The sequence below is a fragment of the Cereibacter sediminicola genome, from assembly GCF_007668225.1.
Classification (GTDB): domain Bacteria; phylum Pseudomonadota; class Alphaproteobacteria; order Rhodobacterales; family Rhodobacteraceae; genus Cereibacter_A; species Cereibacter_A azotoformans.
This window is the reverse complement of sequence record NZ_VDEK01000015.1, coordinates 1-56845: the sequence shown is the minus strand read 5'-3', so window position 1 is coordinate 56845 and position 56845 is coordinate 1. Positions and strand designations below refer to the sequence as shown.

Here is a 56845-nt window from a genome sequence, read left to right as displayed (position 1 = left end):
GGGGTCAGCCCGAACCCCTCCCACCGCTGCGGCGCCACATAGAGGTCAAGCGCCCGATACCAGTCGGGCATCCGGTCCACCGTCACCTCCGGCCGGAAGAGGATGCGCTCGGCCAGCCCCGCCTGCGCAACCTCGGCCTTCAGCGCATCGAGGAAGGCCTGATGCTCGCCCACCGCGCGCCCCATGACCACCGCGGCCACGCCCGGCCGGTCCGGCAAGAGGCGCATCATCGCATGCACGAAGACATCCGTGCCCTTCTGGGCGCGGATGCGACCGTAGCAGCCCACCAGCACCGCCTCGGGCAGGCCCAGCCGCGCCCGCACCTCGGCGCGGTCTCCCGGCCGGAAGGTGTCGGTGTCGATCCCGTGCAGGATCACCTCGCACGGCCGCTCGAGATACGAGGCCGAGCGCCGCGAGGTGGCAACCAGCGCATCCATCCGCCCGATCAGCCAGCGCGTGTAGCCGGTATGGCGCCGCTGCGAAGCTGTCGTGAACAGCAGTTTCAGCCGGCGCCGCAGCACATGGCGCAGCAAAAGGCCCAACAGCATCTCGGTGTTGCGCCGCGCGTGCCAGACGCGCCAGCTGTCGCGCGGCAGGAACGGCAGGCGCCAAAGGGGCAGGTGCGGGGTTCCGGCCGGCAGGCCCGGACCCGTCGCCACGATGCCGATCATCGACGCCTGCACCGGCACGAGCCGCGCGATGGTGGCTGTCACCCCCGACAGGCGGCGCTTGAGGTTGGGCGCGATGACCTCGATCCGTTCGGGCTGCACTGCCATGTCTCCTCCCTGCGCCTCTGGTTAGCGCAGGACGCACCGGACGGGAAGTCAGTCCGTCCGGTCGCGGCTGAAGGCATAGACGGCGCAGCCCGCCAGGATGAAGAGCGCGAAGAAGAGGAAGAGGGCCTCATAGGGCGCCTCGGGCGGCACCGGCGCCACCGAGCCATGCACCGCGCCCGTCGCGAACTGCATGATCCCGGGCGAGGCGATCCCGAAGAAGTTCAGCAGCGTCACCCCCCGCCCCATCAGGTGCGGCGGCACGAAGGCGCGCCCGTGGGCGATCACCATGGGGAAGGAGGCGCCAAAGAGCCCGATCCCCGCAAAGAGCAGCAGCCCCGTCCAACCGCCCGCCACAGGCCAGATCCAGAGCGCGACCAGGCACAGCGCCGTCAGCAGGTTTCCGCCAAGGATCAGCCCCTTGCGCGTGCCGAGCAGCCGGTCGAGCGGCCCGTAGGCAAAGCTGCCCGCCACCATGGCCAGCCCCATGACCAGCGTCGCCCGCCCGATCTCCACCGCCGAGGCGCCGAAGACATCGGCGTAATAGGGCCCGATCCACAGCCCCCGCAGCCCCGCCGCGGGGGCATAGCAGACGACCATCATGATCAGCACGGGCCAGAGCGCCGGCATCCGCAGAAGCTGCCAGAGCGACCCGTTCGCCGGCCCCTCGATGCGGCCCGGATCGCGCACCAGAAGCCCGATGGCGCCCGCAACCGCCAGGGTGACGCCCGCCAGCGCAAACAGCGTCTCGCGCCAGCCGAAGGCCTCCACGGCCCAGGCAAGCGGAACCGACCCCGCGATGTTGCCGAGGCTTCCGATCCCCACCACGGCGGCGGCAAGCGTGCCGAAGACCGCCGGGCTGTAGCTGCGCGCAAAGATGTAGTAGCTCGCCATCAGCACGGGCGAGCAGCCGATCCCGATCAGCGCCATCGCGGCAAGGATCGCGGCCGGCCCCTGGGCCATGCCGAAGACCAGCGCGCCACCCGCGCCCCCCACTCCCAGCAGCACCATCGAGGTGAGCCGCGGCCCGACGCGATCCAGCGCCCAGCCCACCGGAAACTGCATCAGCGCGAAGGCCAGGAACCAGATGCCCGAGGCCGCCGCCAGATCCTCGGCCGTCGCCCCCAGTTCGGTCTTGAGGACGGGCGTCAGCACCGCAAGGAAGGCGCGGTAGAACTGGCTCAGCACATAGGCCAGCACAAGGCAGGCAATTCCGGCGCGCATGACGTCTCCTCCAGGGCCGACCGAGGTATATCGGGCGCGGCGGCAGGGGCAAGGGCCTGCCCCTCGGGCCCGCGTCATTCGCGCGTCGTGAAACCGGCGCGCTCCGGCGCCGCGCGGGGCAAGGCGCCCCTCAGGCCGGTTGCAGGGCCGGTGCGCGATTCTCGCGGATCGGCAGATGGACGATGGCCGAGAAGGCCCCGACGCCGACCCCGATCCACCAGACAAGCGTGTAATCGCCCGTCATGTCGTACATCCGCCCGCCCAGCCAGACCCCCATGAAACTCCCGAGCTGGTGGCTGAGGAAGACGAACCCGTAAAGCGTGCCCATGTAGCGCAACCCATAGAGGTGGGCCACAAGCCCGCTGGTCAGCGGCACCGTCGCCAGCCACAGCGCCCCCATCGCCAGCGAGAAGACAAGCACCGTGGCGGGCGTCATCGGCAGCAGGATGAAGAGCGCCGCCGCGATGGTCCGGCCCGTGTAGATCGCCGCCAGCAGGTACTTCTTGGAGTAGCGCTTGCCGAGCCAGCCGGCCGTGATCGTGCCCACGATGTTCGCCAGCCCGATCAGCGAGATCGCCACCGCCCCCAGGGCCGAGGTCGTGGTGATCCCCAGCGCCGCCAGCGGCCCCCGCGGGTCGATCGCCCCGCACATCTCGGTCACGAAGGCCGGGAAGTGGGCGGTGATGAAGGCCAGCTGGTAGCCGCAGGAAAAGAAACCCACGAAGATCAGCGTGTAGGAGGGGTCGCGAAAGGCGCGCAGCACCACCTGCCCCAGCGACTCCTCAAGCTCGGCCTTCGTCGCCGTCACCGGCGAGCGCATGAAGGGCAGCGCGAACAGCGCCAGCAGGATCACCCCGGCAAAGATCAGGAACACCACCTGCCAGGAATAGAAGCCCAGCAGGATCTCGGCCGCGGGCGCCCCGAACACCTGCCCCGCCGATCCCGCCGCCGTGGCGATGCCCAGCGCAAGCGAGCGGTTCTCGGGCGCCGCCGCCCGACCCACCACCGCGAGGATCACGCCAAAGCCGGTGCCCGCGATTCCGAACCCCACCAGAACCTCGAGGATCTGGTGCTGAAGCGGCGTCACGGCAAAACTCGAAAGCACCAGCCCCGCCGCATACATCAGGGCCCCGGCCACGATCGCGCGCCGGTCGCCGAACTTCTCGGCCAGCATGCCGAAGATCGGCTGCCCGATGCCCCAGGCCAGGTTCTGGATCGCGATCGCCATCGAGAAATCCGCGCGCAGCCAGCCGAACTCTTCGGCAATGGGGATCTGGAACACACCAAAGCTGGCGCGGATCGCGAAGCCGAGCATCAGGATGATGCAGCCCGAGATCAGGACGGGCGTGAAGATCGGAGCTTTGGTCATGACAGGTCCGGGCAGGCTGAAGGGCGGGCGCGAAGCCTGCGCCGCGCCCGGAACTTCCGTCAAACGCTATTTTCTGATGGCACCTTTGCCATTCCGTGATGCGCGCCGGCCCCCCGACCCTTCTCCGCCCCTTTCATTCTCGCCCAAATATCCTCGGGGGAGCCATCCCGCAGGGATGGCCGGGGGCAGACAGCCCCCGCCTCCGCCGGCACGGGGCGGTCGGCCAGGGGATCTCGCCGGGAACCCACGCCCGGCCGGTCGCTTGACACCAGGACAACCCGAAGGAGGCAGCATGTCGGACTGGTGGCGCGGCTCGGTGACCTATCAGATCTATCCCCGTTCGTTCCAGGACTCGAACGGCGACGGCGTGGGCGACCTGCGCGGCATTCACGAGCGGCTCGATCATGTGGCCTGGCTCGGGGCCGACGCGATCTGGCTTTCCCCGTTCTTTCCCTCGCCCATGGACGACATGGGCTACGACGTCTCGGACTATACCGGCATCGACCCGATGTTCGGCCGGATGGAGGATTTCGACGCGCTCCTCGCCAGGGCTCACGAGCTGGGCCTCAAGGTCATCATCGATCAGGTCCTGAGCCACTCCTCCTCGCGACATCCCTTCTTCCAGGAAAGCCGGCAGAGCCGCGACAACCCGAAGTCGGACTGGTATGTGTGGGCCGATCCGCAGCCCGACGGCAGCCCGCCGAACAACTGGCTCTCGGTCTTCGGCGGATCCGCCTGGGAATGGGACGCGCAGCGGCGGCAATATTACCTGCACAATTTCCTGACCAGCCAGCCCGACTTCAACTTCCACAACCCCGAGGTGCAGGACTGGCTGCTCGAGCAGATGCGCTTCTGGCTCGACCGCGGCGTGGACGGCTTCCGCCTCGACACGGTGAATTTCTACTTCCACGACGCCGACCTCAGGTCGAACCGGCCGAACCCGCGGAACGGACCCGTCCCGCCGGTCAATCCCTACGACATGCAGGACCACGCCTTCTCGAAATCCCGTGACGAGAACATCGCCTTCCTGCTCAGGATGCGGCAGCTTCTGGGCGAATATCCTGACCGGACGATGGTGGGCGAGGTGGCCGACGGGCTTCGCGGGCTCGCGATCATCGCCGAATACACCAGCGGGAACGACCGGCTCCACATGGCCTACACGTTCGAGATGCTCTCGCGCACCTTCACCGCCGGGCATTTCCGCAGCCGGATCGAGGAATTTTTCGCCACCGCCCCGCACGGCTGGCCCTGCTGGGCCTTTTCCAACCACGACGTCGTGCGCCACGTCACCCGCTGGGCCGGGCACGGCGCCTCCGACGATGTGGCGCGGCTTGCGGCGGCGATGCTGCTGTCCTTCGAGGGGTCGGTCAGCCTCTATCAGGGTGAGGAACTCGGCCAGACCGAAACCGAGCTTCTCTACGAGGAACTTACCGATCCCCCCGGCCTGCGCTTCTGGCCCGAGGACAAGGGCCGCGACGGATGCCGGACGCCGATGGTGTGGAACGACGGGCCGCACGGAGGCTTCACCTCCGCCAAGCCCTGGCTGCCCGTGAAGCCGCCGCAGCTTGCGCGGAACGTGGCCGCGCAAAAGGGCGTGGCGGGCTCGGTGCTCGAGACCTACCGCGCGCTCCTGCAGTTCCGCCGGACCGAACCCGCCCTCATCCGGGGCAAGAGCCACTTCTTCGACCTGCCCGAGCCCGTCCTCGGCTTCACCCGCAGCCATGAAGGTCGCACCCTTGCCTGCCTCTTCAATCTGGGCACCTCTCCGGTGGACCTGACCGTGCCCGGACAGGGCGGGATTGTGGGGCCCGCGCAGGCCGCGCGGACTGAGGGTGAGCGCCTGACGCTGGGCGCGAACGGCTATGCCTTCGTGCCCGTCCCCGAAACCGCCGTCGTCAGCTGACCGCTCGCCGCGGCAAGGCCGCCCAGCGTGCAGGCCCGCGCCGGCAGCAGGCGGGCCTGCACCCCTTGCGCGGCGAGGGCCGCGGCGTAACGCTCGGCCAGCCCCTCGTCCGCCACCAGCACCACCGGCTGGCCGAGCCAGTAGCTGCGCGCGCCCACCAGTTCGAGCCCGATCAGCAGCCCCGACAGGCGCGCCCGCGCGCTCGCGGGAGGCAGATCCTGCAAGAACCCCTCGGCGCGAAGAGCAAAGAGCTTCGAGCCAAGCTTCTGCGGATGGGACATGCCGTCCGACACGGCGGCGAGGAACGCGTCCGCGTCCCAGCCTTCGCCGGCCAGCCCCTGCCGCAGCACCGACTGTTCCGACAGAAGGGCGAAAAGCTCTCCGGTCAGGAAGCTGCGGAAGCTGACCACCTCGCCGGCCGAGACCTGCACCCATTTGGAGTGGGTTCCGGGCAGGCAGATCACCCCGTCGAAGTTTCCCAGCACCGCCAGCGCACCGGCAATCTGCGTCTCTTCCCCCCGCATCACGTCGGCCGGCCGCGACTGCGCAAGGCCGGGGACGATGCGGACCGAGATCCGCGCATCCTCGGCCGCAACCGGCACCAGCGCCTGCGGATCGACCGGCGCGCAGGGCAACATCCGGTAGGGCGCCTCGTGCCAGCCCTGCCGCGCGCCCGCCATGCCGCAGATCACCACGGGCACCGCCTGCCCCTCGTCCAGCCACGGCCAGATCAGCCGCAGAAGCGCAAGCTCGAACCCGCCCTCGCCCAGCCGGGCCATGCCTTCGGCCGATTGCGCCTCGGCCAGCACGGCCTCGGCGCCCATCGCCCAGGCGCGCAGGCGGCTTGTCCCCCAATCCACCGCGATCCAGTCGGGCCTCATCCCGTCACCACCACGCCACCGTCGATCACCAGCGCCTGCCCCGTCATCATCCGCGAGGCGTCCGACGCAAGGAACAGCACGCCGCCCACGATGTCGGCGGGCTCGAGCGGATCCTTGAGGCACTGGCGGTCGAGATGGGCCTGCAACCCCTCCTCGGTCACCCACAGGTCCTTTTGCCGCTCGGTCAGCACCCATCCCGGCGCCAGCGCATTGACCCGGATCCGGTCCGGCCCGAACTCGCGCGCGAGGCTGCGGGTCAGGCCGTTGATGCCGGAGTTGGCGGTCGTGTAGGCCGGATAGCCCGCATTGCCCATCATGTAGGAGATCGACGAGAAATTGATGATCGAGCCGCCGCCCGCGGCCTTCATTCCCGGCACCACCGCCTGAGCGGCAAAGAAGTAATGCCTGAGGTTCACCGCCATCGCCCGATCCCAGTACTCCTCGGTCACCTCGGCCGTCGTGTGACGTTCGTCGTGCGCCGCGCCGTTCACCAGAACCCGGATCGGCCCCTGCCGCTCGGCCGCCTCCGCCAGCGCCTGCCGCAGCGCCGGGATGTCGGTCACGTCGCAGGGCAGGAACAGCGGCCGCGCGCCCGTCTCGTCCTCCATCCGGTCGCCGAAGTCGGTGGCATCCGAACGCTGCACGAAGGCGACCCGTGCACCCTGCCGCAGGAAGGCTTCGGTCACAGCCGCCCCGATCCCCGAGCCGCCGCCCGAAATGAAGACCGAGGCGCCGTTCAGATCCGGGAAGACGGGGTGCGCGGCTGTGTCGGCGTCTGTCACGGGGAACCTCCGGTCCGGGCACCGGCCCGGAAGCGGAGGCCGTGGCCGGGATGGGTCGGGAAAAGGGCTTCCTCTCCACATCTTGTCACCCGGGGCGGCGGCGTGCGTCAAGGCCGCGCGGCACGGCTTCCATTGACCTCCGCGCCGGCACTCCTTAGCCCTTGGCAACGGAATTTTCCTACGGAGGCGGAAATGCGGCCCCTGACCGAAGCCCTGATCGTCATCGACGTGCAGAACGACTTCTGCCCGGGCGGGGCGCTTGCCGTCGCCGGAGGGGATGCGATCATCCCCCGCATCAACGCACTCCTGCCCGAGTTCGGCGCCCGGATCTTTACGCAGGACTGGCACCCGGCCGACCATTCCTCCTTTGCCGCCAACCACGGCGCCGAGCCCTTCTCGCTGGTCGAGATGCCCTACGGTCCGCAGGTGCTCTGGCCCACGCATTGCGTGCAGGGCACGAGGGGGGCCGAGTTCCACCCGGCGCTGAACACCGATCCCGCCGACCTCTTCCTCCGCAAGGGGTTTCGCGCAGGCATCGACAGCTATTCGGCCTTTTTCGAGAACGACCGGACCACGCCCACCGGGCTCGAGGGCTACCTGCGCAGCCGGGGGATCGAGGCCGTGACGCTCGTGGGCCTCGCCACCGATTTCTGCGTGGCCTATTCCGCGCTCGACGCGGCGCGGCTGGGCTTCCGCGCGACGGTGCTCGAGGGCGCTTGCGCCGCCATCGACCTCAACGGCTCGCTTGCCACGATCAAGGCGCAGATGGCCGCGGCCGGCGTCAGGCTGGAGGCCTGAGATGGTCGAGATCGCCACCCGCGTCTATAACCACAAGTGGAAGATCGACCCGATCGTCCGATCGCTGATCGACACCGACTTCTACAAGCTGCTGATGTGCCAGTCGGTGTTTCGCAACAAACCGGACACGATCGTGCGCTTCAGCCTGATCAACCGCACCTCCTCGGTGCGGCTGGCCGAGCTGATTGACGAGGGCGAGCTGCGCGAACAGCTCGACCACATCCGCACCCTGCGCCTGTCCCGCGGCGAAAGCACCTTCCTGCGCGGCAACACCTTCTACGGCAAACGCCAGATGTTCCGCCCCGACTTCATGGAGTGGTTCGAGAACCTGCGGATGCCGCCCTACCATCTGGAAAAGCGCGACGGGCAGTATGAGCTGACCTTTGAAGGCAAATGGCCCGAGGTCATGCTGTGGGAGATCCCGGCGCTGGCCGTGCTGATGGAGCTGCGCTCGCGCGCGGTGCTGGCCACGCTGGGCCGGTTCGAGTTGCAGGTGCTCTATGCGCGGGCGATGACCAAGCTCTGGGAGAAGATCGAGCGGCTGAAGCGGATCGAGCGGCTGAAGATCGCAGATTTCGGCACGCGGCGGCGGCATTCGTTCCTGTGGCAGGACTGGTGCGTGCAGGCGATGATCGAGGGGCTGGGCGATGCGTTCACCGGCACCTCGAACTGCCTGATCGCCATGCGGCGCGAGGTCGAGGCGATCGGCACCAACGCGCACGAGCTGCCGATGGTCTATTCCGCCCTCGCCCGGACCGACGAGGAACTGGCCCGCGCGCCCTATCAGGTGCTCGCCGACTGGCACGAGGAGCATGACGGCAACCTGCGGATCATCCTGCCCGACACCTACGGTACCGAGGGCTTCCTGCAACGGGCGCCGGACTGGCTGTCGAAATGGACGGGCATCCGCATCGATTCCGGCGACCCCGCCAAGGGCGCCGAGACCGCGATCCGCTGGTGGGAAAGCCGCGGCGAGGACCCGCGCAAGAAGCTGGTGATCTTCTCGGACGGGCTCGATGTCGAGAAGATCGAGGAACTGCACCGCCAGTTCCACAACCGCGTGAAGGTCAGCTTTGGCTGGGGGACGATGTTCACCAACGACTTCCGCGGTCTGGTGAAGGATGACGCGCTCGCCCCCTTCAGCCTCGTCTGCAAGGCGGTGGCGGCGAACGGGCGGCCCACCGTCAAGCTGTCGGACAATCCGCTGAAGGCGATGGGGCCCGCCGACCAGATCGAGCGGTACAAGCGCGTGTTCGGCGTGGGTGAGCAGGTGGCCTACGAGGTCAAGGTCTGACCGCGAGGGCCTTCAGGCGTCCTCGTCGCTCACCCGACCGCGCCCGGCCTTCACCTCGCCCCGGATCGCCTTGGCGGCCAGACGCCTCCGCTGGCTGCCGAGCGTGGGCTTGGTGGCGATCCGCCGCTTGGGCGCGACCAGCGCCGCGCGCACCAGCTCGGCCAGACGCTCGCGCGCCAGTTCGCGGTTGCGCTGCTGGCTGCGCGTCTCCTCGGCGCGGATGACGATCGCCCCCTCCTGCGTCCAGCGGCGGCCCGCGAGCCGCTTGAGCCGCGCCTTGACCGCGGACGCCAGATGCGGCGACCGCTCGGCCTCGAACCGCAGCTCGACCGCCGTCTCGACCTTGTTGACGTTCTGCCCGCCCGGCCCCGACGAGCGCGAGAAGCTCTCGGTCAGTTCCCAGTCGGCGAGCGTGATCTGATCGGTGATGCGCAGCATGAGAGGGGCCTACCGCGGCGGCCGGCCCGCCGCAACGGCCCCGGCCAACGAGAAAGGGTCGCCACGGCTGGCGACCCTTTCCGAGATCCAAGGAGATGAGCCAGTTAGGAGCTAGCCCAACTTCCGGTGCGTTTTAGGAGGGGCTGCCCTCAGAAAACACCCCCGCAAGCTGTCCCGACACGTCTCTCCAATATCACTCTAGACACTGGATCACCTCCTTTCAAATGGTTGCCGATGAGAGGAAGGTGGCACAGATCTGGTGTTTGTCAAATGATGATTACGCAACCTCTGCGGTCATCCGCCTGACAATTACGCGGAAAGGCAGAAGTGCCACCAAAGCGAGCAGAAGTTTGACGGACCAGTCCGCAACGGCCAGCGACAGCCAGAGCGGAGCCTCGGGGCCGGCGCCCAGAAGCGGCAGGATCTCGTTCGCCCACGCGACATCGTTGCCCGGCTCCAGCCAGACGAGCGAGGCCGAGAAGGCGACGCCGAAGAAGATCAGCGTGTCGAGGCTCGAGCCGACGAGGGTCGAGGTCAGCGGCGCCCGCCACCAGCGGCGCGAATGGCGCAGCCGGTCGAACAGCGTCACGTCCAGCATCTGCGCCACGAGGAAGGCGAGCCCCGAGGCCAGCGCGATGCGCAGCGTGACCAGCGGGCCGAACTCGCCCATGATCTGCGTGCCGATCAGCGAGCAGAGGATCCCGGTGGCGAACCCCGCCAGCACCACGCGCCGCGCGGCGGCCGCGCCCCGCAGGCGGTTCGTCAGGTCGGTCACGAGGAAGGCGAGCGGATAGGTGAAGGCGCCCCAGGTCAGCCACTGGCCGAACAGGAACTGCACGAGGATGTTCGAGGCCACCACAATGGCGGCCATCGCCAGGATGGCGGGGATCAGGCTGCGGGTCATGTCGGTTCCGTTTTGACAAGGTCGCGGAGACTTGGCCCCCGTCGGGGGACAGCGCGGCCTACAGCCCCGAGGGGCGGCCTGTCAATCCGGGAGTCGGACCTCGACCACTTCGGTCCGCTGCACGAACAGGAAATTGTCGTCCGAGACCATGCTCACCACGATCCCGCCGCCCGGCTCCTGCCAGACCGAAATGCCTTCGAGATTGTCGTAGCGGCCCGAGGGCGTCTCGAACAGGACTTCCTCCGACAGAACTCCCTGAGGCCCGAACTCGAAGCGCCGCACGCGGCTCGCAAAGCCGAGGAAGCCACGGAAGTTGCGCTCGAGCAGGTAGAAGCGGCCGTCGGGTCCGAAATCGGCACCCACGGCGAGATAGGGCCCGCGGCGCGGCAGGTCGAAGGGCTGCGTCCACTCGCACCCGTCGAAGCGATAGACGGGGAACGGCCGGTTCAGGCTGCCCGACCGCTCGGGCAACGTGTAGAGCGCGCCCGTTGCGTCGATCGCCAGCGCCTCGAGCGCGCTGTTGTTCTGCATCAGCCGGAAGTCGGGATGCACGGGCAGGTTCTCGGCCGGCCCCGCGAGGTCGCGATAGCGCAGCACGCGCGCGGCGCCCTCGAACGAGACATAGGCGGTTCCGTCGCGGGCGATGGCGAGGCCCTCGCTGTCGCTGCGACGGCGCGCCAGCGGCGCCTCGCCCCGACCGCGGAGCATCCGCATCGGGCCGGTCTCGATGCCGATGATCCGGCCGCTCGCGTCGCGCCGCACCTCGCCGCGGGTCCAGCTGCCCCGGTCGGACAGGAGCGTGATCGACAGACCGTCGTCCGCCATCTCGATGGCCGAGAATCCGCCGAAGAGCGGGTCCTCCTTGCTCCAGGAAAAGCTCGTGAAGCGGTCGTCGCCCGGGCTGCCTGCGCTGCCGCCCAGCGCAAGCCCCCCGACGATCGCCGCAATCAGCGCGATGCGAGAACTTCGCGGCATTGGGCCGGCAGGTCCGACAGGGTGAAGTCGCGCGCGCCCTTCGGCCGCGGGCCGGTTGGCCTCTGCGGCGGCGTCTTCGGCGGGTTTAGGTAATCGGTCACCCACCAGGTCAGCGTCTCGTCGCAGCCGTCGCCGCCCTTGGACAGGTCGGCCACCGTGGGCGTCTGCGTCTGACAGGCGACGGCGCCCCGCGGACATTTCAGCCGGATGTGGAAATGCGTATCGTGCCCCGGAACCGGACGGATCTTCTGCAGCCACGCCCGGTCGGCGCGCGTCGCCGTCCGGCACATCTCGAGCTTCACCGCGGCGGCCACGAAGATCCGGTCCACCCGGTCATCCGACGCGGCCGAGCGCAGGAGCGTGTGGTGCGCCCGGCTCCAGTTGGCGGTGACGCTCCGCTGATCGGCCGAACGGACGGGGATCGACGAGATCCGTTCGCGGTCCGCCACCGTGAGATCGAGCCGGCGCGGCGGCAGCATCCAGACATCGGCATCCAGACCGATCTGGTGGCTGGCATGGCCCGACGTCATCGGCCCGCCCCGCGGCTGGCTGATGTCGCCGATATAGAGCCCCGCCCAGCCGATCTGCCGGGCCGCGACCGACAGCGCCTGCAAGAACTCGATCATCTCGGGATGGCCCCACGCGCGGTTGCGCGACAGGCGCATCACCTGCCAGGTCGGCCCGCTCTCGGGCATCTGCACCAGGCCCGCCGCGCAGCCCCGGTTGTAGCTGCCGATCGGCATCGGGGCCTGCCGCGAGGCGGCCGTCTGCGCGCCGAAGAGCTGGTTCGCCTTCGGTTCGGCCTGAGCGGCGGTCGCCATCCCCATGACGAGGATGAAAGAGAGGATGCGCATCATGTCACTGCCCGCTGTTCGCCTTCCGGTTTAACCCAGACTAGCAGAACGAGCCCCGCAAGGAAGAGCACGATCAGGGGAGCGATCCCCACGCGCTGCGATCCGCTGAGGCTGGTCGCGATCGCGATCAGCAGCGGCGAGAGAAAGCTGGTGACCTTGCCCGACAGGGCATAGAGGCCGAAGGCCTCGGTCGCGCGCTCGGGCGTGGTGTGGCGCGCCATCATGGTCCGGCTCGCGGCCTGAAGCGCGCCCCCTGCCCCGCCGATCAGCGCACCGCAGAGGAAGAAGAGCTGGTCCGGCAGGCGCGAGCCTTCGGGCAAGGGCTGGCCGAAGAGGCTCTCGCGCGAGGTGGCCACGATGAGGATGCAGGTGGTGCACAGAAGCAGGATGCAGGTGGCGATCACGGGCCTCGGGCCCCAGCGCCGGTCGGCGCGCCCTCCGATCCACGAGGCGACGGTGGCCGTCACCGCCCCCACCACTCCGAAGACCCCGATCTGGATGATGCTCCAGCCCAGCACGCCCGAGGCATAGACCCCGCCAAAGCCGTAAAGCGCGTTCAGCGCGTCACGGTAGAGCAGCGACGAGCCGAGATAGGCCGACAGGCTGCGCCTCCGCGGCAGGCTCATCAGAAAGCCGCGGAGCGAGGCCAGCCCCGCGGACAGGCTCATGCGGCGCGCCGGCGCGGGCGGCTCCTTCACCCAGAGGAAGAAGGGCAGCATGAAGACCAGATACCAGACCGCCGTGAAGGGCCCGACCGCCCGCGTCCCCTCGCGCAGCGCCGGATCGAGCCCGAAGGCCGGAGGCAGGCCGATCAGCGTCCGGCCGGTGCTGGCGCCTTCGGCAAAGAACAGAAGCATGAGGGCCAGCGACAGCACGCCGCCGAGATAGCCGAAGGCAAAGCCCGATCCCGAGATCTCGCCGATCCGGTCCCGCGGCCCGAGCGAGGGCAGCAGCGCGTTGGTGAAGATGGTGGCGAACTCCATCCCCACGAAGCCAAGCCCGAAGCAGGCCAGCGCCCAGATGAGGGCGCCTCCGTCCGGCGTCAGCGCCCAGAGGCTGGCCGAGCCCACCAGATAAAAGGCGGAAAAGCCCCAGATCCACACCAGCCTGCGGCCGCCCGCATCCGCCACCGCCCCGAGCAGCGGTGCAAGAAGGGCCACGACGAGGCTGGCAGAGCCAAGGCCCGTCGCCCACAGCGACTGCGCGGCCGCGCCGGCGGCCGACGGATCCATGCCGTCCGCGACAAAGCGGGCCCGCGCCACTTCGGCGAAATAGGGCGCGAAGACGAAGGTCAGCAGCAGCGTGTTGTAGGGCTGGCTCGCCCAGTCGAAGAAATACCAGCCCCAGATGCGCTTTGTCCCGCGTGCCATGGCCCCTCCGACGGATCGCGCGGATCAAGCCCGAAATGTCGCCGTGGCGCAAGCGATCGTCGGCCGCTCAGTGGGACGGCGGCCAGGGCCGTGTCGCATCCGCCTCGATCCAGGCCGTCACCCAGTCCGGCAGGGGAGGACTCTCGTCGGCCTCGAGGAGCGCCGCCACCTCGGCCGGCGGAACGATCCCCGCAGGCGAGGTCACCGCCGCGCGCAGCAGCATGTGGCTCGTGCAGTCGCCCTTTCGCCAGAGGCTCTGCTCGATGTAGAAGAACCGCTCGTCCCAGCCGAGACAGCGGCTTACCATGTCGAGACGGTCCATCAGCACGATCCGCCGCCGATAGCGCAACGAGCTGCCCGCCACCGTCAGGCCCCAGCCCCTGGCGGCGCAGGCGCGCGCCATCCCGGTCCGATGGATCAGCGGCAGCCGCCCGAGATCGAAGAGCGTCAGCGTCCGGCCGTTGTTCAGCTCGCGCCAGGGATCGAGATCCCAGGGCAGGCAGCGGTGCGAGGAACGGTGCGTGCCCAGAACGGGCAGCGGCGCGAGATCGCGCGTGCGGCGCATCTCCATGAAAAGGCGGAAGTAAGGATACATCAATCACTCCTTCACGCCTTGGGTGCTATGTCCTCACCGGGTCGTCAAGCCGCGACGCTGCGGAACGAGGTTGCCCTTTGCCGGGCCCGTCTATACCTGTCTGAGTGATTTCCCGTGAAGGATGCGTCCATGATATCCCTCTTCCAGATCCTGATGCTGATCCTCGACATCGCGAAGTTCATCATCTTCGTGCACATCATCATGAGCTGGCTCATCAACTTCGAGGTGCTGAACCTGCGCCAGCCGCTCGTCGGCCAGATCTGGGACGGGCTGAGCCGCCTGCTCGAGCCGATCTATTCGCAGGTCCGGCGCATCCTGCCCTCGATGGGGGGCCTTGATCTGGCACCGCTCATCGTGCTGGTCGCGATCTATGCGCTGCAGATCGTGCTTCGCAACAACATGGTCGCCTTCTACTGACCTGCCCCTTTCGCACCTGCCGGTCCGGCCGTCGCGCCGGACCCTACCGGATTCCGACATGCCGGCCCCGCGTGACCTTCTCCATTCCGTCTTCGGCTTCCCCGACTTCCGTCCGGGGCAGGAAGAGATCGTGGAGGCCGTGCGCGCCGGACGCAACACGCTCGCCATCATGCCCACCGGCGGGGGCAAGTCACTCTGCTACCAGTTGCCCGCGCTCTGCCGCGAGGGGGTGACGCTCGTCGTCTCGCCGCTGATCGCGCTGATGCGCGACCAGGTGCGGTCGCTGCGCGAGGCGGGGGTCGAGGCGGGCGCCCTGACCTCGGGCAACACCGAGGCCGAGACGGAGGAGGTGTTCCGGGCGCTCGACGAGGGCCGGATCAAGCTGCTCTACATGGCGCCCGAGCGGCTCGCCTCGGCGGGCGCCTTCGCGCTGCTGCGCCGGGTGGGCGTCAGCCTCATCGCGGTGGACGAGGCTCATTGCGTCAGCCAGTGGGGCCACGACTTCCGCCCCGACTACCTGCGCATCGGCGAATTGCGCCGCTCGCTCGACGTGCCGCTTGCGGCCTTCACCGCGACGGCCGACGCCGAGACGCAGGAAGAGATCGTCGCGCGCCTCTTCGACGGCGCGCCTCCCGCGACGTTCCTGCGCGGCTTTGACCGGCCGAACATCCACCTCGCCTTCGCCGTCAAGTCGAGCCCTCGTCAGCAGATCCTGTCCTTCGCCGCCGCCCGCAAGGGCCGCTCGGGCATCGTCTATTGCGCGACGCGGGCCAAGACCGAGACGCTCGCCCAGGCGCTGCGCGAGGCGGGCCACTCCGCCTGCCACTACCACGGCGGGATGGAGGCCGACGATCGCCGCGCCGTCGAGATCCGCTTCCAGCAGGAGGACGGGCTGATCGTCGTGGCGACGGTGGCCTTCGGGATGGGGATCGACAAGCCGGACATCCGCTGGGTGGCCCACGCCGACCTGCCCAAGTCGATCGAGAGCTATTACCAGGAGATCGGCCGCGCCGGCCGCGACGGCGCCCCGGCCGAGACGCTGACCCTCTACGGCCCCGACGACATCCGCCTCCGCCGCGCCCAGATCGACGAGGGGCTGGCCCCGCCCGACCGCAAGGCCGCCGATCACGCCCGGCTGAACGCGCTTCTGGGGCTGGCCGAGGCCACCGGCTGCCGGCGTCAGGTTCTGCTCGGCTATTTCGGCGAGGCGTCGCAGCCCTGCAGCACCTGCGATCTCTGCGAGCGGCCGGCCGAGCTGTTCGACGCGACCGAGCCCGTGCGCAAGGCGCTTTCGGCGATCCTGCGCACCGGCGAATGGTTCGGAACCGGCCATCTGATCGACATCCTGACCGGCAACGCGACCCAGAAGGTGCGCGACCGGGGGCACGACCAGCTTCCCACCTTTTCGGTCGGCCGCGATCTGTCCCGCCCGGCGTGGGAGGCGGTGTTCCGGCAGATGATGGGGCGCGACCTCGTGCGCCCCGACACCGAACGCCACGGCGCGCTGAAGATGACCGAGGCCGCGCGCCCCATCCTGCGCGGCGAGGAGCAGATCACGCTCCGCCGCGACACGGTGAAATCCGCCGCGGCACGGCCGCAGGCCCGCGCGCTGGTCTCGGAAGAGGATGCGCCACTTCTCTCCGCGCTGAAAGCCAAGCGCCGGGCGCTGGCCGAGGCCGCGGGCGTGCCGGCCTATGTGATCTTCACCGACCGAACCCTGATCGAGATGGCCGAGCGCCGCCCGCAGAGCCTGGATGACATGGCCGGCATCACGGGGGTCGGCGCCAAGAAGCTGGACAGTTACGGCGCGACCTTCCTTGAAGTCATCACCGGAGAGGCCGAGGCCGCCATGCATCCCCAGCGCCGCCGCCTCGCGGGGCGCAACTCGGCCGAGCTGTTCGACCGGCTGGCCGAGGTTCAGGTCGCGCTGATGCGGGGCGAGGACGGAACGGGCAAGCCCATGAGCCTGCCGCAGAGCACGCTGCGCCGGATAGCCGAGGCGCGGCCCTCGACGCTGGCCGATCTCGACCGCGTCGGCGATCTGGGCGCCCAGAAGATGGAGCGGTTCGGCGACGCCTTCCTCGACGTGCTGCGCGAGGCGTGATGCTCACCGTCCTGTCGCCCGCAAAGCGCCTCGCGGCGCGGCCCCGGCTGGATCTGCCGCGCGGCCTCTCGCCCACCTCTCCGCGGTTTCAGAACGAGGCCGACGAACTGGCGGCGGTGGCCCGCGGGCTGACCGCCGCGGACCTGCGCCGGCTCATGCATATCTCCGAGCCGCTGGCCCGTCTGAACGTCGCGCGCTTCGCGGAATTTCACGAAGCGCGAACGGCGGCCGTTCCGGCGCTCGCGCTCTTCGACGGCGCCACCTATGCCGGCCTCGAGGCGCGGACGCTGGACGAGGACGGGTTGCGCTGGGCGCAGGAGCGGGTCTGCATCCTCTCGGGGCTCTATGGCCTGCTGCGGCCGCTCGACCTGATCCAGCCGCACCGGCTGGAGATGGGGACGCGGCTCAAGACCACACGGGGGGCCAGCCTCTACGAGTTCTGGGGCAACCGGATCGCCCGTGCGCTGAACGAACGGGCCGCCGAGACGGGTGCCCGCGCACTGATCAACTGCGCCTCGGTGGAGTATTTCTCGGCCGTGGATCTCGAGGCGCTGTCCCTGCCGGTGATCTCGCCCGTCTTCCTCGAAGAGCGCGAGGGGGAACGCAAGATCGTCAGCTTCTGGGCCAAGCGGGCCCGCGGCGCGATGGCCCGTTTCATCGCCGAGAACAGGCTCGAACAGCCCGAGGAGATCCTGTCCTTCCGCGCGGGCGGCTATGCGTTCGAACCCGACCTCTCCACCGACGACCGGCCGGTTTTCCTGCGCACCTCCTGACGGACCCGCCAGAATTCATGGCCCGGCGCCTGTTGCGCCCGCATCCGCGCCGGGATGCAAAGGGCGGGCCTCGGCCGGGCAGAAGGCCGCCAGCGTCTCGAGGATCGCGGCGCGCCGGAGCGGCTTGGTCAGCGTCCGGTCGATGCCCACGGCGGCGCTGGCCAGGGCGTCGCTCTCGAGCGCATGGGCGGTGAGGGCGACGATCGGCACATGATGGCCGTCGGCTTCACGCGCGCGAATGGCCCGCGCGGCCGAGCGGCCGTCCATCTCGGGCATCGAGATGTCCATGAAGACAAGATCGGGCCGGAGCCGGTCGAACAGCTCGACCGCCTCGCGACCGTTGGCGGCGAAGCTGAGGTCGATGTCGAGGTCGCGCACCATCTTGCGAAAGACCAGCTGGTTCGTCCGGTTGTCCTCGGCGGCCAGCACGCGCATCCGGCGCAGTTCGGGCATGGTGGCGGGAGGCGGGGGCGCCTCGGGTTCGGCCGGGGCCACCGTCAGGCTCTGAAGCCGCCGGTAGAGATCCGATCGCAGCAGCGGCTTTTGCAGAACGCCCGCCAGCAGCGCCGCCGCGGGGTGATCGCGCACTCCGGCCGGGTTCGAGGTCAGGAGCAGGATCGGCATCAAGGAACCGCAGGCCCGCACCCTCTCGGCGAGGGCCAGCCCGTCCAGCTCGGGCATCTCGTGATCGGTCAGCAGCAGATCATAGTCCGGGTCCGAGATCAGCTCGGACAGGGCCTCGTTGCCCGACCGGCAGAGCCGGACCTCGATCCCGCAGGGGGCAAGCTGGCGCTCGAGTATTGTGCGGTTGATGAACTGGTCATCCACCACCAGCGCACGGCGCACCATCAGCGGCTCGGCCGGGGCGGCCTCGTCATCGCAGGCCGGCAGCGAGAGCCGGAAGCCGAAGCAGGAACCGCGGCCCAGCTCGCTCTCAACCCAGACGGCCCCCTGCATCAGCTCGATCAGCCGGCGGGTGATGGCCAAGCCCAGCCCCGTGCCCTCGAAGCGGCGCGTGGCCTCGGCGTCGATCTGGTTGAACTCGCCGAAGACGTGATCGAGGTTGTCGGCGGCGATCCCGATGCCGGTATCCTCGACCGTGACATGCAGATCGTGCCGGCCGGGCTCGACCTCGAGCCCCACGACGCGGATCAGCACATGGCCCGCTTCGGTGAATTTCACCGCGTTGCCGATCAGGTTCGTCAGCACCTGCCGGAGGCGGCAGGGATCGCCCACGAAGCGCGTGGGCAGGAACATGTCGAAATCGATCAGCAGATCGAGCCCCTTGGCCCGCGCCTGGGGTTGGAGAAGCATCGCAACCTCGTGGATCGTCCGCTCGAGATCAAAGGGCTCGGGGTAGAGCGTCAGCCGGTTCGCCTCGATCTTGGAGTAATCCAGGATGTCGTTGATGATGACCAGGAGCGCCTCGCCCGAGGAACGGATGGTCTCGGCAAAGAGGCGTTGATCCTCGGTCAGCGGAGTCTCGCAAAGCAGGTCGGCCATGCCCACGATCCCGTTCATCGGCGTGCGGATCTCGTGGCTCATGTTGGCGAGGAAGGCGGACTTGGCGCGGCTTGCCGCCTCGGCCGCGGCCCGCGCCGTCTCGAGCGCGGCCTGCTGCTGCTTGAGCTGCGTGATGTCCACCCCGAGGCCCACCCGGCCGCCATCGGGGGTCTCGTGCTCGATCACCCGCATCCAGCGCCCGTCATCGAGCGGCTGCTCGGCCGCTCCGCCCAGTTGGCGGAAGGCGGCGAGCCTGTCGGTCAGCCACTCTTCCTCGCGGCCGTCTGCGTCGGGGAACTGGCCGTGGTCCAGCCCGTGGCGGAGGATCTCCTCGAAACGGGCGCCGGGCTGCATGGCCGGCGCGGAGCGGGGGTAGATCTCTCGGTAGCGGTCGTTGCAGAGCACGAGCCGCTCGGCACGGTCAAAGAGCACGAAGCCATCGGGGATCGCGTCGATCGCCGCGCGCAGCCGCATCTGTTCGGTGATGTCGATCAGAAGGCTCACCATGTCGCCGTCACGGGCGCGCCGGTTGACCAGACGCATCCACTGGCCCGTCGTCCGCCGCAGGATGATCGGCTCGACCGGATCCTCGTCCCAGCGGCTGGCCATGCGCCCGCACCAGGCATCGGGCGCCTCACCGCCAAGGTCGATCAGCCCGTTCTCGACCGTCACCTCCAGCAGATCCATCAGCGTCATGCCGAGCCGCACCTCGACCCCCACGAAATGCGCGCGATAGGCCTCGTTCGCGGCCACGAGCCGCTGGTGCGAATCATAGACGGCAAAGCCATCCTCGATCGTGTCGATCGAATCCCACAGGCGCCGTTCGGCCATGACGGCCGCCGTGTGGGCCCGTTCCAGCTCGACCAGGAAGCGGCTGTTCTGGCCCTTGAGCCGTTCGGCCTCGGAGAGCGCGGTCTTCACCACGGCGCGCTGCTCGATGATCTGATCCGACAGCGCCCGCGCGTGGATCGCCAACTTTTCGTTTGCGGCGAACAGCTCGCGCTGCTTGTATTCCAGCAGGCGTTCCGCCGCGAGCCGCGCGCGCCGCTCCTTCGCCAGCCTTTGTTCGATATCCATCCGCCCGTCCCGCCTGTTTCGCGGGCATGTTGCGGCGGCCATGATGAATCCCTGCTTAAGCGCGAGCCGTGCGGCCGAAGAAAAGCCACCCGAGAATCCTTGCCTCGGCCTGGGGGCGGTGACAGCATCCGGGTGACTTCAGGAGGAGATCCCCATGCGCAACCGTCACTTGCTGCCGGCCCTGATGCTTGGACTTCTGCTGCCACTGTCGGTCATGGCGCAGGACTGGCTGCCGGACCGCCGCTTCGTCCTCAGCGCCGACACGGACCTGCCGGGCAGCGACATGGCCACCCTCCTCGACACCACGCTCGAGGCCTGCGAGCGCGCCTGCCTGTCGCGCTCGGGCTGCGTGGCCTTCACCTTCAACGCGCGCAACGGCTCGTGCTTTCCCAAGTCCGCCTCGGGCGACGAGGCCCCCTATCAGGGCGCGACCTCGGGCGTCGTGATCCCGGCGGACCCGGCCCGGCAGGAGACGGCGCGCCTTCGCGCGTCCGAGCTGGCCTTCCTGCCGGACTACGACCTGACGCGCGCGAAGGAGCAGGCGGCGGGCCTCGGAAACGAGCATGCGGTGAACGGCTTCACCGCGGACGAGCATCTTCGCAGCGCCTCGCGCGCCGAGGCGCAGGGTGATCTCTTGGCGGCGGCGAACTTCACCGGCGCCGCCGTCAATGCCTCGGACCGGGGCGAGACATGGATCGACTACGCCCGCCGTCTGCGCGCGGCCGGCGAGCCCGACACGAGGGGCCGCGACATGCTGCGCGACCGCGCCTTCCGCGCCGCCATCAACGGCTACCTGCGCGCCGCCACCCCGGCGCTGCGCCATACGGCGCTGGTCGAACTGGGGCTCGCGGCCGAAGCGGTGGATCGCGGGCGCGACATGGTGCAGGCGCTGCGGCTGGCCCAGTCGATCCAGCCGCGGGACGATACGGCGCGGCTGCTGGCCTCGGCCGCGGGCAAGTACGGGTTCCGCATCGTCGAAGATACGGTCGAGGCGGACACGGTTCGTCCGCGGATCTGCGCCACCTTCTCGGAAAATCTGGTCGAGAGCGGCGTGGACTATGCCAGCTACGTCCAGCTCACCGAGCCGGGCCTGACGGTCGAGGCCGAGGACCGCCGGATCTGCGTGGGCGGCATAAGCCACGGCGCGCGCCATGTGCTGACCTTCCGCGAGGGGCTGCCCGCGGCCGACGGCCAGACGCTCGCCCGATCGGTGCAGATCGCGGCCTATGTCCGCGACCGCGCGCCTTCCGTCCGCTTCCCGAGCCGCGCCTATGTGCTGCCGCGCAGCGGCTCTCCGGCGATCCCGGTTGAAACGGTGAACACCGGGACACTCGATCTGGCCGTCTATCGTGTCTCGGACCGCAATTTGTTGCGGGCTATCCAGCAGGATTATCTCGGCCGGCCGCTCGATCAGTGGCAGGCGGACCAGTTCACCTCGGAGGTGGGACAACAGATCTGGACGGGCACGGGCGAGGTGGCCATGGAGGTCAACCGCGACATGACCACCCGCCTGCCGATGGAGGCGCCGCTGCAGGGGCTGCCCGCGGGCATCTATGCGCTGAAGGCCGCGATCCCGGGGCAGGACCGCTACGAGCATCCGCCCGCCTGGCAATGGTTCGTGGTCTCGGACCTGGGCGTGACCACGCTCTCGGGGACCGACGGGCTGCATGTCTTCGTGCGCAGCCTCGGGACGGCCGAGCCCAAGGCGGGCGTCGAGGTGGAGCTTCTGTCGCGCGCGAACGCCGTGCTGGGGACGGCCAGGACCGACGCCGAGGGCCTTGCCGCCTTCGATCCGGGCCTGACCCGCGGCACCGGCGCGGCCGAGCCCGCGCTGGTCGTGGTGAAGGAAGGCGAGGAGGATGTGGCCTTCCTCTCGCTGACCGACCCGGAGTTCGACCTCTCGGACCGCGGCGTCGAGGGGCACGAGCCGGCCCCTCCGGTGAATGTGTTCCTTGCGACCGACCGCGGCGCCTACCGGGCGGGCGAGACGGTCCACGCGCTCGCGCTGGCGCGCGATGCCGCGGCCGCGGCCATCGAGGGCTTGCCGCTGACCGCGATCCTCAAGCGCCCGGATGGGGTGGAATATTCCCGCGCGCTGGCCTCGGGCACCGGAGCGGGGGGCCATGTGTTCGACCTGCCGCTTGCGGGCACCGCGCCGCGCGGCGTGTGGCGGCTGGAGGTGCTGGCCGACCTCGAGGCGGCCCCGCTGGCCGCGAAGACCCTTCTGGTCGAGGATTTCCTTCCCGAGCGGATCGACGTGAAGGCCAGCCTGCCCGAGGCGCCCATCGCCCTCGGCGATGCGCCCGAACTGACGGTCGAGGCCAGTTTCCTCTATGGCGCGCCGGGGACGGACCTCGCCATCGAGGGCGAGGTGCTGCTGCGCACGGCCGAGGGGCTGCCCGGCTTCCCCGGCTATGTCTTCGGCCGGTCCGACCGCCGGTTCGATCCGCAGATCGCCTCGTTCGGCGGCGAGCGCACGGACGAGACAGGAGCGGCCCGCTTTGCGATCCGCCTGCCGCAGGTGGAGGACCCGGCGCGTCCGCTCGAGATCCTTGTGGCGGCGCGGGTTTCGGAGGGCTCAGGCCGCCCGGTCGAGCGGACGATCACCCGCCGGCTGCGTCCGGCCGAGCCGATGATCGGCATCCGCCCGCTTTTTGACGGGGTGGCGGCGCAGGGGTCCGAGGCGCGTTTCGCGCTGGTGGGCGTGGGCCCCGAGGAGACGCCCGTGCCGATGCCGGTGCGCTGGACGCTGAACCGGATCGAGACCGACTATCAGTGGTATCAGCAATGGGGCAACTGGGCCTGGGAGCCGGTCGAGACCCGCACCCGCGTAGGCGGGGGCGAGGCGCAACTGGGCGCCTCTCCGGTCGAGATCGGGGCCCCGGTGGACTGGGGGCAGTATGAGCTTGTGGTCGAGCGCGCCGACGGCCGACCGGCCGCGAGCTCCACGAGCTTCCATGCCGGCTGGTATGCGCCCGCCGATGTCACCGCGACACCCGACACGCTGGAACTGTCGCTCGACAAGCGCGCCTACCGGCCGGGCGAGACGGCGCAGCTTCGGATCGTGCCGCGCGCGCCCGGCAAGGCGCTGGTGACGGTGCTCTCGAACCGGGTGATCGCCATGAAGGCCGTCGAGGTCGGCGAAGGCGAGACGCTGGTCGATCTGCCGGTGACGGACGACTGGGGGACGGGCGTCTATGTGGCAGCCACGCTCCTGCGGCCGATGGATGTGGCGGCGGGGCGCAACCCGACCCGCGCGCTAGGTCTCGCCCATGCGGCCATCGATCCGGGCGAGAAGCGGCTTGCGGCCACGATCGAGACCGCCGCCGAGGCCGCGCCACGCGGCCCGATGGAGATCGCGGTCAGGGTCGAGGGAACCGCGCCGGGCGAGACGGCCCATGCCACCATCGCCGCGGTCGATGTGGGGATCCTGAACCTCACCGGCTTCGAGACGCCCGACCCCGAGGACCATTACTTCGGCCAGAGGAAACTCGGCGTCGGCATCCGCGACCTCTACGGGCGGCTGATCGACGGGATGAACGGCGCGCAGGGCTCGGTCCGCTCGGGCGGGGATGGCGGTCGCGCGCAGATGCAGGCGCCGCCCCCGACGGAAGAGCTGGTGGCCTTCTTCTCGGGCCCGGTCGAAGTGGGGCCGGACGGCCTCGCCCGCGCGCGTTTCGATCTGCCCGCGTTCAACGGCACGGTGCGGGTGATGGCGGTCGTCTGGTCCCGGACCGGCGTCGGCCATGCCGAGCAGGACGTGCTGGTGCGCGATCCGGTGGTGGTGACGGCGAGCCTGCCGCGCTTCCTCGCGCCGGGCGACGAGAGCCGCCTTCTCCTCGAGATCGCCCACGCGACCGGCCCCGCCGGCCGGGTGAGCCTTGATGTGTCGTCGGCGGGGCTCACGGTGGGATCGGTGCCCTCGGGGCTCGATCTGGCCGAGAAGGGTCGCGCGCGTGTTGAAGTTCCGGTCTCGGCGGGCCGGACGGGGCTGCAGGAGATCAAGGTCGCGCTCACCACGCCCGAGGGCAAGCAACTGACGAGGCGCCTTGTGGTGCCGGTGCAGGTGAACGACCCCGAGATCGCGCGGCGCGACCGGCTGACGCTCGACGCGGGCCAGACCTTCACGCTGGACGAGAACCTGTTCGCGGGCCTTGTGCCGGGCACGGGTCGCGCGACCATGGCCATCGGCCCCCTCGCGCGGCTTGATACGGCGGGGCTGCTGGCCAGCCTTGACCGCTATCCCTACGGCTGCACCGAGCAGATCACCTCTCGGGCGCTGCCGCTTCTTTACCTGAGCGGGGTGGCCCGGGCGCTCGATCTGCCGGGCACCGAGGACATGTCGGAGCGGATCGGTCAGGCCATCGACGAGGTGCTCACCAACCAGACCGCCGAAGGGGCCTTTGGCCTCTGGCGCGCGCAGGGCGGAGACTTCTGGCTCGACGCTTATGTCACCGACTTCCTCTCCCGCGCGAAGGCGCAGGGGCACAAGGTGCCGGATCTGGCCATGCGCCGGGCGCTCGACAACCTCCGCAACCAGGTGAACTACGCCGCCGATTTCGACGCGGGCGGCGAGGCGCTGGCCTACGCGCTGATGGTGCTTGCCCGTGAAGGAGCGGCCGCCATAGGCGATCTGCGCTACTATGCCGATGTGAAGGGCGACGCCTTTGCCACGCCCGCGGCGCAGGCCCAGCTTGGCGCGGCGCTTGCCAGCTACGGCGATCAGGTGCGGGCGGATGCGATGTTCCGCAAGGCCGCCGCCCGGCTCAACGCCGCGCTTGCCACCCAATCCGAGCAGCTGTTCCGCGCCGACTACGGCACCCCCTACCGCGACGCGGCCACGGTGCTCACGCTGGCGGCCGAGGCCGGCTCGCAGGCGGTGGACCGCGAGGCGGTGACGACGTCGCTTGCCACGCGGACCGGCACGCTCTCCACGCAAGAGGCGACCTGGACGCTTCTGGCCACGAACGCCCTCATCGACCGGCCGGAGGTGGAGGGCATCGCCATCGACGGCAGGCCCGCGACCGGCCCGCTCGTGCGGCTGCTGCAGGACGGCGATCCGGCGGTGGCGGTCACCAACTCGGGCGGCCCGCAGGTGCTGACCGTCACGACCACCGGGGTTCCGGCGGAGCCCGCGCCCGCGGGCGGCAACGGCTATGCCATCGCGCGAAGCTACTACACGATGGAGGGCGAGGCCGCCGATCCAACCTCGGTCGCGGCGGGCACCCGGCTGGTCGCGGTGCTGGAAGTGACGCCCTTCGGCAACGGCGAGGGGCGGCTGATGGTCAACGATCCGCTGCCCGCGGGCTTCGAGATCGACAACCCGAACCTGATGCGCGGCGGGCAGGTCGATGCGCTGGACTGGCTCGCTCCGGTCGAGGATGTGGCCCATGCCGAGTTCCGGCAGGATCGTTTCCTCGCCGCGCTCGACCGGCTCGACGGTGAGGCCTTCCGGCTGGCTTATGTCGTGCGCGCCGTCTCGCCGGGCACGTTCCACCACCCCGCGGCCTCGGTCGAGGACATGTACCGGCCCGAGTTCCGCGCCTGGACCGAGGCGGGTCGCGTGACCGTCACCCCATGATCCGGGCGCGGTGGCTGTTTGCGGCGGCGGCAGGGCTGTTCCTTGCCGCCGCCGCCCGCGACGGGTTCGACGGCTTCATCGCCGCGACGGACATGCCGCCCCTCGCCCTGCCGACCTCGGTCGAGGTCGAGGCGCGCGACGGCACGCTCCTGCGCGCCTATACGGTCGCCGACGGCCGGTGGCGGCTGGAGCCGGGGCCGGTCGATCCCTTGTTCCTGAAGATGCTGGTGGCCTATGAGGATGGCCGCTTTGACCACCATCCGGGGGTGGACGGGCGGGCCTTGCTGCGCGCGGGCTGGCAGGCGCTGCGCCATGGGCAGGTCGTATCGGGCGGCTCGACGCTGACCATGCAGGTCGCGCGGTTGCTGGAAGAGAGCGGCACCGGAAGGATGGCGGGCAAGCTGCGGCAGATGCGCGTCGCGCTCGCGCTGGAACGGCGATTGTCGAAGCCGGAGATCCTGTCGCTCTACCTCCGCCTTGCGCCCTATGGCGGCAATCTCGAAGGGGTCCGGGCGGCCTCCATCTCCTATCTCGGCAAGGAGCCGGTTCGGCTGACCGCGGCCGAGGCGGCGCTTCTGGTCGCGATCCCGCAATCCCCCGAGAGCCGGCGCCCCGACCGCCACCCCGAGCGGGCCGAGGCGGCGCGGGCCCGCGTCCTTGCCCGGGCCGTGCGGGCGGGCGTGATCGAGGCCGAGCGGGCCGAGGCCGCCCTGCGCGAGCCGGTGCCCCGCGCGCGCAAGCCCTTCCCCGCCCTCGCGCCGCATCTGGCCGACCGCGTGGTGAGGGCCGATCCCTTGCGCCAGCAGCACCGTCTGACACTGGACGCGGCCCTGCAGAAGCGGCTCGAGGCGCTGGCCGCCGAGACGCTCGAGGCCCGGAGCGAGCGGCTTCAGGTGGCGATGCTGGTGGCCGACCACCGCTCGGGCGAGATTCTCGCCTCGGTGGGCTCGGCGGGCTACCGCGCCGACCGGCGGCAGGGCTTCCTCGACATGACCGTGGCGCTGCGCAGCCCCGGCTCGCTCCTCAAGCCGCTGGTCTACGGGCTCGCCTTCGACGAGGGCCTCGCCCATCCCGAGACGCTGCTCGACGACCGGCCGATGGATTTCGCAGGCTACCGGCCGCAGAACTTCGACCGGATCTTCCGCGGCGAGATCCGCGCGCGCGAGGCGTTGCAACTTTCGCTGAACCTGCCCGCGGTCGCGCTGACCGATGCGCTGGGACCGGCGCGGCTTCTGTCGGCGCTGGAGCAGGCGGAGGTGAAGCCGGTGCTGCCGGGCGGGCAGCCGGGCCTCGCCGTGGCGCTGGGGGGCGTGGGGGTCACGCTGACCGACATGGTGCAGCTCTTTGCGACGCTGGCGCGGGGCGGCGTGGTCCTGCCGCTCCATGTCGAGGGCGAGGGGGCGCCGGGACGGCGGCTTCTGTCCGAGGTGTCGGCCTGGCAGGTGGCGGACATCCTTGCGGGCATGGCGCCGCCGCCCGGATCGCCCGCGAACCGGCTGGCCTACAAGACCGGCACGAGCTACGGCCACCGTGACGCCTGGGCGGTGGGGTTCGACGGACGGCATGTGGTCGGCGTCTGGCTCGGGCGGGCCGACGGAACGCCGGTGCCGGGTGTCTTCGGCGCCGATCTCGCGGCGCCGGTTCTGTTCCGCACCTTCGCCCGGCTGAAGCCCGCGCTCGATCCGTTGCCGCCCCCGCCGCGCGCGGCCCTGACCGTGAGCAACGCCGAGCTGCCCCAGCCGCTCCGCCGGTTCCGCTCGCGGCTCGCGGCCTTCCAGACGGTGGGCGGGCCGCAGGTGGCCTTCCCGCCCGACGGGGCCGAAGTCGAGCGGCTGAGCGGCGGGCTGAAGGTGAAGGTCGATGGCGGGGCCGCGCCCTTCACCTGGCTTGCCAACGGGGCGCCGGTCGCGCTCTCGCTGGACGGGCGCGAGACGATGCTCGACCTGCCCGCCGGGTTTCTCGTCCTGTCGGTGATCGACGCGCATGGCCGATCGGCCCGGACAAGCGTCCGGCTGCGCTAGGCGCGGCCGTCAGACCCGTCCCAACGCCAGCGCGATCCCCTGCCCGCCGCCGATGCACATGGTGACAAGCGCGCGACGCCCGCCGGTCCGGTGCAGCTCGTGCAGCGCCTTCACGGTGATGATCGCCCCCGTGGCGCCGACCGGATGGCCGAGCGCGATGGCGCCACCGTTCGGGTTGACCTTGGCCGGATCGAAGTCGAGCGCGCGGCTCACCGCCAGCGCCTGCGCGGCAAAGGCCTCGTTCGACTCGATCACGTCGAAGTCCGCCACCGAAAGGCCCGTGCGCGCGCAGAGCGCCTGCACCGCCGGGATCGGCCCCAGCCCCATCACCTCGGGGTCGACACCCGCATGGGCGTAGCCGATGAGCCGACCGAGCGGACGCGCGTCGGGCACCGCCCCCTCGCGCGCCAGCACCAGCGCGCCCGCCCCGTCGTTGATGCCGCTCGCATTGCCGGCCGTCACCGTGCCGCTCTTCTGGAAGGCGGGGCGCAGGCCCGCCAGCGCCTCGGCCGTGGTGGCCTTGGGATGTTCGTCCCGCGCGAAGGAAACCGGCCCCTTGCGTGAGGCGATCTCGACCGGCACGATCTGGCCGTCAAACCGCCCTTCCTCTTGTGCGCGCGCGGCGCGGGTCTGGCTTTCCAGCGCGAAGGCGTCCTGATCCTCGCGGCTGATGCCGTGCCGCTCGGCCACGATCTCGGCGGTGATGCCCATGTGGCCGGTGCCGAAGGGGCAGTTCAGCGCCCCCGTCATCATGTCGAGCGCGCGCGTGTCGCCCATCTTCTGCCCCCAGCGGGCCGAGGCCAGCATGTAGGGCGCGCGGCTCATCGATTCCGCCCCGCCCGCCAGCGCCACCTCGGCATCGCCCAGCATCAGCGCCTGCATGGCCGAGACGATGGCCTGCACGCCCGAGCCGCAGAGCCGGTTCACGTTCATCGCCGGCATGGCCGAGGGGATGCCCGCCTGCATCGCCGCCACGCGCGAGAGATACATGTCGCGCGGCTCGGTTTTGATCACATGGCCGAAGACCACATGACCGACGCGGTCCGGCTCGACCCCCGCGCGCTCCAGCGCGGAGCGGGTGACGGTGGTGGCCAGATCGCCCGGCGGCACGGCGGCGAGCGCGCCGCCGAAGCCGCCGATGGCGGTTCGCACGGCGGAGAGGATGAGGATTTCGGACATGGCGCGGCCTTTCTCTCTGTTCGAGACACACCTTACCGCCCCGCCGGCGGGCCGCTGCCGTGACGTTGCGTTCCGCGAAGGATCAGGCGATCGGGATGCGCCCGTCGGGGCCAAGCTGCCAGACGGAGTGGCCCTCGATCACCACGGCCGAGAGGGGGCCGCCATAGGCCGCGCCGCTGTCGAGGTTCAAGCGGTTGCCGTAGTAGGTCACCGCGTCGATGGCCGTGTGCCCGTGCACGACGAGGACCCCGTGATCGCGCGTGTCCGACAGGAAGGGCTCCCGGATCCAGACGAGATCGGTCTCGTCCTGGCTGGCAAGCGCGACACCGGGACGGATGCCGGCATGGACGAACAGCGCCTCGCCGCGGCGATACTGGACCGGAAGCGCCTCGATGAAGGCCACATGCTCGGGCGGCACGAGGGCCGAGGCCTCCTCATGCACCGGGCCGAGCGGGCGGTCGGCGGCATGGTGGACACCGTAGGACTCCAGTGTCGGCCCGCCGCCAAGCCGGGGATGCAGCCACGACAACTCGCGCCGGAGGCCCGGATCGTGGTGGGCCAGGTCGCGCATGAAGCCCGCGAACATCCGGTCATGGTTGCCCTTCAGCACCACCCAGTTCTCGCCCTGCTCGATTCCCTGCCGGAGAAATTCCACGACGCCGCGGCTGTCGGGGCCCCGGTCGACCAGATCGCCGATATGGACGACAGGCGCCTCGTCGTCCCCGGTCTGGCGCCGGTCCGCGGCGATCCGGTCGTGGATCTCCTGCAGAAGCGACAGATGTCCGTGGATGTCGCCGATGGCGTAGCTTCGCATCTGGGTCCTTCCAAAATGATACGGAGGCCCGGCCGAGCCGGACCTCCGCACCATATGCGCCCCCGCCGGAAACCGGAAGGGCAGCCGGACACGCCGTCAGGCGACGTCGAACTCGAGCGGCTTGACCTGCTGGAACATGCCGGTGGATTCGAGCGTCTCGACGACCTTCGGATCGATGGCCTGATCGAGGTAGAGGATCGCGATGGCCTCCTGTCCGACCGAGGTCCGGCCAAGGGTGAAGTTCGCGATGTTCACGCCGTTCTTGCCCATGGTCATGCCGAGAAGGCCGATGATGCCCGGCACGTCCTCGTTCGTGGTGTAGAGCATGTGGCGCCCGACCTCGGCATCGATGTTGATGCCCTTGATCTGGATGAAGCGCGGCTTGCCGTCCGAGAAGCAGGTGCCCGCGACCGACCGCTCGCGCTTGTCGGTGACCACGGTCAGCTTGATGTAGGCGTCGAAGCTGCCCGATTTCTCCTGCGTGGTGGTCGAGATCTGGATGCCGCGCTCTTTCGCGACGACCGGCGCCGACACCAGGTTCACGTCGGGGTTCGTGGCCTTCATGATCCCCGCGATGGTGGCGCAGTTCAGCGCGGCAAGGTTCATCTCGCCCACGGCGCCGTCATAAAGGACGTTGATCGCCTTGATCGGCTCGTCGGTCATCTGGCCGACAAAGGCGCCGAGATGGCCGGCAAGCTTCACCCACGGACCCATGACCGCGGCCTCTTCGGCGGTGACCGAGGGCATGTTCAGCGCGTTCTGCACCGCGCCGGTCAGCAGGTAATCCGACATCTGCTCGGCGACCTGCAGGGCCACGTTCTCCTGCGCCTCGGTGGTCGAGGCGCCGAGGTGCGGGGTCACGACCACGTTCGGCAGGCCGAAGAGCGGGCTTTCCGTGGCCGGTTCCACCTCGAACACGTCGAAGGCGGCGCCCGCGACATGGCCCGATTTCAGCGCCTCGGCCAGAGCGGCCTCATCGACGAGACCGCCACGGGCGCAGTTGATGATCCGCACGCCCTTCTTCGTCTTGGCGATGTTCTCGGCCGAGAGGATGTTGCGCGTCTTGTCGGTCAGCGGCACATGCAGCGTGATGAAATCGGCCTTGGCGAGCAGTTCGTCCAGCTCGACCTTGATGACGCCGAGCTGCTTGGCGCGCTCTTCCGACAGGAAGGGATCGTAGGCCACGACCTTCATGTGCAGGCCCACGGCGCGGTTGCAGACGATGCCGCCGATGTTGCCCGCGCCGATCACGCCGAGGGTCTTGTTGAAGACCTCGACGCCCATGAAGCGCGACTTCTCCCACTTGCCGGCATGCGTCGAGACGTTGGCCTCGGGCAGCTGGCGCGCGACCGCGAACATCATGGCGATGGCGTGCTCGGCCGTGGTGATCGAGTTGCCGAAGGGCGTGTTCATCACGATCACACCCTTGCGCGAGGCGGCCGGGATGTCGACGTTGTCGACGCCGATGCCGGCGCGGCCGATCACCTTGAGATTGGTGGCGGCTTCCAGCAGCTTCTCGGTCACCTTGGTGGCCGAGCGGATCGCAAGGCCGTCATACTGGCCGATAATCTCGGCCAGCTTTTCCTTGTCCTTGCCGAGCTTCGGCATGTAGTCGACCTCGACGCCACGGTCGCGGAAGATCTGGACGGCGGTTTCGGAGAGTTCGTCGGAAACAAGAACGCGGGGGGCCATGTCGGGCATCCTGTGGATATGAGGGAGCATCGGCGGGGCAGGTCCCCGCCTCAGGTCATGTCTTGGAGCAGGTCGCTCAGGCGGCCTTGGCGAGCGCCGCGATCTCGGCCTCGAAAGCCCATTTGAGCCAGGGCATCAGCGCCGCAACGTCCGACGCCTCGACGGTCGAGCCGCACCAGATCCGAAGGCCGGCCGGCGCGTCGCGATAAGCGCCCACGTCCAGCGCAACGCCCTCCTTCTCGAGCCGCTTGGCCACCGCCTTGGCGAAGGCCGCGCCATCGGTGATGCGCGGATCGGTGAACTTCAGGCAGACCGAGGTGGTCGAGGCCGTCGCCGGATCGACCGCAAGGTTCGCGATCCAGTCGTTCGCCGCCACGAAATCGGCCACGACCTTCGAGTTCGCTTCCGCCCGCGCGACCAGCGCCTTGAGCCCGCCAATGGATTTCGCCCATTTCAGCGACACGAGGTAATCCTCGACCGCCAGCATCGACGGCGTGTTGATCGTCTCGCCCTCGAAGATGCCCTCGATCAGCTTGCCGCCCTTGGTCATGCGGAAGATCTTCGGCATCGGCCAGGCAGGGGTGTAGCTTTCCAGACGCTCGACCGCGCGGGGCGACAGGATCAGCATCCCGTGGCCACCCTCGCCGCCCAGCACCTTCTGCCAGGAGAAGGTCACGACATCGAGCTTGTCCCACGGCAGGTCCATCGCGAAGGCGGCCGAGGTCGCGTCGCAGATGGTCAGGCCGGCGCGGTCCGCCGGGATCGCGTCGCCGTTCGGCAGCCGCACGCCCGAGGTGGTGCCGTTCCAGGTGAAGACCACGTCCTTGTCAAAGTCGACCTGCGCAAAATCGACGATCTCGCCATAGGGCGCCTTGCGTACGGTCGCGTCGAGCTTCAGTTGCTTCACCGCATCGGTGACCCAGCCTTCGCCGAAGCTTTCCCAAGCCAGCATCTCGACGGGGCGGGCGCCCAGCAGCGACCACATCGCCATCTCGACCGCGCCGGTGTCGGAACCGGGGACGATGCCGATGCGGTATCCGGCGGGCACGCCGAGGATCTCGCGGGTAAGTTCGATCGCCTCTTTCAGCTTGGCCTTGCCGACGGCGGCGCGGTGCGAACGGCCAAGGGGCGCATCCGACAAAAGGTCCAGCGAATAGGCGGGGATCTTGGCGCAGGGGCCAGAGGAGAAGCGCGGATTGGCCGGCCGCGCGGCCGGGGTCTGCAGATCAGACATGGTACCCTTCCAGATAGATGCCTCTCGTTGGGGAGAGGTGTCCCGCCGCCGCCATTACGCCTCGTCGGGCTCTGGCGCAAGGAAAAGAATTGCCCTAGAGCGGCGTTCGACCTCGTGAAAGCGACCTTGGGAGAGTGCGATGTTCGTTGCCGTCCTCATGACCGATCCGGCCTCTCCGTGCCTCGAGCGCGCCACCGTCGAGTCGTTGCGCAACGCCTGGGGCGGAGGCGATGCGCGCTGGCTGCAACCCGGGGTAGCGGCGGAATTTCCCGTGTCTGCAATGCCTTCGAACCGCTGGCAGGTCTGGGAGGATCTGCAGGCGCTGAAGGTGGATCTGGCCGTGGTTCCGGCCGAGGGTCGGCGCAAGAAGCTGCTTCTGGCGGACATGGATTCGACCATGATCCGTCAGGAATGCATCGACGAGCTGGCCGACGAAGCGGGCGTTGGCGAATATGTCGCAGGCATCACCCAGCGCGCGATGAACGGCGAGCTGAACTTCGAAACCGCGCTGCGCGAACGGGTGAGGCTGCTGAAGGGCCTGCCGGCCTCGGTGATCGACCGTGTGCTCGAGACGCGGATCCAGTACATGCCCGGCGGCCGGGCGCTGGTACAGACGATGAAGGCCAACGGCGGGCGCGCGGCGCTTGTCTCGGGCGGCTTCACCGCCTTTACCGCAAAGGTCGCCGCGGGCCTCGGTTTCGACGAGCACCGGGCCAACATCCTCCATGTCGCGGATGGCGCGCTCACCGGCACGGTGGCTGAGCCGATCCTCGGGCGCGAGGCGAAGCTCGCGGCGCTCGAGGAAATCACCGCCCGCATGGGGATCGGCGTCGAGGCGGCCATGGCGGTGGGCGACGGGGCGAACGATCTGGGCATGCTCAAGCGGGCGGGCGCGGGCGTGGCGCTGCACGCGAAGCCCGTGGTGGCGGCCGAGTGCGACATCCGCATCAACCACGGCGACCTGACCGCGCTGCTCTTCGTGCAGGGCTACGCCGAGGACGAGTTCCGCACCTGACCCGCGCGGGCCTGCCCGCCCCGCGCCCGGCAGGCCGGGGCTAGCCCCCCCACTCCACCGACTGCATCTCGCGCAGGCGGCTTGCCGTGCGCTCGAACTCGAACACGCCTTCGCCTTCGATATAGAGACGCTCGGGCTCATCCGCGGCGGAGGCGATCAGGCGCACCCGCGCCTCGTAGAGCGCGTCGATCAGGGTTACGAACCGCTTGGCCTCGTTGTAGTTTTCCGCGGACAGCCGCGGAATGTCCTCGAGGATCAGCACCCGGCACGCCTCGGCGATCGCGAGGAAGTCGGCCGGCCCCAGCGGGCGGGCGCAGAGGTCCCAGAAGGTCGCCCGCCCCACGCCATTCGCGAAGCACGGAATCTCGACCGTCCGGCCATTGACCGGAAGCCGCAGCGGATGTCCGCGGTCGCCGCCCGTGAGATCGGTCCAGATGCGGGAGATCTCGCCCTGCGCCCGGCTGGCGGGATGGAAGAAGACCTGCGCCCCCTGCAGCCGGTGCTGGCGGTAGTCCGTCGGGCTTTCCAGCTCGACCACCTTCATCCGCTCGCGCAGGAGGTCGATGAAGGGCAGGAAGACCTGCCGGTTGAGACCGTTCTCGTAAAGATCCTCGGGCGGCCGGTTGGAGGTGGTCACGATCACCACGCCCTGATCGAACAGCTTCTGGAACAGCCGCCCGACGATCATCGCATCGGTGATGTCGGTGATCTGCATCTCGTCGAAGGCCAGAAGCCGGACCTCGCCGGCCACCCGGTCGGCCACCGGCTGCAGCGCGTCCTCGACCCCCTTCTTGCGGGCCTCGTGCATGCCCTGCTGCACCTCCTGCATGAAGGCGTGGAAATGCACGCGGCGCTTCGCCGGGATGTCCACGGCGTCGGCGAAGAGGTCCATCAGCATCGACTTGCCCCGCCCGACCCCGCCCCAGAGATAGAGCCCCTTCGGCAGCTCTTCCTTGGCGGCGAAGAGGCCGAAGAGGCCCCGCTTGCGCTCGGGATGAGCCTCGATCCACTGCCGGATGCGCTCGAGATCCGGCAGGACGGCGTGCTGGGCGGGATCGGCCCGCAGATCCTCGGCATCGACGCGGGCTTCATAGATTTCGGTCAGAGTCTGGCGCATGGCCTTACTTAGAACGTCGCCGCCGCGCGGAAAAGGTGGCGGCGCGGGAAAAGGCGCCCGCCCCGTCGGATCAGCCCCGCCGCCGCCTGCGCCGGATCGGCCTCAGGTGTCCAGATTCTCGACGTTCAGCGCGTTCTGCTGGATGAACTCGCGCCGCGGCTCGACCACGTCGCCCATGAGCTTGGTGAAGATGTCGTCGGCCTCGGCCAGATCCTCGACCTTGACCTGCAGGAGCGTCCGCGCCTCGGGATCGAGAGTGGTTTCCCAGAGCTGCTCCGGGTTCATCTCGCCCAGGCCCTTGTAACGCTGGAGCGACAGGCCCTTCTCGCCCTCGGCCAGCACCGCCTTCAGAAGCGCGATCGGCCCGTGGATCGGCTGCTCGCGGTCCTTGCGCACGAGCCGGGCCCCCGGTGCATAGACGTCGCGCGTCTGGCCCGAGACCTGCGACAGGCGCCGCGCCTCACCCGACCGAAGCACGGCCCCGTCAAGCGTCCGAAGCTCTTCCACCCCGCGCAGCACGCGCGAGAGACGGATGCCGTGATCCTGCGTGATCCGGCCCTTCCAGCCGCGCTCGTACTCCGCGGCGGTCAGATCCAGCCGCTCGGCCACACGGTCGGCCACGAGTTGCAGGTCGTCGTCGGCCCGGCCCGGATCGAACGCGCCGGAAAGCGCCGCCTGTTCCAGGATGTTGCGCGGGTAATGCGTCGGGAACCCCTCGAGCACGCGGCGGAACTGGCGCGCGCCTTCGATCACGCGGAGCAGGTCCTGCCCGGCGATCTCCTCGCCGGTGGTCAGCCGCAGGATGGCCCCCTCGATCCCCTGCTGGATCAGGTAATCGTCGAGCGCCGCCTGATCCTTGAGATAGACCTCCGACTTGCCCCGCGCGACCTTGTAGAGCGGCGGCTGCGCGATGTAGAGGAAGCCCCCCTCGATGATCGCGGGCATCTGCCGGAAGAAGAAGGTCAGCAGCAGCGTGCGGATATGGGCGCCGTCCACGTCCGCGTCGGTCATGATGATGATCTTGTGGTAGCGCAGCTTGCCGATGTCGAACTCGTCGCGCCCGATGCCCGCGCCGAGCGCCGTGATCAGCGTCCCCACGGTTTCCGAGGACAGCATCCGGTCGAAACGCGCCCGCTCCACGTTCAGGATCTTGCCCCGCAGCGGCAGCACCGCCTGGTTCTTCCGCGCGCGGCCCTGCTTGGCCGAGCCACCGGCCGAGTCCCCCTCGACGATGAACAGCTCGGACAGGGCCGGGTCCTTCTCCTGGCAGTCGGCCAGCTTGCCGGGCAGCGAGGCGACATCCATCGCCGTCTTGCGCCGCGTCATCTCGCGCGCCTTGCGCGCCGCCTCGCGCGCCAGCGCCGCCTCGACGATCTTGCCGACGATGCCCTTGGCGGCGGCCGGGTTCTCCTCGAACCACTCGGCCAGCTTCTCGTTCACCAGGTTCTCGACCGCGGGTCGCACCTCCGACGACACCAGCTTGTCCTTGGTCTGGCTGGAGAATTTCGGGTCCGGCACCTTGACGGACAGAACGCAGGTCAGCCCCTCGCGCGCGTCGTCGCCGGTGAAATCCACCTTCTCGCGCCGGGCGATCCCGCTGTCCTGCGCATATTTCGTGATGGTCCGCGTCAGCGCGCCCCGGAAGCCCGCAAGGTGGGTGCCGCCGTCGCGCTGCGGGATGTTGTTGGTGAAGGGCAGCACCGTCTCGTGGTAGCTGTCGTTCCACCACATCGCGATCTCGACCCCGATCCCGCCGCGCTCGCCCGTGATGAAGATCGGCTCGGGCATCACCGGGCTCTTCGAACGGTCGAGGTAGCGGACGAACTCGCGCACACCGCCCTCGTAGAACAATTCGCTGTGCAGCGGCTCGGCCGGGCGCTCATCCTCGAGCAGGATACGGACGCCGGAGTTGAGGAAGGCAAGCTCCCTCAGGCGGTTCTCGAGCGTCTTGAAGCTGTAGTCGAGGTTCGAGAAGGTGCCGTCGGGCCGGTTCGTCTTGGCCGAGGCGAGGAAGCGCACCTCGGTGCCCTTCTCGCCCGGCGCGTCGCGGACCACGCGCAGATGCTCGACCGTCTCGCCATTCTCGAAGCGGGCGTAATGCTCCTTGCCGTTGCGCCAGATGCGCAGTTCGAGCCAGTCGGACAGGGCGTTCACCACCGAGACGCCCACGCCATGCAGGCCGCCCGAGACCTTGTAACTGTTCTGGTCGAACTTGCCCCCGGCATGGAGCTGGGTCATGATGACCTCGGCCGCCGACACGCCCTCGGAGGCATGCATGTCCACCGGAATCCCGCGCCCGTTGTCGCGCACGGACACCGAACTGTCGGCGTGGATCTTCACCGTCACCGCGGTCGCATGGCCCGCCAGCGCCTCATCGATGCCGTTGTCCACCACCTCATAAACCATATGGTGGAGGCCCGAGCCATCGTCCGTGTCGCCGATATACATGCCGGGACGCTTGCGGACAGCCTCCAGCCCCTTGAGAACCTTGATCGAATCGGCGCCGTACTCTTCCGGCACGCGGGCAGCTTCGGCCATTCGGACAAACCCTTTGCTTTGCGCGCGAGTTATAGCGGTCCTGCCCGGGAATGTCACGCCCGGGGCCCAAGATTTAGCCCTGCACCGCCGTCAGGGCAGCGTAAGGCTGCCATCCTCGGCCAGCGGCCACAGGGGGTTCATCGCCACCTCCCAGACATGACCGTCAGGATCGGCCCAGTAGCCCGAGTAGCCACCCCAGAACACCTTTTCGGGCCGCTTGAGGGCGGTCGCGCCCGCGGCAAGCGCCGCTTCGAAGGCCGCATCCACCTCGGCTTCGGTCGCGTAGTTCTGCGCCAGCGTCACGGCCCCCGTGCCCAGATCGGCCCCCGGCCGCCCCTGATCGGCTGCCAGCGCGGCGCGGCCGAACAAAGCCAGGGCCGAGCCCTGCAACTGGAAGAAGGCCACGCCCTCCTGCGCCCGGTGCTGCTTCCAGCCCAGCCGCTCGTAAAAGGCGACCGAGGCCGCCAGATCGCCCACACCCAGCGTGATGAGCGTGACGCGCTGCGGTGTCATGGCGCAATCTCCCGTGTCTGCGAAAGCCCCTCAGCCTCCGTCACCTCGATCCTCTGCGCCCGCCCCCCGAGCGCGGTGAACAGCTCCGGCCCCGTGCCCGTCATGAAGGCCTGCGCCCCGAGCGCGCAGATCTCGTCGAACAGGGCCGCGCGCCGCCCCTCATCGAGATGGGCCGCCACCTCGTCGAGCAGCAGGATCGGCGCCGCCCCCAGATCCTCGGCCAGCGCACGCGCGTTGGCAAGGACCAGCGAGATGAGAAGCGCCTTCTGCTCACCCGTCGAACATTGCGCCGCCGGAACGCCCTTGGCCGCGTAGATTGCGGTCAGATCGGCGCGGTGCGGCCCCAGCAGCGTCCGCCCCGCCGCCATGTCGCGCCGCCGCCCCTCGGCCCAGGCCGCGGCCAGATCCTCGGGATCCTCCGACGCGACCGACAGCAGGGCCCGCGGAAAGGCCGTCTCGGCCGCCCCCTGCGCCGCGATCAACCGGGTCACCGCCTCCTCGCGATGCGCCCGGATCACCCCCGCGGCCTCAGCCATCCGCCCCTCGAGCGCCGCATGCCAATGGGCATCGGCCACCTGCTCCCTCAGAAGCCGGTTCCGCTCGCGCATCGCCTTCTCGTAATCGAGCACCGCCTCGGCATGGTCGGGCGCAAAACTCATCGCCACCCGGTCGAGAAACCGCCGCCGCCCCTCCGCCGCCTCGGTCCAGAGCCGATCCATGGCGGGCACCAGCCAGACGATGCGCAAGAGCCGCCCCAGCATCACCTGCGTCGCGGCCTTGCCGTCGATGCGCACCTGCCGCGCCCCGCCACCCTCGGCCCAGGTCTCGACCTCATGGTCGGAATGCAGCCCGCGCACCGCGGCCGTCACCTTCCATCCCAGCGCCTCGGGCCGCCGCGCGATCTCGTCCGCCGCCGCGCGCCGCAACCCCCGCCCGGGGGACAGCAGCGAGATCGCCTCAAGCACGTTCGTCTTGCCCGCGCCGTTTGCGCCCACGAAGGCCACCGGCCGCCCGTCAAACGCCATCCGCGCCGCGCGATGCGACCGGAAGTGCGACAGAGCGAGGGATGTGACGGCGAGCCCGCTCATCCCCTTTCCTTTCATTCTCGGAAAAATATCCCGGGGGTGCGGGGGCAGCGCCCCCGCCGCACCTCCGTCACACGCGCATCGGCATGACGACATAGACCGCAGACATGTCGTTGCCTTCCCGCATCAGCGTCGGATCGCCCGACGAGTTGAACAGGAACACGGCGTTCTCCCGGTCCACCTGGCTCGCGATCTCGAGCAGATACTTGGCGTTGAAGCCGATCTCGAGCCGCTCGTCGCCATAAGCCACGGCCAGTTCCTCCTCGGCCGCGCCCGAGTCGGGGGCATTGACCGACAGCACCAGCCGGTCCTCGTCCAGCGACAGCTTGACCGCGCGCGAGCGCTCGGACGAGACGGTGGCCACCCGGTCCACGGCCTTGGCGAATTCCTGGGCATCCACCTCGAGGCGCCGCGCATTGCCCGTCGGGATCACGCGCGAATAGTCGGGGAAGGTGCCGTCGATCACCTTCGAGGTCATGGTGATCTGCGGCGTGGCGAAGCGCACCTTGGTCTCCGACACGGAAACCTTGATCTGCGCCTCGTCGTCATCGAGCAGCTTGCGCAGTTCGTTCACCGTCTTGCGCGGCACGATCACCCCGGCCATGCCCCCGGCACCCTCGGGCAGCGGGGCGTCGATCCGCGCGAGGCGATGGCCGTCGGTCGCCACGCAGCGCAGCACCGGCCCCTCCTCGCCCGTCGCCACATGCATGAAGACGCCGTTGAGGTAATAGCGCGTCTCTTCGGTCGAGATGGCGAACTTCGCCTTGTCGAACAAGCGCCGCAGCACCGGGGCCGGCGCGGTGAAGTTCGAGCTGTATTCCGAGCTTGCCATCACCGGGAAATCCTCCCGCGGCAGCGTGGCAAGGCTGAAGACCGAGCGCCCCGCCGTCACCGTCAGCCGGCCCGAGGCCGCATCCTCGCTCAGGCCGACCAGCGCGCCATCCGGCAGCTTGCGGACGATCTCGTGCAGCATGACTGCCGAAACGGTCGTCGCGCCGGGCCGCTCCACCACGGCGGGCGTCCGGTCCACCACCTCGATGTCGAGATCGGTCGCGCGGAACGAGACGGTGTCGCCTTCGGCCTCGATCAGCACGTTGGCGAGGATCGGAATGGTGTTCCGCCGCTCGACGACCGACTGGGCCTGGCCCACGGCCTTTAGCAGAGCGCCGCGCTCGATGCTGATCTTCATTCCCTCACCCCTTCTTGACGCGGACGCCGAAACTGCCCGGTTTCGCACCGAACCTCAAGATTTTTCCCGACTATGGATGGTTCAAGGGGGGCGTCAAGCGCCCCCGTGGCCACAGATCAGGCCTGCAGCAGGCGGCGAAGAAGCTGCAGGTCGTCGGCCAGTTGCGAGTCGGTGGCCATCAGCTCCTCGATCTTGCGCACGCCATGCATGATCGTGGTGTGATCGCGTCCGCCAAAGCGTCGGCCGATCTCGGGCAGCGAGCGGGGCGTCAGGTGCTTGGCCAGATACATCGCCACCTGACGCGGGCGGGCGATGGTGCGCAGCCGCTTGGGGCCGATCATGTCGGAGAGGCGGATGTTGTAATGCTCGGCCACCTTGCGCTGGATCTCCTCGATCGTGACCTTGCGGTCGCTGGCGCGGAGGATGTCGGCCAGGCAGTCCTGCGCCAGATCCAGCGTGATCTCGCGCCCCACGAGGCTTGCGAAGGCGAAGAGGCGGGTGAGGGCGCCTTCCAGCACGCGGACGTTGGTCGTGATGCGGTGGGCGAGGAACTCGAGCACGCCGTCGGCGATGACGAGGCCGCGATACTGTTCGCGGTAGAAGTCGGCCTTCTGCTGGAGGATGCCGAGGCGCAGCTCGTAGTCGGTGGGATGCAGGTCCACCACGAGGCCGCATTGCAGACGGCTCTTGATCCGCTCCTCGAGGTCCTTGATCTCGCCCGGCGCACGGTCGGCCGAGATGACGATCTGCTTGTTCTGATCGACCAGGGCGTTGAAGGTGTGGAAGAATTCCTCCTGCGTCGAGTCCTTGCCGGCGATGAACTGGACATCATCGACCATCAGCACATCGACCGAGCGGAAGAGTTCCTTGAAGCCCAGGATCTCACGCTCGCGCAGCGCCTGGACGAAGCGGTACATGAATTGCTCGGCCGACAGATAAAGGACGCGCGCGCCGGGCTGGCGCTTCTGCAGCTCGTGCGCGATGGCGTGCATGAGGTGCGTCTTGCCCAGCCCCACGCCGCCATAGAGGAACAGCGGGTTGAAGGTGACGGGCCCCCCCTCGGCGACGCGGCGGGCGGCGGCATGGGCAAGCTCGTTCGGCTTGCCGACCACGAAACTGTCGAAGGTGAAGCGGGAATCCAGCGGGGCGCCGCGAAGATCCTCTTCGGCGGGTGCCGGGCGGGCCTTGGCGACGGGGGCCGCGGCCGTCCTGACCTCCTTCAGCGGCGGGCGCGGCGAGTTGGAGACGGCGAACTCCAGCCGCTCGACCGGCGAGCCGGCCTCGGTCAGGCGCAGGCGGATGTGATCCGCGAAATTGCGCTGCACCCAGTCGCCGAAGAAAAGCGTCGGAACTTCAAAGCGCGCCACGCCATCGTCGAGACCCATGAGCCGCAGAGGCTCGATCCAGGTCACGAAATTGTTCCGGCCCACTCGCTTGAGCAGCCCTTCGCGCACTTGAACCCAAGTCTCATTCGTCATTTCCTATGCCCGTTCGCCGTTCATCGCCTGCGGCCTCGCCCGCGCCGACGCGCGGGGAGATCCTTGTTGTCGTTCTGCGAAGCAACGCAAATGGGGCGCCGGAATACGGCGCGCATGAGACCACCCCATCACCCGCGCTGGCAGGCGATGAGGTCAATGGGACACCACGATGCAAGAGACGGGCATGCACCCGCTCTTCCGCAATCGCGGACCGTGCCTCATCGGCACAGAATATTTACCCAAAGATCGCGGAACATCATTCGTCTCGCCGCACGGGGCGGCAGTTGGCAGCAGACGCATGACAATCCGCGATCGGCCATGTCCCCCCAAGGACGTGTGAATCGCTGACATGACGCTAGCAAGCCGTGCCGAGCATCTGCAACCGAACTTCGCTGTTGACTAATCCTTTGTCGCAGCGAATCCCGAAGGCCGTCGCGAGGCGTGACATTCCCGCCAGACCGGCCCCTCGACGCGGGCCGGAAATGCAAAACGCGCCCCGGAGGGGCGCGTTTCAAGCCACTGCGATTGCAGCGAAATCAGGCCGCGGCGGGCACCGACAGCACCTTCACGCGATGCGCGAGGCGCGACATCTTGCGGGCCACCGTGTTCTTGTGGAGGACACCCTTGGTGACGCCCCGAGCCATCTCGGGCTGGGCGGTCTTGAGGGCAGCGGCGGCAGCCGCCGGATCACCCGAAGCGATCGCTTCCTCAACCTTGCGCAGGAAGGTGCGGATCCGCGACCGGCGGGCCTTGTTAACGGCGGCGCGGGCCTCGGCCTGGCGGGCACGCTTCTTGGACTGGGGCGAGTTGGCCATGTATCAGGACTTCCGTCTCTACGTTCGATCTCTCATTGAAGCCGCGTCTTTACGGGCGACTCGTTTCCAAGTCAACCCGTAGGCGTCGATTCCCGCCGCGGCCCGGCGAATTACTTGTCGCGGAACTGCGGCGTCCGCTTTTCCAGGAAGGCCGCCATGCCCTCCTTCTGGTCCTCGGTGGCGAACAGCGCGTGAAACAGCCGCCGCTCGAACAGCACGCCCTCGCGGAGCGTGGTCTCGTAGCTGCGGTTGACCGCCTCCTTCACCGCCATCGCCGTCAGAAGCGACTTGCCGGAGATCTTGGCCGCGGCCTTCATCACCTCTTCCATCAGGTTCTTGGCCGGCACGACCCGGCTGACCAGACCGCACCGCTCGGCCTCGGCCGCATCCATGAAGCGTCCGGTGAGATGCATGTCCATGGATTTGGACTTGCCCACGAACCGCGTGAGCCGCTGGGTTCCGCCGAGGCCGGCCACCACCCCGAGGTTGATCTCGGGCTGGCCGAACTTGGCCGTGTCGGCCGCGATGATGAAGTCGCACATCATGGCCAGCTCGCACCCGCCGCCGAGCGCATAGCCGGCCACCGCCGCGATGATCGGCTTGCGGACGCGCAGCATCGCCTCGGAATCCGAGGTGAAGAAGTCGCTGCCGAACACATCGACGAAGCTCTGCCCGGCCATCTCCTTGATGTCGGCGCCGGCGGCAAAGGCCTTGTCCGAGCCGGTGATCACGATGCAGCGCACCTTGTCGTTGCGGTCGGCCGCGCCCAGCGCCTCGGCCAGCTCGGACATCATCTTGCTGTTGAGCGCATTGAGCGCGTCCGGGCGGTTGAGCCGGATCAGCGCCACATAATCCTCGATCTCGACGATCAGGGTCTCGTAGGCCATTCGGGTTCCCTCGTCATGGCAATTCCGCGAAGGTCTAGCAGCCCGGTGGCAGGGATCAAGTCATCTCTGGCACTCGGGGCAGTGGAACGAGGATCGCCCCGACTGCACGATCCGCCCCACGAGGCCGCGGCACCCCGGCGTGACGCAGGGTTGACCCTCGCGCCCATAGACGCGGAACGTGTGCTGGAAATAGCCGAGTTCGCCATCCGCCTGACGGTAGTCGCGCAACGATGAGCCGCCCGCCTCGATCGCCTCGGACAGCACCTCGCGGATGATGGGAACGAGACCTTCGACCTCGGCGCGGCCGAGGCTGCCCGCCAGCCGGCCGGGCGCCAGACCTGCGCGGAACAGCACCTCGCAGACATAGATGTTGCCCAGACCGGCCACGATCCTCTGATCGAGAAGCGCGGCCTTGACCGGCGTCCGCCGCCCCGCCAGCCGGGCCGCGAGATAGGCGCTGTCAAAGGCGTTGCCGAGCGGCTCGGGCCCCAGCGAGGCCAGAAGGGGATGGATTTCGGCCGCCTCCGTCGGCACCAGATCCATGGCGCCGAACCGTCGTGCGTCGTTGAAGGTGACGCGCGCGCCCCCCTCCATCTCGAGCACGACATGATCGTGCCGCGCGGGGGCGGGATGGTCATGGAGGAAGTCGCCGACCCGCGCCCCCGACACGAGCATCCGCCCCGACATGCCGAGATGGATCAGGAGCGACTCGCCCCCCGACAGATCCGCAAGGATGTATTTCGACCGCCGGCGGAGGCGCAGGACCCTCTGGCCTTTCAGCCGCTCGGCCATGCGCGGAGGCAGCGGCCAGCGCAGATCCGGGCGGTTCACGCGCGCCTCGGCGATCAGCCGCCCGGTCATCGCGGGCTCGAGCCCCCGGCGCACGGTTTCGACCTCTGGAAGTTCGGGCATCGGCCACTCCGCGACAGATGGCAGCAAGGGGGTCCATTGCAGCCCCCGCGCCCGGCCCTATAAAGAGGGCGCAGCAGAGGACGGCAAGAGCCCATGAACGACGAAACTTCCAACACGACGCATTTCGGCTTCCGCACCGTGCCGGAAGGCGAGAAGGCCGGGATGGTTCATGGGGTCTTCACCCGCGTGGCCTCGAAATACGACATCATGAACGACCTGATGTCCGGCGGCATCCATCGGCTCTGGAAGGACGCCATGATGGACTGGCTCGCGCCGCGGCCGGGGCAGAAACTTCTCGATGTGGCGGGGGGCACGGGCGACATCTCGTTCCGCTTCCTCAAGCGGGCGCCGGGGGCCCATGCGACCGTCTGCGACATGACCGAGTCGATGCTGGTCGAGGGGCGCCAGCGCGCCGACGCCGCGCAGATGGCCGACCGGCTCGACTGGGTGGTGGGCGATGCGATGGCGCTGCCCTTCGCCTCGAACACCTTCGACGTCTATACGATCAGCTTCGGCATCCGCAACGTGACCCGCGTTCAGGACGCGCTGAACGAGGCCTTCCGCGTGCTGAAGCCCGGCGGGCGGCTCATGGTGCTGGAGTTCAGCCAGTTGCCCAACCCGGCGATGCAATGGGCCTACGACCGCTATTCCTTCAACGTGATCCCGGTCATGGGGCAGATCGTGGCCAACGACCGCGACAGCTATCAATATCTTGTGGAATCCATCCGCAAGTTCCCCGATCAGGAGACCTTCGCGGGGATGATCCGCAAGGCGGGCTTCGGGCTGGTGAAATACCGCAACCTCTCGATGGGCATCGCCGCGCTGCATTCCGGCTGGAAGATCTGACTTGAAGGGTCCCCACAACATCTGGCGGCTGGTTCGCACCGCCGCCACCATGGAGCGCACGGGCGCCATCGGCGCCATACTCGAGGCCATGGATGCTCCGGCGAACCTGAGGGTGGTGGCGCGCGTGCTCGGCTGGCCCTTCGCGTGGCTCGGCCTGCCCGGCGACCCGGCGCTGCCGCCGGCCACCCGCGCGCTGACGGCCCTCGGCCCGGCCTATATCAAGTTCGGCCAGATCCTCTCGACCCGCCCCGACGTGGTGGGCCCCGAGATGGCGCTGCAACTCCAGTATCTGCAGGACAAGCTGCCGCCCTTCCCGATCGATGTCGCCAAGGCGCTGATCGAGGAGGAGCTGCACGTTCCGGTGGATCGGGTCTTCTCGGAGTTCTCCGAACCCGTCGCGGCCGCCTCGATCGCGCAGGTGCACCGCGCCCGCCTGGCCGATACCGGGGTCGAGGTGGCGGTGAAAGTGCTGCGCCCCGGCATCGAGCGCGCCTTCCGCACCGACATCGACGCCTTCTACCTGGCCGCGCGGATCATCGAGATCCTCTCGCCCTCCTCGCGCCGTCTGCGCCCCACCGAAGTGATCCGCCACTTCGAGGGCGTGGTGAACGGCGAGCTGGACCTCCGCCTCGAATCGGCCTCCGCCGGGGAATTTGCCGCCAACACCGAGAAGGACGCCGGCTTCCAGGTGCCGAAGCCGGTCTGGAACCTGTCGGCCCGGCAGGTGATGACCATCGGCTGGGCCGAGGGCATCTCGCTGGCCGACAATGTGGCGCTCGACGCGGCCGGGCACGACCGAACGGCGCTCGGGACGCGGGTGCTCGCGCTCTTCCTCAGCCATGCGCTGCGCGACGGCTTCTTCCACGCCGACATGCACCAGGGCAACATGAAGGTCGCGGCCAATGGCGACATCATCGCCTATGACTTCGGGATCATGGGGCGGCTCGACGAATACACCCGCCGGGTCTATGCCGAGATCCTCTTCGGCTTCATCCAGCGCGACTATCGACGGGTGGCCGAGGTCCATTTCGAGGCGGGCTATGTCCCGGCCGACCGCGACATCGACGAGTTCGCCCGCGCGCTTCGTGCGGTGGGAGAGCCGATCTTCGGCATGGAGGCCTCGCGGATCTCGATGGGGCGGCTGCTCGCCTACCTGTTCGAGGTGACCGAACGTTTCGGCATGGAGACCAGGACCGAGCTTATCCTGCTTCAGCGGACGATGGTGGTGGTCGAAGGCGTGGCGCGCTCGCTCGACCCGCACATCAACATCTGGCAAGTCGCCCGCCCCATTGTCGAGGATTACATCCGCGACAATGTCGGTCCCCGTGCGGTGGCGCGTGATCTGGTGCGAACGGCCCGGATTCTCGGCCGGTTCGGCCCCCGCCTGCCGCGCCTCGTCGAGGCCCAGCTGATCCGGCAGAGCCATCCCGAGATCGAAGAGCCCCCGCGGCGCGAGACCCATCCGCTCGTCTGGATGCTGGCCGGGGCCGGGCTGACCGCAGCCGGGGTCTGGATTGGCAGCCTGCTATGAGCCCGAAGCGTCACGCAGCGCGGTGACGGAGGAAGCCGGAACCTCGATCCCCCCACGGAGGACCAGCGTCGTGCCGTCGCTGCCACTGCGGGCCTCGACGATGCCGGCATAGACCTTGGCCGGCGCGGTGGCGAGCAGTTTGTCCTTCAGGTAGCTCTCCAGCGAAAAGCTGTAGGCGCCATCGGGCAGCGGCTCGCCCGCCGCATCCGTGCCAGCCCATTCGAGCTGCCCCGCGCCGGCCGCAACCGTCTCTTGCGAAACGATCTTTCCATCCGCGCTCCGCACGATGAGCTTCATGCTGTCGGCCCCGGCCGCAGGCTCCGGCGCAATCGTGACGGGCGCGCCATCGAACCACGCCGCCGCCTCGACCCTTGCCTCACGGCCGATCCAGCCCGCAAGCTCCGACAGCCCCATGGCGCCGAAGGATCCGCTCATGCCCGTGAGGATCTGGTTCGTGCGCACCTGTTGCTCGACCCCCGAGAAGGTGGCCAGCTGCATGGCGAAATCATCCGACTCCATCGGATTCAGCGGGTCCTGATTCCGCAGCTGCGTCGTGAGCATCCGCAGGAACGTCTCGTAGTCCGAAGTTGTGGAACTGCCGCTCGCCGAGGCGGGACCGGCCGTCGAGGAGGTGGCGCTGCTGACTTCCATGGAAACTCCTAAATGCGCAGGTCGAGGCCGGATCTCGGCTGGGGTGTTGCGGTGACCGCGGGTTGCACTTCGGCGACTTCGCCGCTCACGCCGGCCGGCTGACGGGACGGAGGCCGTCCCTCGCGGCCGCCGAAACTGAGCGATGCGCCAGAGAATCCGGCCTGCCTGAACTCGGCGCCCAGCAGGTCGGCGTGGCGGCGCATCATGTCGAGCGTGTCGGCCCGATCCGCCTGCACGAGAACCCGAAGGTGATCGCCGTCCTGCGCCATCGTCATCCTGATTTGCCCGATGTCGTCAGGCTGCAGCACGACCTCGACGGCATCCTCTCCGGCCGGGGCAGCGGACACACCGGCCACGGGCACATAAGGCGGAGGCGCATGGCCGGCAAGGCGCGCGGGCTCGGCGGCGGGCCGGGGCTCGGCTCCAGCGGGAGATGCCACCTGTGCAGGTCCGGGCAGCCGCTCCGCTTCGGGCATGACGTCGGGGCGGGCCGCCGCATCTGCGCCAATTGCAGCCGGAGTCGCGCCCGCAGGGTCTGGGGACACAGGCAGCCGCTCGGTCAAAGGTTCCTGTCCAGGATCGAGGTGCAGATCCCTACGCTTGCCCGATATGTCCTTTTCCGGCCATACGCTTGGCATCATTGCCGCTTCTCGCTGGCCCGGATTCCCATGGTGTTCGACGGAAACGGCCACCGCAGGGGGAGACGCCCCCGTGTCGGAGGCTGAGGCACGCACGGCATGGACCTCCACCCGAGTATCTGGCGGCAGAGCCCACTGACGCCGGTCATCAGCGGCCGCCGTCCATTGAAGCCCGACCCCTTTCGGCGCCATCACAGGCAGGGCCTCAGTCGCCGCAGCGGTCGAGCCCTGAGCCTGGCGTTCCGCCATGTCGTCCGAACGCCGCTCCAGCTTCCCGGCAGCATCATGTGCAGCTGGCCTCGGCTCGACCCTTGCCTGTTCTTCTGAAGCCGCGTCGAGTGCTGCCGGTTGGCCTGTCTCAGGCCCGGACTTCTGCGCCTCCACCCGCATGTCACGCTCCCTCGACCGCCGCTCCCCTTCCGCTTGGACGAGCGCCGGGGCGTCACCGGGATCTGCGGAGGCCGCGCTGCCGAATGGCGCGAGCGGCGAAGGCTCACCCCCTGCCGTTCGGGCCTCAATGCAACTGGCGGCACCTGCAAGCGTCGCCGCCGCTGGCATGGAGTGCGGCTGAGGCAGAGCATGGGCCAGGTCACGTTCAGCCGAATCTGCGAAATGTTGTTCGGGGGAAAATACGCGTGCGTCTACGCCAATGGACTCTCGTTGGATGATCAAGTCGGCCGGAGCAATCCGCCGTTCAGTTCCCTCGACAGGCGTGACCAGACGCGCGCGCGCTGAAGATGGCCCGCCTGCCGAGACAGAAGGAGATCGGCTCCCCGACGCCTCTGGAGCAAAAACAACCAGATCGGGCCAAGCACGGACGCCACCCGTAAGGCCTTCAATTGGGCCGTCGGCCCGCGGCAGCGTTTCCACCGGCCCGTCGGCATTAGCTCTGCCCAGCTCATGCGGGGCGTTCCGGCCATCCTGAGGAAGCCGCGTCTCAAGTTCCCGTTCGGCAAGAGGATTCGTGCGCACCAAGCCCTCTGGTGCAGAAGCAAGGGCAGCAGACCCATCCCAAAAATCAACCGCGTCGTCTTCGCATGAGCCGTCAGCATGATGCATCTGTGCACCACCACCCCTGTTGATGCGTTCAGGCTCATGGGAGGCGCTGAGATTGTCCGCAGGAAGCGCCGTCGCTTCCTTCCCGACGAGAGAGTCCGTGCGCACCGACCGGTCTGGAGCGGACACAGGCGCCTCAGGCCAAGGATGAAGAACGCCCATTCGGCCTTGGGAGGGGTGGGCACTCCATAACGGTTCTTCGCGCCCTTCGGCATCAGGCTTGCCCAGCTCGTGCAGGGTGTGCGAGGCGTGCCTAGGTGGCCGCGTCTCAAGATCCCTTCCCACGTGGGAGCTGGCGCGCATCCGCCGTTCTGGCGCAACTTCCAAGATGGAGGGCCAAGTGCGGATCTCATCCGCGTCTCCTTCGGAAGGGTCGGAAGTGTGGCGCATAGGTGCACCCCCACCTCCGTTGGTCCGTTCAAGTTCATAGAAGACGTTGAGGTTCCTGAGAGGAAGCCCCGTCTCTTGCTCCTCTGAGACAGGGTTGGGACTTACTAACCGTTCTGGTGCGGAAGCAATGAGATCAGGCCAAGGGTGCATTTCATCCACTTGATCATGGCAAGGCTCATCGGCAATCAACAGCGATTCTCCTCGCCCATCTGCATCCGCCCTGCCCAGCTCATACAGGGCGTTCGAGCCATCGTGAGGAGACCGCGGCTCTGGGTCGCCATCGGAAGGCATGGCTGTGGCCCTCCCCATTGCGAGAGCATGGCGCGCAGGTTCATGAGCACTCGCCGGCTGCGGCGAGAGGCCGGGGAGGACGTCAGGATACTCATGCAGATCTGACAGCCGAGGTGCCCCTTCCCCAACGGGGTCAGAGCCTGCGGCCGACGAGCCAGCGCCTTGTGGGAGGACATCCTTGATCCCACCTTCCTGCGGCGCAGCCCGAGTCGCACTCGGGACACGATCCTGCCCAAGCTCAGCGCCCTCGCATGAGGCTTCGGGCTCCGCCGCAGAGATCGACGTGTCGGATGGAGCCGGGGCCAGGACCATGGGTGGCAGAAGTCCCTCCGGGCACGGTTCACCCGCGCCCCCGACACCCCGAGCCGAAGTTTCGTGAGGCCCTGCTCGCGTCCGCGGTGCATCGGAACGAGCCGGCAAACGGGCCGACGCGCCGCCGATTGCTCCGGCATCAGCCCCGCCTTCCGACAAGGGAACGTTCCCCCTGACCGCGTCAACCGGATCTACAGGCAGCGCAAGCGCCACCCCGTCAGGGACGAGGCCATGACATGGCCCCCCCACAAGGGCCGCGAACGCATCGCCCCTTTCCCGACTCCCTGCCACCTTGGGCAGGGTTTCGGGACCGTGAACCACCTGCGGGAATGAACCGATTTCCACTGTCCGGACCTTCTGTCGCCTGATTCCCGTTTTTGCAGGAAGGAATTACCGAACATTTACTCCTCGCGGGCAGGATCCGATAAATGAGGAACGAAAGGAGCATATGCATGTCGATCGCGATTCCGGCCGGTATCGGGGAGGCGCCGCATCCGCGGCAGATCCTTCGCCAGAAGGCGGAGGAACTGGAATCCGCATTCCTGTCAGAGATGCTCGGGCACACCGGGCTCGGCGCCCTGTCCGCCTCCTTCGGAGGGGGGTGCGGCGAAGAGCAGTTCGGCTCCTTTCTGCGCAGAGAGCAGGCTACGGAAATGGTGCGCGCCGGCGGGATCGGGCTGGCGGAGCATTTCTACCGTTCGCTGACCAGAGGGATGGACGATGCGCTCTGATTCGACCCCGCTTCTGCTGGAGCACTTGCTGGAGGACATGCGCCAGAAGGTGATGGCAGGAGATCTCGCCGGACTTGCCGATCTTGAAAGCGGGCTGGCCGACGCGATGGAACGCCAGCCGCCCGCAACCGCCGAAGAGGCGCACCGGGTGCGGGCGCTGGCATCACGAAACCTCGGCTGCCTCGAGGCCGCTTCGCGCGGCGTGCGCGCGGCGCGCCGCCGACTCGCGGAGATCCGTCAGGCGGCATCGGGCGTCGTCGTGGTTTATGACGATCAGGGGCGGCGCGCCGAAAGACCGCCCGAGCCGCCGCCACGCCAGCGGCTCTGACCTGTCCCCCTAGCGACCCAGACAGGCCGCGAGGCGCCGGAAGCTCGTCTCGATGCCGTCCGGCGCATCCTCGGCCAGAAAGCCATCCAGCGCAGGCCAGACCCGGATGGCCGCATCCACCTGAGGATCCGATCCCTTCGCGTAGAGACCGGCCTGAATCATCATCTCCGCCCGATCCCAGGCGCCGAGCAGGCGCCTCGCCTCGGCGATGAGGTCGTTTTCCGGCTCCGACGCGGCATCGGGCAGGCTGCGCGACACGGAGCGCAGCAGGTCGATCGCCGGGAACCGGCCACGCTCGGCGATCCGGCGATCCATCACCACATGGCCATCGAGCACCCCGCGAAGGATGTCCGCCACCGGCTCTTCCATGTCCGAGCCCGCCACCAGCACCGAGAACACCGCGGTGATATCGCCCGTCCCCTCGGCCCCCGGCCCCGCCCTCTCGGCAAGGGACATGATGGTGTGGGCCGTCGAGGGCGGAAAGCCCCGCATGCTCGCCTCTTCGCCTCCCGCGAGCGCAACCTCGCGATGCGCTTCGGCGAAACGGGTGATCGAATCGGCCAGCAATAGAACATGCAGCCCCTGATCGCGGAAATGCTCGGCCACCGCCATCGCGGCCCAGCCGCACCGTCGGCGCATGAGTGGCGACTGGTCCGAGGTGGCCGTGACGACCACCGAGCGCGCCATCCCCCTTGCTCCCAGCACCCGCTCGGTGAAGTCGCGCAGTTCGCGGCCACGCTCGCCGATCAGTCCGATGACCACCACATCCGCCCCGACGCCCCGCGCGAACTTTGCCAGAAGCGAGGATTTTCCGACGCCCGAACCGGCAAAGAGGCCAATCCGCTGGCCCTGCACGAGCGGCAGCATCGTGTCGAAGACCGCAACCCCGGTGGGCAACCGCGGCCCGAGGCTCCGGCGGCGGGCCGCCGGAGGCGCCGGCGCGCGCAAGGGCCGCGCGATCGGCCCCCGGAACAGAGGCCGCCCATCGAGCGGCCGGCCCAGCGGGTCCACGATCCGTCCGATCCAGCTGTCGTCGGGCGCGATCTCGGCCGAGCCCACCAGCTCGACCTGATCGCCGATGCTCAGACCCTCGATCGCCGCGTCCGGCAGAATCGTCACCTCTTGCTGTGAGAGGCGCAGCACCTCTCCCCCGATCTCCCCGTTTGTCCCGTGGACGATCACCCGGTCGCCCAGGCCTGCGCTGCTGGTCAGACCGGTGGCCGAGATCGTCCCGCGCGCGATCCCGGTCACGCGCCCGTAGCGGCGGCTGATGGGGACCGCCCGTATTTCCGAGATGAGTCCTTCGAATTCGCCAGACATCCGATCCCTCTTTGTTCGCGCCTTACCCTTTCTAAAGGAATCGACCTTAAGCCTTGATGAAACCAGTCGAGGGAGAAGCCCTGATGTTCGAAAAGCTCGAACTCGTCAGAATGGCGCAGGCCATGGCCAGACACGCCGGCGCACGGACGGATGTGATCGCCCGAAATGTCGCCAACTCGGATACGCCCGGATACCGCGCCCGCGATCTCCCGGATTTCGAGAGCTACGCCGATGGCAGGACGGGGCTGCGAAACACGCGGGTCGGCCATCTGCGATCGGCAGCGGCGGTCGCGGCAGAGCCCGTGCCGGTCGAGATGAAGGGCACCGCCGCGCCCAACGGAAACTCGGTGTCGCTCGAGGAAGAGATGGTCAAGGCCGTGTCGGCCCGGCAGCAGCACGAGATGGCGCTCTCGATCTACCAGAGCAGCTCGCGCCTGATCCGCACCAGCCTCGGTCGGAGTTCCTGAGCATGAGCGATCTCAGCCAGTCGCTCTCGCTTTCGGCCTCGGGCATGCGGTCACAGGCCCTGCGCCTGCGCCACGTGTCCGAGAACATCGCGAACGTCGATACGCCCGGATTTCACCGCAAGACCGTCAGCTTCCAGTCCGAGCCGGACAGCGGTCTCGTGTCTACCGGCCCGGTCCGCCTGGACCAGAGCGGTCTGCAGAAGATGTACGATCCCGGCCATCCGATGGCCGATGACACCGGATATTACGACGGGTCCAACGTCGATCTGGTGGTGGAAATCGCTGACGCGCGCGAAGCGCAGCGCAGCTACGAGGCGAATCTTCGGATGTTCGATCAGGCGCGGCAGATGACGCAGAGCCTGTTCGACCTCCTGCGTCGATAGAAAGGACTCCAGAATGGACATCAGCACCTCGGTCGCGGCACAGACCTACACAAGGGCCAGACTCGCGACGGCGCCGGAGGCGCCCTCGATCGGCGTGGCGGCGGCGCTCAACCGTGCCGCAGAAAGTTTTACCGAGACCCTCGCCCACGGCGAGGAGACGGCGCGGGCGGCCATGACCGGAAAGGCCGATCCCCATGCCCTGGTCGAAGCACTGGCGGCCTCGCAGACGGCGGTCGAAACGGCCGTCACCCTGCGGGACAAGGTGGTCGAAGCCTATCAGGAAATCCTGAGGATGCCGGTCTGATGTCCGAGGCCGGGCTTTACGACGCGCTCCGTCAGGGCCTCTGGGTCGCGGTGCTCATCTCGGCGCCGCTGCTCACCGTGGCGCTCGTCGTCGGCGTCGCGATCGGCATCCTGCAGGCCCTGACCTCCGTGCAGGAAATGACGCTGACTTTCGTGCCCAAGGTGGGCGCCATGCTCCTCGTCTTCTGGGTCTCGATGAGCTTCATGACCACGACCCTCGTCGCCTTCTTCATCGAGGGGATCATTCCGCGGATCGAGGGAGGCTGACATGGACGCTGCCGGCTACACCACCCTCACGCGCCAGTCCGGCCTCATGCGCGAGATGCAGAGCATTGCCAACAACATCGCCAACCTCTCCACCACAGGGTTCCGGCGCGAGGGCGTGATCTTCACCGAACATGTGAAACGGCTTGAAGGCGAAGCCTCCCTCTCGATGGCCAGTGCCAGCGCGCGGCAGGTCGATCTTGCCCAGGGCGGTCTCACCCATACGGGCGCCACCTTCGATTTCGCCATCATGGGAGACGGGTTCTTCCTGATCGAGACACCGCAGGGCGAGCAACTCACCCGTGCCGGAAGCTTCACGCCCGACGCGGAGGGCGAACTGGTGGACAGCGACGGCAACCGGTTGCTCGATGAGGGCGGCGCGCCGATCTTCATCCCGCCCGATGCCCGGGACGTGGTTCTTGCCAGCGATGGCACGCTCTCGTCCGGGGGACAGCCGATCGGCCGGATCGGGCTCTGGCAACCGACCGAGCCTCTCGACCTTCGACACGAAGGCGGCACGCGCTTCTCGGCCAAAGCGGGGGTAGAGCCCGCGCCCGGCGCTTCGCTCATCCAGGGCTCGCTCGAGGAGTCGAACGTCAACCCGATCTCTGAAATCTCGCGGATGATCGAGGTGCAGCGCGCCTACGAACTGGGCCAGGGCTTCCTCGACCGCGAGGACGACCGGATCCGCAACACCGTCAGAATCCTCGGAGACAGCCGATGAAGGCGCTTCAGATCGCAGCCACCGGGATGAGCGCGCAGCAGACGCGCGTCGATGTCATCTCGAACAACCTCGCGAACATGTCCACGACCGGCTACAATTCTCGCCGCGCGGACTTTGCCGACCTCCATTACCAGCAGATGGTCCGCCCCGGCACCGTCAGCGCCGAGGACGGGCGGATGCTTCCCACCGGCGTGCAACTCGGGATGGGCGTGCGCCCGTCGGCCGTGTCCGTCGTGCTTTCGCAGGGCGCCCTCGCCCAGACTCGCGGCGACCTCGATCTGGCGATCGACGGGCGCGGCTACATCGAGGTCACGCTCCCCTCCGGCCAGTCCGCCTATACGCGCGACGGGGCTCTCAAGCGCAGCGGAGAGGGGCTTGTCGTGACCTCCGACGGCCATGAGGTCGCCCCCGGCATCACCATCCCCGAGGATGCCGCGAGCGTTGCGATCAACGGCTCTGGAGAGGTGTGGGCTTATTTCAGCGGTCAGGTCCAGCCTCAGCTGATGGGGCAGATCACGCTCAGCGGTTTTGCCAACGAGAAGGGTCTGGAGGCCATCGGCTCCAACCTCTTCGTGGAAACGGCCGCCTCCGGCGCCCCGATCGCCGGAACACCCGGAGAGGACGGCTTCGGCACGCTGCGGCAAGGTTATCTCGAGGAAAGCTCGGTGGATTCCGTGCAGGAGATCACCGAACTCATCAAGGCGCAGCGCGGGTACGAGCTGAATGCCAAGGTCATCACGGCAGCCGACCAGATGCTCGCGGCAACGGCGCAGGTGAAGTGATGCGCTGGGTCCTGCTGCTCCTTTGTCTCGCCTCACCCGCGCCGGCCGACACGGTTGTGGCCACCCGCACCATCCGCGCACTGGAAGTGCTGGCACCCGGGGATCTCGCTCTCAGACCCGAGACCCTGCCCGGCGCGCTTTCGGAACTTGCACAGGCCATCGGCCTCGAGGCGCGGGTCACACTCTACGCAGGCCGCCCGGTCGGGATCGGCGACGTTGGCCCGCCCGGGATCGTCCACCGCAACCAGATCGTGCCATTGACCTACAGCCTCGGATCACTCGAGATCCGCGCCGAAGGACGGGCCCTCGCCCGCGGCGGCGTGGGCGACGTGATCCGGGTCATGAACCTTTCCTCCCGCTCCACCGTGTCCGGCCGCATTGCCGATGATGGCTCGGTGCATGTCGGCCCCGGCTCCTGAAGGGACAATCATGCGACACCTGCTCCTGCTGCTCCTCGCCCTCCCCTCCTGCGGACGGCTTGCCGAAGTGGGCAAGGCGCCCTCCTTCAGCCCGGCGGACGAAACGTTCCAGTATCACGCGATGTATGCCCTGCCGATCCCGGAGAACCTCGGGAATCCGGGGCCTACGGCGGGTTCGTCGCTCTGGGCGGGGGACCGCGCCTCGCTGCTCGGAGACCGCAGGGCCAGTCGCCGCGGAGACATCCTGACCGTTGCCATCGAGATCGACGACCGGGCCGAGATCTCGAACTCCACCGGCCGCAGCCGCTCGGGAGGCGAGAGCCTGGGGCTGCCGTCCTTCTTCGGCATCCCCCAGCGGATCGACCGACATCTCCCCGACGGGGCGTCGATGGAGGATGCGGTCTCGACGAGTTCCTCCTCCAGCTACTCGGGCGACGGCTCGGTGCGCCGGAAGGAGAAGCTGACATTGCGGGTTGCGGCAACCGTGGTCGAAGAACTGCCGAACGGCGTGCTCCGCATTCAGGGCCAGCAGGAGGTGCGCGTGAACTACGAGCTGCGCGAGCTGATCGTCACGGGCTATGTCCGGCCCGGCGATATCTCGCGCCAGAACGAGATCACCTACGACAAGATCGCCGAAGCCCGCATATCCTACGGCGGGCGCGGGCAGATCACCGATGTCCAGCAACCGCGATACGGCCAGCAGGTGGCCGACATCATTCTGCCGTTCTGACATGCTGCGTCTTGTCCTGCCCCTTCTTCTGGCGGTCCTGGGGCTCGCTGCCGGCATCGGCGGCGGCATCCTGCTCCGGCCCGATGCCTCACCATCCCCGTCCGAAGACGCCGAGGTGGTCCATTCGGAAAAGGATGACGCCCGGCCGGTCGCACCCCGTTCCGTCGATCCCGCCGAACAGCCGGAATACGTCAAGCTGAACAACCAGTTCATCGTCCCTATTGTGGAGAAGGATCGCGTGGCCTCAATGGTGATCCTGTCGCTCAGCCTCGAGGTTCCGCAAGGGATCGGCCAGGAAGTTTATGCAGTCGAGCCAAAGCTGCGCGACGGCATGTTGGGTGTTCTGTTCAACCACGCGAACACGGGCGGGTTTCGGGGCTCGTTCACCGAAGCTGCAAGGCTCGTATCCCTGCGACGCGCTCTGCTGGAAGTGGCGGTTTCCGTGGTGGGTTCGAAGGTCACGAACGTGCTCATCACGGACATCATGCGTCAGGATGGCTGAGATGCTCCAATTCCTGGATGTATCGACCCAGCGGAATCTGCACAGGTTAAGCCGCTAAGGCGAATGCCTCGGC

At 68.6% G+C, this 56845-nt stretch carries 50 protein-coding genes (1 of these 50 cut by a window edge); 22 read left to right on the top strand and 28 right to left on the bottom strand.

Annotated features, from left to right (window positions below; all coding sequences use genetic code 11):
• The 3 genes from FG154_RS11755 to FG154_RS11745 form a co-directional block, all read right to left on the bottom strand.
• Positions 1-776 carry the 5' portion of a glycosyltransferase family 4 protein gene (locus tag FG154_RS11755; RefSeq protein ID WP_145107924.1) on the bottom strand. Its footprint begins 259 nt before the window's first position, so only the first 776 of its 1035 coding nucleotides appear in the window; it begins with the start codon at positions 774-776; its stop codon lies off the left edge, out of view.
• Positions 777-824: 48 nt separating this feature from the next.
• On the bottom strand, positions 825-1997 hold the full coding sequence (locus tag FG154_RS11750; RefSeq protein WP_145107921.1) for an MFS transporter: 1173 nt from the start codon (positions 1995-1997) through the stop codon (positions 825-827).
• 130 nt (positions 1998-2127) lie between these two features.
• Positions 2128-3366 (bottom strand): MFS transporter, encoded by a 1239-nt coding sequence (locus tag FG154_RS11745; RefSeq protein WP_145107918.1) that lies wholly within the window; start codon positions 3364-3366, stop codon positions 2128-2130.
• A gap of 292 nt (positions 3367-3658) precedes the next feature.
• Between FG154_RS11745 and FG154_RS11740 the strand changes: the two genes are divergently transcribed.
• On the top strand, positions 3659-5269 hold the full coding sequence (locus FG154_RS11740; protein ID WP_145107916.1) for an alpha-amylase family glycosyl hydrolase: 1611 nt from the start codon (positions 3659-3661) through the stop codon (positions 5267-5269).
• Here FG154_RS11740 and FG154_RS11735 read toward each other — a convergent pair.
• Both FG154_RS11735 and FG154_RS11730 read right to left on the bottom strand, forming a co-directional pair.
• Positions 5227-6150 carry a 2-dehydro-3-deoxygalactonokinase gene (locus tag FG154_RS11735; RefSeq protein ID WP_145107914.1) on the bottom strand — a complete coding sequence of 308 codons (924 nt, stop codon included), beginning with the start codon at positions 6148-6150 and terminating at the stop codon, positions 5227-5229. The two genes, FG154_RS11740 and FG154_RS11735, sit on opposite strands and share 43 nt — an antisense overlap.
• Complete coding sequence (locus FG154_RS11730) at positions 6147-6932, bottom strand: SDR family NAD(P)-dependent oxidoreductase (protein ID WP_145107911.1); 786 nt, start codon at positions 6930-6932, stop codon at positions 6147-6149. The genes FG154_RS11735 and FG154_RS11730 overlap by 4 nt, the downstream gene beginning before the upstream one ends.
• Before the next feature lie 192 nt (positions 6933-7124).
• Between FG154_RS11730 and pncA the strand changes: the two genes are divergently transcribed.
• Complete coding sequence (pncA, locus tag FG154_RS11725) at positions 7125-7730, top strand: bifunctional nicotinamidase/pyrazinamidase (RefSeq protein WP_145107908.1); 606 nt, start codon at positions 7125-7127, stop codon at positions 7728-7730.
• A gap of 1 nt (position 7731) precedes the next feature.
• A complete protein-coding gene (gene pncB, locus FG154_RS11720; RefSeq protein WP_145107905.1) occupies positions 7732-9024 on the top strand; it encodes a nicotinate phosphoribosyltransferase in 1293 nt (430 codons plus the stop codon).
• Positions 9025-9036: 12 nt separating this feature from the next.
• Here the strand turns inward: pncB and arfB are convergent, their stop codons facing one another.
• The 6 genes from arfB to FG154_RS11690 form a co-directional block, all read right to left on the bottom strand.
• On the bottom strand, positions 9037-9462 hold the full coding sequence (arfB, locus tag FG154_RS11715) for an alternative ribosome rescue aminoacyl-tRNA hydrolase ArfB (RefSeq protein WP_145107903.1): 426 nt from the start codon (positions 9460-9462) through the stop codon (positions 9037-9039).
• 277 nt (positions 9463-9739) lie between these two features.
• Positions 9740-10366: a queuosine precursor transporter gene (locus FG154_RS11710; protein WP_145107900.1), complete on the bottom strand. Its 627-nt coding sequence runs from the start codon at positions 10364-10366 to the stop codon at positions 9740-9742.
• Between the two features lie 81 nt (positions 10367-10447).
• Positions 10448-11341 carry an esterase-like activity of phytase family protein gene (locus FG154_RS11705; protein ID WP_145107897.1) on the bottom strand — a complete coding sequence of 298 codons (894 nt, stop codon included), beginning with the start codon at positions 11339-11341 and terminating at the stop codon, positions 10448-10450.
• Positions 11314-12198: a penicillin-insensitive murein endopeptidase gene (gene mepA / locus FG154_RS11700; RefSeq protein ID WP_145107894.1), complete on the bottom strand. Its 885-nt coding sequence runs from the start codon at positions 12196-12198 to the stop codon at positions 11314-11316. Before mepA ends, FG154_RS11705 begins: the two co-directional genes overlap by 28 nt.
• Entirely contained in the window at positions 12195-13565 is a 1371-nt protein-coding gene (locus tag FG154_RS11695) for an MFS transporter (RefSeq protein WP_145107891.1), read from the bottom strand. The genes mepA and FG154_RS11695 overlap by 4 nt, the downstream gene beginning before the upstream one ends.
• 67 nt (positions 13566-13632) lie before the next feature.
• Positions 13633-14160 (bottom strand): acyl-CoA thioesterase, encoded by a 528-nt coding sequence (locus FG154_RS11690; protein WP_145107889.1) that lies wholly within the window; start codon positions 14158-14160, stop codon positions 13633-13635.
• A 129-nt stretch (positions 14161-14289) separates the two neighbouring features.
• On the opposite strand from FG154_RS11690, the gene FG154_RS11685 reads away from it, so the two are divergent.
• The 3 genes from FG154_RS11685 to yaaA are packed head-to-tail and all read left to right on the top strand — an operon-like array spanning position 14290 to position 17454.
• On the top strand, positions 14290-14577 hold the full coding sequence (locus tag FG154_RS11685; RefSeq protein ID WP_145107886.1) for a YggT family protein: 288 nt from the start codon (positions 14290-14292) through the stop codon (positions 14575-14577).
• A 58-nt stretch (positions 14578-14635) separates the two neighbouring features.
• Positions 14636-16681: a DNA helicase RecQ gene (recQ, locus tag FG154_RS11680; RefSeq protein WP_145107883.1), complete on the top strand. Its 2046-nt coding sequence runs from the start codon at positions 14636-14638 to the stop codon at positions 16679-16681.
• Positions 16681-17454 (top strand): peroxide stress protein YaaA, encoded by a 774-nt coding sequence (yaaA, locus tag FG154_RS11675; protein ID WP_145107881.1) that lies wholly within the window; start codon positions 16681-16683, stop codon positions 17452-17454. Before recQ ends, yaaA begins: the two co-directional genes overlap by 1 nt.
• Before the next feature lie 15 nt (positions 17455-17469).
• Here the strand turns inward: yaaA and FG154_RS11670 are convergent, their stop codons facing one another.
• Entirely contained in the window at positions 17470-20034 is a 2565-nt protein-coding gene (locus tag FG154_RS11670) for a response regulator (RefSeq protein WP_145107878.1), read from the bottom strand.
• A 154-nt stretch (positions 20035-20188) separates the two neighbouring features.
• Here FG154_RS11670 and FG154_RS11665 point away from each other — a divergent pair, with 154 nt between their 5' ends.
• Positions 20189-25615 (top strand): alpha-2-macroglobulin family protein, encoded by a 5427-nt coding sequence (locus FG154_RS11665; RefSeq protein ID WP_145107876.1) that lies wholly within the window; start codon positions 20189-20191, stop codon positions 25613-25615.
• Complete coding sequence (pbpC, locus tag FG154_RS11660) at positions 25612-27636, top strand: penicillin-binding protein 1C (protein WP_145107874.1); 2025 nt, start codon at positions 25612-25614, stop codon at positions 27634-27636. Before FG154_RS11665 ends, pbpC begins: the two co-directional genes overlap by 4 nt.
• A 9-nt stretch (positions 27637-27645) precedes the next feature.
• Here the strand turns inward: pbpC and FG154_RS11655 are convergent, their stop codons facing one another.
• The 4 genes from FG154_RS11655 to FG154_RS11640 all read right to left on the bottom strand — a co-directional run bounded on the left by FG154_RS11655 (position 27646) and on the right by FG154_RS11640 (position 32555).
• Positions 27646-28815, bottom strand: a complete 1170-nt coding sequence (locus FG154_RS11655; protein ID WP_145107871.1) for an acetyl-CoA C-acyltransferase family protein — start codon at positions 28813-28815, stop codon at positions 27646-27648.
• Between the two features lie 82 nt (positions 28816-28897).
• Complete coding sequence (locus FG154_RS11650) at positions 28898-29629, bottom strand: metallophosphoesterase (protein WP_145107868.1); 732 nt, start codon at positions 29627-29629, stop codon at positions 28898-28900.
• A 96-nt stretch (positions 29630-29725) separates the two neighbouring features.
• Positions 29726-31321, bottom strand: a complete 1596-nt coding sequence (gene serA, locus FG154_RS11645) for a phosphoglycerate dehydrogenase (RefSeq protein WP_186312339.1) — start codon at positions 31319-31321, stop codon at positions 29726-29728.
• Between the two features lie 76 nt (positions 31322-31397).
• A complete protein-coding gene (locus FG154_RS11640; RefSeq protein ID WP_145107866.1) occupies positions 31398-32555 on the bottom strand; it encodes a phosphoserine transaminase in 1158 nt (385 codons plus the stop codon).
• Positions 32556-32694: 139 nt separating this feature from the next.
• Between FG154_RS11640 and serB the strand changes: the two genes are divergently transcribed.
• Positions 32695-33570, top strand: a complete 876-nt coding sequence (serB, locus tag FG154_RS11635; RefSeq protein ID WP_145107863.1) for a phosphoserine phosphatase SerB — start codon at positions 32695-32697, stop codon at positions 33568-33570.
• Between the two features lie 40 nt (positions 33571-33610).
• Here the strand turns inward: serB and zapE are convergent, their stop codons facing one another.
• From zapE to mutM, 9 genes are all read right to left on the bottom strand, one after another.
• The gene (zapE, locus tag FG154_RS11630) at positions 33611-34687 is read right to left on the bottom strand and encodes a cell division protein ZapE (protein ID WP_145107860.1); all 1077 of its coding nucleotides are present in this window, start codon (positions 34685-34687) and stop codon (positions 33611-33613) included.
• Between the two features lie 102 nt (positions 34688-34789).
• Positions 34790-37225, bottom strand: a complete 2436-nt coding sequence (gene gyrB / locus FG154_RS11625; RefSeq protein WP_145107858.1) for a DNA topoisomerase (ATP-hydrolyzing) subunit B — start codon at positions 37223-37225, stop codon at positions 34790-34792.
• A 90-nt stretch (positions 37226-37315) separates the two neighbouring features.
• The gene (locus tag FG154_RS11620) at positions 37316-37738 is read right to left on the bottom strand and encodes a VOC family protein (protein WP_145107855.1); all 423 of its coding nucleotides are present in this window, start codon (positions 37736-37738) and stop codon (positions 37316-37318) included.
• Positions 37735-38826: a DNA replication/repair protein RecF gene (gene recF / locus FG154_RS11615; RefSeq protein WP_145107853.1), complete on the bottom strand. Its 1092-nt coding sequence runs from the start codon at positions 38824-38826 to the stop codon at positions 37735-37737. The genes FG154_RS11620 and recF overlap by 4 nt, the downstream gene beginning before the upstream one ends.
• A gap of 67 nt (positions 38827-38893) precedes the next feature.
• The gene (gene dnaN / locus FG154_RS11610; RefSeq protein WP_145107850.1) at positions 38894-40012 is read right to left on the bottom strand and encodes a DNA polymerase III subunit beta; all 1119 of its coding nucleotides are present in this window, start codon (positions 40010-40012) and stop codon (positions 38894-38896) included.
• A 116-nt stretch (positions 40013-40128) separates the two neighbouring features.
• Positions 40129-41490 (bottom strand): chromosomal replication initiator protein DnaA, encoded by a 1362-nt coding sequence (gene dnaA / locus FG154_RS11605; RefSeq protein WP_044247587.1) that lies wholly within the window; start codon positions 41488-41490, stop codon positions 40129-40131.
• Between the two features lie 536 nt (positions 41491-42026).
• On the bottom strand, positions 42027-42305 hold the full coding sequence (gene rpsT, locus FG154_RS11600) for a 30S ribosomal protein S20 (RefSeq protein WP_011907071.1): 279 nt from the start codon (positions 42303-42305) through the stop codon (positions 42027-42029).
• Between the two features lie 110 nt (positions 42306-42415).
• Positions 42416-43192 (bottom strand): enoyl-CoA hydratase, encoded by a 777-nt coding sequence (locus FG154_RS11595; protein WP_145107847.1) that lies wholly within the window; start codon positions 43190-43192, stop codon positions 42416-42418.
• A 60-nt stretch (positions 43193-43252) separates the two neighbouring features.
• Positions 43253-44104, bottom strand: coding sequence for a bifunctional DNA-formamidopyrimidine glycosylase/DNA-(apurinic or apyrimidinic site) lyase (gene mutM, locus FG154_RS11590; RefSeq protein ID WP_145107845.1), 852 nt, complete (start codon positions 44102-44104; stop codon positions 43253-43255).
• A 93-nt stretch (positions 44105-44197) separates the two neighbouring features.
• Here mutM and ubiE point away from each other — a divergent pair, with 93 nt between their 5' ends.
• Complete coding sequence (gene ubiE, locus FG154_RS11585) at positions 44198-44950, top strand: bifunctional demethylmenaquinone methyltransferase/2-methoxy-6-polyprenyl-1,4-benzoquinol methylase UbiE (RefSeq protein ID WP_011909542.1); 753 nt, start codon at positions 44198-44200, stop codon at positions 44948-44950.
• A 1-nt stretch (position 44951) separates the two neighbouring features.
• Positions 44952-46481, top strand: a complete 1530-nt coding sequence (gene ubiB, locus FG154_RS11580) for a 2-polyprenylphenol 6-hydroxylase (protein ID WP_145107843.1) — start codon at positions 44952-44954, stop codon at positions 46479-46481.
• Here the strand turns inward: ubiB and FG154_RS11575 are convergent.
• Together FG154_RS11575 and fliK are read right to left on the bottom strand one after the other, a co-directional pair.
• On the bottom strand, positions 46476-47132 hold the full coding sequence (locus FG154_RS11575; protein ID WP_145107840.1) for a flagellar hook assembly protein FlgD: 657 nt from the start codon (positions 47130-47132) through the stop codon (positions 46476-46478). The two genes, ubiB and FG154_RS11575, sit on opposite strands and share 6 nt — an antisense overlap.
• Before the next feature lie 8 nt (positions 47133-47140).
• Positions 47141-48160: a flagellar hook-length control protein FliK gene (fliK, locus tag FG154_RS21415; protein WP_246100237.1), complete on the bottom strand. Its 1020-nt coding sequence runs from the start codon at positions 48158-48160 to the stop codon at positions 47141-47143.
• Between the two features lie 2111 nt (positions 48161-50271).
• Between fliK and FG154_RS11565 the strand changes: the two genes are divergently transcribed.
• Positions 50272-50550: a rod-binding protein gene (locus tag FG154_RS11565; RefSeq protein WP_145107838.1), complete on the top strand. Its 279-nt coding sequence runs from the start codon at positions 50272-50274 to the stop codon at positions 50548-50550.
• A complete protein-coding gene (locus FG154_RS11560) occupies positions 50540-50878 on the top strand; it encodes a hypothetical protein (RefSeq protein WP_145107835.1) in 339 nt (112 codons plus the stop codon). Before FG154_RS11565 ends, FG154_RS11560 begins: the two co-directional genes overlap by 11 nt.
• Positions 50879-50887: 9 nt before the next feature.
• Here the strand turns inward: FG154_RS11560 and FG154_RS11555 are convergent, their stop codons facing one another.
• Positions 50888-52198 carry a FliI/YscN family ATPase gene (locus FG154_RS11555; RefSeq protein ID WP_145107833.1) on the bottom strand — a complete coding sequence of 437 codons (1311 nt, stop codon included), beginning with the start codon at positions 52196-52198 and terminating at the stop codon, positions 50888-50890.
• An 83-nt stretch (positions 52199-52281) separates the two neighbouring features.
• Here FG154_RS11555 and FG154_RS11550 point away from each other — a divergent pair, with 83 nt between their 5' ends.
• Genes FG154_RS11550 through FG154_RS11510 form a run of 9 tightly spaced genes read left to right on the top strand, consistent with a single transcriptional unit; the run spans position 52282 to position 56772 of the window.
• Positions 52282-52665 (top strand): FlgB family protein, encoded by a 384-nt coding sequence (locus tag FG154_RS11550; RefSeq protein ID WP_145107831.1) that lies wholly within the window; start codon positions 52282-52284, stop codon positions 52663-52665.
• 2 nt (positions 52666-52667) lie between these two features.
• Positions 52668-53048, top strand: coding sequence for a flagellar basal body rod protein FlgC (flgC, locus tag FG154_RS11545; protein ID WP_145107828.1), 381 nt, complete (start codon positions 52668-52670; stop codon positions 53046-53048).
• A 13-nt stretch (positions 53049-53061) separates the two neighbouring features.
• Positions 53062-53352: a flagellar hook-basal body complex protein FliE gene (gene fliE / locus FG154_RS11540; protein ID WP_145107826.1), complete on the top strand. Its 291-nt coding sequence runs from the start codon at positions 53062-53064 to the stop codon at positions 53350-53352.
• Complete coding sequence (locus FG154_RS11535; RefSeq protein ID WP_145107823.1) at positions 53352-53618, top strand: flagellar biosynthetic protein FliQ; 267 nt, start codon at positions 53352-53354, stop codon at positions 53616-53618. The genes fliE and FG154_RS11535 overlap by 1 nt, the downstream gene beginning before the upstream one ends.
• Before the next feature lies 1 nt (position 53619).
• Complete coding sequence (locus FG154_RS11530; RefSeq protein WP_145107821.1) at positions 53620-54339, top strand: flagellar hook-basal body complex protein; 720 nt, start codon at positions 53620-53622, stop codon at positions 54337-54339.
• Positions 54336-55121 carry a flagellar basal-body rod protein FlgG gene (gene flgG / locus FG154_RS11525; protein WP_145107818.1) on the top strand — a complete coding sequence of 262 codons (786 nt, stop codon included), beginning with the start codon at positions 54336-54338 and terminating at the stop codon, positions 55119-55121. Before FG154_RS11530 ends, flgG begins: the two co-directional genes overlap by 4 nt.
• Positions 55121-55540, top strand: a complete 420-nt coding sequence (gene flgA, locus FG154_RS11520; protein WP_145107816.1) for a flagellar basal body P-ring formation chaperone FlgA — start codon at positions 55121-55123, stop codon at positions 55538-55540. The genes flgG and flgA overlap by 1 nt, the downstream gene beginning before the upstream one ends.
• A gap of 10 nt (positions 55541-55550) precedes the next feature.
• The gene (gene flgH, locus FG154_RS11515) at positions 55551-56270 is read left to right on the top strand and encodes a flagellar basal body L-ring protein FlgH (RefSeq protein WP_145107813.1); all 720 of its coding nucleotides are present in this window, start codon (positions 55551-55553) and stop codon (positions 56268-56270) included.
• 1 nt (position 56271) lies between these two features.
• Positions 56272-56772 (top strand): flagellar basal body-associated FliL family protein, encoded by a 501-nt coding sequence (locus tag FG154_RS11510; protein ID WP_145107810.1) that lies wholly within the window; start codon positions 56272-56274, stop codon positions 56770-56772.
• The last annotated feature ends 73 nt before the right edge of the window (positions 56773-56845 follow it).

Bases quoted from the DNA above. Each gene is read 5' to 3' on its own strand.
- FG154_RS11705 (WP_145107897.1), bottom strand. From the start codon at position 11,341: ATGCCGCGAAGTTCTCGCATCGCGCTGATTGCGGCGATCGTCGGGGGG.
- FG154_RS11685 (WP_145107886.1), top strand. From the start codon at position 14,290: ATGATATCCCTCTTCCAGATCCTGATGCTGATCCTCGACATCGCGAAG.
- FG154_RS11595 (WP_145107847.1), bottom strand. From the start codon at position 43,192: ATGGCCTACGAGACCCTGATCGTCGAGATCGAGGATTATGTGGCGCTG.
- serB (WP_145107863.1), top strand. From the start codon at position 32,695: ATGTTCGTTGCCGTCCTCATGACCGATCCGGCCTCTCCGTGCCTCGAG.
- FG154_RS11690 (WP_145107889.1), bottom strand. From the start codon at position 14,160: ATGTATCCTTACTTCCGCCTTTTCATGGAGATGCGCCGCACGCGCGAT.
- rpsT (WP_011907071.1), bottom strand. From the start codon at position 42,305: ATGGCCAACTCGCCCCAGTCCAAGAAGCGTGCCCGCCAGGCCGAGGCC.
- FG154_RS11555 (WP_145107833.1), bottom strand. From the start codon at position 52,198: ATGTCTGGCGAATTCGAAGGACTCATCTCGGAAATACGGGCGGTCCCC.
- FG154_RS11735 (WP_145107914.1), bottom strand. From the start codon at position 6,150: ATGAGGCCCGACTGGATCGCGGTGGATTGGGGGACAAGCCGCCTGCGC.
- arfB (WP_145107903.1), bottom strand. From the start codon at position 9,462: ATGCTGCGCATCACCGATCAGATCACGCTCGCCGACTGGGAACTGACC.
- FG154_RS11655 (WP_145107871.1), bottom strand. From the start codon at position 28,815: ATGTCCGAAATCCTCATCCTCTCCGCCGTGCGAACCGCCATCGGCGGC.
- zapE (WP_145107860.1), bottom strand. From the start codon at position 34,687: ATGCGCCAGACTCTGACCGAAATCTATGAAGCCCGCGTCGATGCCGAG.
- FG154_RS11535 (WP_145107823.1), top strand. From the start codon at position 53,352: ATGTCCGAGGCCGGGCTTTACGACGCGCTCCGTCAGGGCCTCTGGGTC.
- FG154_RS11510 (WP_145107810.1), top strand. From the start codon at position 56,272: ATGCTGCGTCTTGTCCTGCCCCTTCTTCTGGCGGTCCTGGGGCTCGCT.
- FG154_RS11665 (WP_145107876.1), top strand. From the start codon at position 20,189: ATGCGCAACCGTCACTTGCTGCCGGCCCTGATGCTTGGACTTCTGCTG.
- FG154_RS11575 (WP_145107840.1), bottom strand. From the start codon at position 47,132: ATGGAAGTCAGCAGCGCCACCTCCTCGACGGCCGGTCCCGCCTCGGCG.
- FG154_RS11640 (WP_145107866.1), bottom strand. From the start codon at position 32,555: ATGTCTGATCTGCAGACCCCGGCCGCGCGGCCGGCCAATCCGCGCTTC.
- flgC (WP_145107828.1), top strand. From the start codon at position 52,668: ATGAGCGATCTCAGCCAGTCGCTCTCGCTTTCGGCCTCGGGCATGCGG.
- FG154_RS11530 (WP_145107821.1), top strand. From the start codon at position 53,620: ATGGACGCTGCCGGCTACACCACCCTCACGCGCCAGTCCGGCCTCATG.
- mutM (WP_145107845.1), bottom strand. From the start codon at position 44,104: ATGCCCGAACTTCCAGAGGTCGAAACCGTGCGCCGGGGGCTCGAGCCC.
- FG154_RS11710 (WP_145107900.1), bottom strand. From the start codon at position 10,366: ATGACCCGCAGCCTGATCCCCGCCATCCTGGCGATGGCCGCCATTGTG.
- FG154_RS11740 (WP_145107916.1), top strand. From the start codon at position 3,659: ATGTCGGACTGGTGGCGCGGCTCGGTGACCTATCAGATCTATCCCCGT.
- FG154_RS11620 (WP_145107855.1), bottom strand. From the start codon at position 37,738: ATGACACCGCAGCGCGTCACGCTCATCACGCTGGGTGTGGGCGATCTG.
- FG154_RS11560 (WP_145107835.1), top strand. From the start codon at position 50,540: ATGCGCTCTGATTCGACCCCGCTTCTGCTGGAGCACTTGCTGGAGGAC.
- pncB (WP_145107905.1), top strand. From the start codon at position 7,732: ATGGTCGAGATCGCCACCCGCGTCTATAACCACAAGTGGAAGATCGAC.
- mepA (WP_145107894.1), bottom strand. From the start codon at position 12,198: ATGATGCGCATCCTCTCTTTCATCCTCGTCATGGGGATGGCGACCGCC.
- FG154_RS11750 (WP_145107921.1), bottom strand. From the start codon at position 1,997: ATGCGCGCCGGAATTGCCTGCCTTGTGCTGGCCTATGTGCTGAGCCAG.
- FG154_RS11650 (WP_145107868.1), bottom strand. From the start codon at position 29,629: ATGCGAAGCTACGCCATCGGCGACATCCACGGACATCTGTCGCTTCTG.
- FG154_RS11565 (WP_145107838.1), top strand. From the start codon at position 50,272: ATGTCGATCGCGATTCCGGCCGGTATCGGGGAGGCGCCGCATCCGCGG.
- serA (WP_186312339.1), bottom strand. From the start codon at position 31,321: ATGGCCCCCCGCGTTCTTGTTTCCGACGAACTCTCCGAAACCGCCGTC.
- gyrB (WP_145107858.1), bottom strand. From the start codon at position 37,225: ATGGCCGAAGCTGCCCGCGTGCCGGAAGAGTACGGCGCCGATTCGATC.
- flgH (WP_145107813.1), top strand. From the start codon at position 55,551: ATGCGACACCTGCTCCTGCTGCTCCTCGCCCTCCCCTCCTGCGGACGG.
- recF (WP_145107853.1), bottom strand. From the start codon at position 38,826: ATGAGCGGGCTCGCCGTCACATCCCTCGCTCTGTCGCACTTCCGGTCG.
- fliK (WP_246100237.1), bottom strand. From the start codon at position 48,160: ATGCGGGTGGAGGCGCAGAAGTCCGGGCCTGAGACAGGCCAACCGGCA.
- recQ (WP_145107883.1), top strand. From the start codon at position 14,636: ATGCCGGCCCCGCGTGACCTTCTCCATTCCGTCTTCGGCTTCCCCGAC.
- FG154_RS11550 (WP_145107831.1), top strand. From the start codon at position 52,282: ATGTTCGAAAAGCTCGAACTCGTCAGAATGGCGCAGGCCATGGCCAGA.
- pncA (WP_145107908.1), top strand. From the start codon at position 7,125: ATGCGGCCCCTGACCGAAGCCCTGATCGTCATCGACGTGCAGAACGAC.
- dnaN (WP_145107850.1), bottom strand. From the start codon at position 40,012: ATGAAGATCAGCATCGAGCGCGGCGCTCTGCTAAAGGCCGTGGGCCAG.
- flgG (WP_145107818.1), top strand. From the start codon at position 54,336: ATGAAGGCGCTTCAGATCGCAGCCACCGGGATGAGCGCGCAGCAGACG.
- ubiE (WP_011909542.1), top strand. From the start codon at position 44,198: ATGAACGACGAAACTTCCAACACGACGCATTTCGGCTTCCGCACCGTG.
- fliE (WP_145107826.1), top strand. From the start codon at position 53,062: ATGGACATCAGCACCTCGGTCGCGGCACAGACCTACACAAGGGCCAGA.
- FG154_RS11695 (WP_145107891.1), bottom strand. From the start codon at position 13,565: ATGGCACGCGGGACAAAGCGCATCTGGGGCTGGTATTTCTTCGACTGG.
- FG154_RS11670 (WP_145107878.1), bottom strand. From the start codon at position 20,034: ATGGATATCGAACAAAGGCTGGCGAAGGAGCGGCGCGCGCGGCTCGCG.
- pbpC (WP_145107874.1), top strand. From the start codon at position 25,612: ATGATCCGGGCGCGGTGGCTGTTTGCGGCGGCGGCAGGGCTGTTCCTT.
- flgA (WP_145107816.1), top strand. From the start codon at position 55,121: ATGCGCTGGGTCCTGCTGCTCCTTTGTCTCGCCTCACCCGCGCCGGCC.
- yaaA (WP_145107881.1), top strand. From the start codon at position 16,681: ATGCTCACCGTCCTGTCGCCCGCAAAGCGCCTCGCGGCGCGGCCCCGG.
- FG154_RS11745 (WP_145107918.1), bottom strand. From the start codon at position 3,366: ATGACCAAAGCTCCGATCTTCACGCCCGTCCTGATCTCGGGCTGCATC.
- dnaA (WP_044247587.1), bottom strand. From the start codon at position 41,490: ATGACGAATGAGACTTGGGTTCAAGTGCGCGAAGGGCTGCTCAAGCGA.